The following is a 57,671-nucleotide window of genomic DNA, read 5'->3' on the forward strand; positions in this document are numbered from 1 at the left end:
TTCTATCGGGCCGGTGAGGGCCCGGCCGCGCACTTCAGGACATCGGTCCATGCCTCGCCGCTCTTCGCGACGGCCGTGGTGCGACTGCTTCGCGAGGTCGATGCGGCGCTGGGCCATCCGGATCCGGTCACGCTGGTCGATATGGGTGCCGGTCGCGGTGAACTGCTGGACGCCGTCCGCACCCAACTCAACGGCGCGCCGCAGCCCGACGACACCCTCTCTCAGCGCCTGCACCTCGTCGCGGTCGAGGTCGCCTCCAACCCCGAGAATCTGACTTCTGCTATCGAATGGCGCAACGAGCCACCCACCAGCGTCACCGGTCTGCTCATCGCCAACGAGTGGCTGGACAACGTCCCCTGCGATGTCGCCGAGTCCACTCCGGACGGCTGGCTGCTCGTCGAAGTCGCTGCCGATGGCACCGAACGGCTCGGCCTCGAACCCAGCGCGGACCAGCAGACGTGGCTGTCCACATGGTGGCCGGTCCCCGAGACCCCGGAAACCTCCGAGACTTGTGACCCGTCTTCAGCCCAGCCTTTCCGGGCCGAAATCGGCCGAAGCCGCGACTCGGCCTGGCAGCAAGCCGTCGCAACGCTCGACCGGGGCGTCGCCATCGCGATCGACTACGCGCACGACCTCGCGTCACGCCCACCCTTCGGCACTTTGACCGGTTACGCGCACGGTCGCCAAACGGCCCCTATTCCGGACGGCTCGTGCGATATCACCGCCCACGTGGCACTCGACTCCTGCGCTGCCGCCGCCGCATCACGCACCAACTGGACTGTGCTGACCACGCAGCGCGCCGTTTTCCACAGCCTGGGGATGACGGGTGGCCGTCCCGATCTGACCCTCGCCTCGACCGACCCGCGCGGCTACCTGCGCGCACTGTCCCAAGCATCCGCCGCCGCTGAACTGACCGACCCACTCGGCCTCGGCGGATTCGGCTGGCTCGCGCAAGGGGTCGGGGTCTCGGCCCTTCCGTCGCTCGCCGGCCTCTAACGAGCCTCAAGAGGCCCGCTCCGGTGTCCCGCGAAGGAGTGAGAGACTTACCGCTTATGGGACAGCTTGTGGAGCGCACCGCGGGCATCGGCGCCGGACTGGCCACCGAGGACATGATCCTCAACATCGGCCCGCAGCACCCGTCCACGCACGGCGTGTTGCGTCTTCGGCTGGTGCTGGACGGCGAACGCATCGTGTCCGCCGAGCCGATCATCGGCTATATGCACCGAGGCGCGGAAAAGCTGTTCGAGGTCCGCGATTACCGGCAGATCGTCGTATTGGCGAACCGGCACGACTGGCTTTCCGCCTTCTGCAACGAGCTCGGCGTCGTCCTGGCCGCGGAGCGGATGCTCGGCATGGAGCTGCCGGTGCGCGCGTCCTGGGCGCGCACCATGCTGGCCGAGCTCAACCGTGTGCTCAACCACCTGATGTTCCTCGGCTCGTATCCGCTGGAGCTCGGCGCGATCACCCCGATCTTCTACGCCTTCCGGGAGCGGGAGGAACTGCAGAAGGTCATGGAGGAGATCTCCGGGGGCCGGATGCACTTCATGTTCAACCGGGTCGGCGGCCTGAAGGAGGACCTGCCCGCGGGCTGGCTCGACCGGGCGCGCCGCACGATCCAGGCGGTGCGCACGCGGCTGGCTGATATCGAGAACCTGATCCACGGCAACGAGATCTTCCGCGCCCGCACCGAAGGCGTCGGTGTCCTGACCGCCGAGCAGGTCGCCGCGTACGGCCTGTCCGGGCCGATCGCGCGGGCCAGCGGCGTCGACTTCGATCTGCGCCGCGACGATCCCTACCTCGCGTACCGCGAACTCGGCGATGTGCTGCGCGTCGTCACTCGCCAGGCCGGGGACTGCTTCAGCCGCTTCGACTGCCTGCTGGAACAGACCCACGTCTCGCTGAACCTCGCCGAGGCCTGCGCAGACCGGCTCGCCGCGCTACCGCAGGGCCCGATCAACCTGCGGCTGCCCAAGGTGCTCAAGGTACCCGAGGGTGAGACCTACTCCTGGACCGAGAACCCGCTCGGCATCAACGGGTACTACCTGGTCTCGCGCGGCGAGAAGACGCCTTGGCGGCTCAAGCTGCGCTCGGCCTCGTTCAACAACATCCAGGTGCTCGGCGAAGTGCTGCCCGGTCACCTGGTCGCCGACATGGTCGCGATCCTCGGCTCGATGTTCTTCGTGGTCGGAGACATCGACAAGTAGCCGGGCGAGCAGCCGTTATGCCATGCCCTTGATTTCGCGCACCGAGAACTCGACGGTCTCGTCGTAAGCGGTCAGGTCGAGCACGCCGTCGAGATCCGCCGCCCCGATGACCGGGGCCATCGCGAGCGCCGCCTCCGAGACGGGCACCTGCGCGGCGGCCAGCTGGTCGATGAACGGCCGGTACAACCGCTCAGTCTGCGCGGCGGGCGCGTCACTGCCGTCCGTCTCGTGACCGTCCGCGCCGCCTTCAGCGCCGCTGCCGTCCACAACCTGCCAGCCGCGTCGCCGGGCCGCCGCGTTTCCGTTCTGCGCACTGAAGTTCTTCGCGGCCGGCGCGGAACTCGGGCGGCCCGACTCCTCGCCGTCAATACCCTGCGACGCTGCCGCTGCGGCCCGACCGCCCGCCGGCTCTTCAACGGTCAGCACAAGTGACGAGGTGGCCGATGGCCAGCTGTCGGAACCGGTGAGCGCGTCCAATTCCCGCTCCGCGGTACGGCGCGCGGCGCGTTCCCGCTCCAGTTGCTCGCGGGCGCGGGTGAGCTGGTCCTGGATCAGCAGCGAGTACTGCTGTTCGTGTTCGAGCTCGGCTTTGACCCGGTCGGCTTCGGTTCGGTGCCGCTGCTCCGCGACGGCCAGCGCGTCGAGGTCGGTACGCCGGCGCCGGGCCATTTCCTTCGCCCGCCGCTCCAGCAGGCCACGCTGCTGCCAGAGCGTGCCGAAGCCGAGGACGGCGGCGATCGAACTGGTCCCGTAGCCGGCCCAAGCCCCCGCAGGCTGGCCAAGACCGACGGCGAGGCCCCCGCCCGCCGCGGTCATCATGAGAATGGCAATGCTCGGCCGGGTTCCCGACGGACCCGCCCCCGTAGTCTGCCGATGACGCATACGTGAACTCTAGTTGTTGCCTCGCATTGTACGGAATACCCGTTTGCAGATTGGAAAGTCAAAGTTGACTAATGCAGCGTCAGCCGCGCAGAGCGCTCTGATACGGAGAGTTCCGAGGTGGTCAGGGCGCGACGCGGCGCCCTGATATGCCGCTGCGGCGTTCTCAGGCTCCGGACGGCACTTTTCCGTCGCCGCCGGGTTCCTCCGGCGGCACCTTCAGGATGTGCTCGAGATAGATCGCCGCCGCCACCAGCGCCGCGCCGGCCAGGAACGCGAAGCCGCAGCGCAGCGCCTCGGAGCGGTAAATACCGATGTCAAGCCGGCCGAGCAGGAACAACCCGTACCCGCCGTAGATCCCGGCGAACACCGAGCCGACCAGGCCGGAAGCCTTGGCCAGCACCAGCGCGCGGGCGGCCTGGAGCGGATCGATCGGTTTGACCGGTCGCTCGTTCGGGTCCCGCGGCAGGCCGCGGTCGATGCGTGCGCGCGACTTGCGATACGCGGCGAATCGCGAGCGCAGCCCGAGCGCGACGCCCAAGACCGCGACCGCGAGTACCGCCAGTGTGATCGGCGCGGACAGCGGCACGGCCGGGACGCTCGTGTCGCCCAGGTGGTCCCAGAAGCGCAGCACCACATAGGCGATCACGGCCACGATGACGGTGGCCGCTACGAGCACCAGCGGTTTGGTCGGCTTCACGGCCCCAGTCTGTCAGTTTCGGTTCTTGCCCGGCGAACAGGTCCCGGTTCGATACACCGTCAGAACTCGATTGGAATGCGCCGCCGGGATCGTCAACCACAGTGCATTCATCCGGCGCGCGAATCCCGGCCGAGCGTCAGAGTTGCAGGCTCAGATCGTCGCGCCGTTTGACGCCGTCTATCGGCTTAAGCGCCTCCAGCAGCGCCGAGACCGGACCCCAGCCCGGCAGCTTCGCGTCCGGTTCGACATCGTGCCAGGGCACCAGCACGAACGCGCGCTGATGGGCACGCGGATGCGGGACAGTCAACCTATTGTTGTGGGTGACCAGCGAGTCGTACGCGATGATGTCGACATCGATGGTGCGCGCCGACCAGCGTTCCTCCCGCTGCCTATGCAGCGCCTGCTCGATGGCGAGCGCTCGGTCCAGCAGGGTCAGCGGGGTCAGGTCGGTGGTGACCAGCGCGACGGCGTTGTAGAAATTCTGCTGGCCGCTCAGGTCCATTGAATCGGCCGCGTCGTCCGGGCCGCCGAACGGCTCGGTCTCGTAGACCGGGGAGACCGAGACGACCTCCAGCGCGGGGGTGTCCACCAGCGCGTCCAGAGCGGACTGAAGGTTCTCCAGCCGGTGCCCCAGATTCCCGCCGAGCGCCAGCACCGCTCGGTGGTCGTAGCCCCGCTTGCGCTCGTGATTCATCGAGCCTCCTGCCGCGCTTCGCTCCGCCGCCGGATGGTGACGGTGACGTCATCGAACGGTACTGCGATAGGAGCGTCCGGTTTGTGCACGGTGATCTGCGCCTCACGCACCACCGGATCGGCCAGGCACGCGGTGGCGATCCGCTCGGCCAGCGTCTCGATCAGGTTGACCGGCTCGCCTTCGATCAGCGCCACGATCTTCTCGGCTATCGCGCCGTAGTCGGCGGTCGCGGCCAGGTCGTCGCCCGCGGCCGCGGCGCGGGTGTCGAGGCCCAGCGCGGCGTCCACGATGAAGGTCTGGCCCTCGGCCCGCTCTCTCGGGAAGACCCCGTGCCGGCCGCGCCCCCGCAGCCCGTGCAGCACGATCCGGTCCAGATCCGCCGCCCGGTCCACGCCGTCACCCGCACCCATCCGCCGCTCCGTCCAGCTCGGTCGTTCCCTTCGGTGGCTGAGTCCGCAGCCCACGCCGCCGAGGCGCCGCCGAGACCGTGCCGCACCGCCCGCACCACGCGCCAGACCGCTGCTGATGCAATTGCCGCCTACGGCATGCTGCCTGCCCAAACCGCGGCGGCGTCTAACCACCGCGCGGCGTTTCCGAGCTATTCGTGCTCGTCGGGCGACTCGGCGCCGCCGGAGGGGAAGACCGGGGAGGAATGATGCGCGAACAGCAACCATCGGCCGTCCGAGGCACGCCGGAAAACGTTGGTCGCCTCGGCCCGGCCGCCGGCGAATCCGGTCGGGTCCTCGCCCTCGCCGTGCGGCAGATCGGTGAGCACGTTCTCCGCGCAGGTCACTACGGCCAGGTCGCCGGAGACCACGACCCGGACGTCCGTAATGAAGAACTGAAGGTACGACAGTCGCGACATGACGACCGCCCAGGACATCAGCACTTGCGAACGACCGTGTACCGCAGGCTGACCGGGATGTACGCAGTGCGCCGTGCCCGAGTGCTCACCATCGATCCACAGCGCGCGGACGGTGTCGAGATCGCCGTCCTCGACCGCTTGATAGAAGGACTCGTTGACCGCCGCGACCGCGGCCTGCTCGGCGGTGAACGGCTCCTCGTCCACCGGCGGCTGCGTCGCCATTAATGGCCCCCCGCTCTATTCGCATAGTGTGGATCACCGACTGCGGCTGCCACGCGCACCGCGTCGATCGCTTCGGCCGCCGCGTGCACTCGCACGGCCCACGCGCCGTGTGCGGCCACGAGTGTGGCGAGGGCGATCGTAGCGACGTCTCGGTCGGGTGCGGGCCGCGGCTCGCCGTCCGGGCCCGCCAGCAGGCGGCCGAGGAAGCGTTTGCGCGAGGGGCCGATCAGCAGCGGGCGTCCGAGCGAGTGCAACGCGTCGAGGTGACCGACCAACGCCCAGTCGTGCACCGCCGTCTTTGCGAAACCGAGGCCGGGATCGAGGACGATGCGGTCCGGCGCGATGCCGCCGCCGACCGCGCGTTCGACGTGTTCCGCCAGCTCGCGGCGCACCTCGGCGACCACGTCCCCGTACACGGCTCGGCTGTTCATATCGGCACTGTGCCCGCGCCAGTGCATGAGGATGTATGGAACCCGGGCCGAAGCCACGAACGGGATCATCTCCGGGTCGGCCTGCCCGCCGCTCACGTCGTTGACGATCCGCGCGCCCGCCTCCACCGCCTCGCGAGCCACCTGCGCGCGCATGGTGTCGACGGAGATGATCGCGCCGTCCTGAGCGAGCGCCTTGATCACCGGGATGATCCGGCGCAGTTCCTCCTCGACCGGAACGCGCAGTGCGCCTGGCCGCGTCGACTCCCCGCCGACGTCGAGGTAGTCAGCACCGGCCGCCAGCAGTTCGATCCCGTGCTCGATCGCGGCCTGCGGCTCGAAGTAGCGGCCGCCGTCGGAGAAGGAGTCCGGGGTGACATTGACCACGCCCATGACCGCGCACCGGTCGAGTTCGGGAAGTCCCGTCACCCGCCGGTTGGGTCGCGTCGCCAGCACAGCCATGACCTCAGCCTACCGACTATGGGCATGTCGGCTTATCGTCCAAGGGCTCGCACTGCTCATGCTGCGGGCTTGGGCCAGTTGGCCCGCGGATCGCTAGTAGTTGATCATCAATTGGTCAGTAGGTGCGCAGCGACGCCGCGTCCGCCTCTTCCTTCGGGCCGCGCCGCAACAGCGAGGGCAGCACGAGGAAAGCCTCGGCCTCCAGGGCGGCCAGCGCGATCCGGGGCAGATCCCGAGTCTGCCGGAATGCGACGAAGCGCGGCTCCCAGACCGGCCGGAACTTGGCGTTGAAGCGGTACAGCGACTCGATCTGGAACCAGCGGGAGAGGAACACCAGCAGCCCGCGCCAGCGCCGCAGGACGGGACCGGCACCGATCCGCTCGCCGCGCTCGAGGGCGGAACGGAACACCGCGAAGTTCAGCGACATTCGCTTGACGCCGAGCGTCTTGGCCTCGCGCAGTGCCGCTACGATCATCAGCTCATTGAGGCCCGGATCGGCGGAACGGTCGCGCCGCATCAGGTCGAGGGAGAGGCCGTCCTTGCCCCACGGCACGAAGTTGAGCACCGCGCGGATCTCGCCGTCCTTGGTGGCGGTGACCACGACGCAGTCGCCGTCGGACGGGTCGCCGAAGCGGCCAAGCGCCATGGAGAAGCCACGCTCGGTCTCGGTGGATCGCCCGTCGCAGGCCAGCCGCCGGATGAGCACGACCTCCTCACTTGGGATATCGCGCAGCCGCCGCACCTGGCAGGCGTACCCCTGCCGTTCGATCCGGTTGACCATCTGCCGGACGTTGCGCATCGGCCGGCCGTCGAGCGAGAAGTCGGCGACCTCGACCACGGCCTCGTCGCCGAGTTCCAGCGCGTCCATCCCGGCCTCGCGGTGCCAGATCTCCCCGGCCTGCTCGGAGCAGCCCATGACGGCCGGGATCCAGGCATACCGCTCGGCGCGCTCGACGAAGGCCCGGATGGCGCCGGGCCAGGCCTCCGGGTCGCCGATCGGGTCGCCGCTGGCGAGCATGACGCCGGAGACGACGCGGTAGGCGATGCAGGACTTGCCGGTGGGCGAGAACAGCACGGACTTGTCGCGGCGCAGAGCGAAGTAGCCGAGTGAGTCGCGCTGCCCGTGCCGCTGGAGCAGGGACCTGATCTCGACCTCTTGGTCCGCGGTCAGTCGAGCGGCCGGCTCGGCGGGGCGCAAAAAGAGGTAGAGGGTGACCAGGACGGTCAACAGGCCGAGGCCGAAGAGGGAGAAGTAGATGTAGTCGCCGTAATTGTCGCCGCGAAAGTGCATGGGCCCGCTGATGCCGGCCAAGCCGAGCGCGACGTGGTTGAGCCGGTCGAGCAAGTTGGCGTGCCCGATGATGCGGTCCCCGCGGGCCGAGACCAGCGCGAGCCCGATGGCGACGGCGCCGACCAGCATGGCCCAGAACGTCCAGATGGCGCGCCAGCGGGACTTGGGGTCGCTGAGCGCGTAGAACTCCTTGCGATACACGATCAGCAGGACCAGGACGAGGAAGTACAGGGCGATCCCGCCGAAGGGCTCGCGCCGGATCAGATGCACTGCGATGGATGTAGTAAGCAGCGCGACGACGCCCATCCAGGCGCGGTGCTTGCGGCGCCGCAGCGCGTGCGCAAGGGAGACCAGCAGCACGCCGACGATCAGGCTCGCGGCGACGGCGTACGGATTGACCTGGAGCCCGGGAACGAGGTGCCCGAACTTGTGCACGGACTGGATGTGCCGGACCCGAGGGAAGATCGCGGACAGGATGTCGAACAGGCCGAGCAGGTAGCAGAGCAGTCCCGCCACGCGCGGGACCCAGGGCTTCGGGTGGCGAGCCGGGATCGGCGGCGTCGGCGCGTCAGCCGGCTTGTCGGCAGCCGGCGACGAAGGCTTGACTGCGTCCACGGCCGGATCCTCATCCTTGGGCTGCGGCCCCGCTGACGCAGTGTCAGACTTGACCTTTTTCGATGATCCAGACGTCGCCGATGATCGTGGGCTCGCGCTGTTAGAAGACTTCGTGTCCCTCAGCGACCCAGACTGTGCCGATTGCCCTCGGCCCGCCTCGTTCCTCAGCGACCGAGGATCAGACTCATCGCCTCCGCACGGGTCGCGGAGGATCGCAGCATCCCCCGCACCGCTGACGTGACCGTCTTCGCGCCGGGCTTCCGTATCCCTCGCATCGACATGCACAGGTGCTCGCACTCCACTACCACGATGACCCCGCGGGGCTGCAAGATCCGCACCAGGGCGTCGGCGACCTGGGTGGTCAGCCGTTCCTGGACCTGCGGGCGCTTGGCGTACACATCAACCAATCTGGCGAGTTTCGACAGACCGGTGATACGCCCGTCCACCGAAGGAATGTAGCCGACATGGGCCACTCCGTGGAATGGAACGAGGTGATGCTCGCAGCAGCTGTACAGCTCGATATCTCTGACCAGGACCATCTCGTCGTGGCCAAGGTCGAAGGTGGTGGCCAGGACGTCCTCCGGAGCCTGCCACAGCCCGGCGAACATCTCCCGGTATGCCCGGGCGACGCGTCCGGGCGTGTCCCGCAGCCCGTCGCGGTCGGGATCCTCCCCGATCGCGATCAGCAGCTCGCGGATCGCGGCCTCGGCCCGCTTCTCGTCGAACGGGGCCACCGCCCGCCCGGCGTCCGGCGATTCGATCTCCGGTTCGCCAGGCAACGACAACGCGTCCACCGCCGAACGCACGGCGGTGGACGCGACTGCTGCCGACGCAGGCTCCGATATTGCTGACGCCGGATTCGACGACTGCGACATCGACGGCTGCGACAATGACGGCTCCGGTATCGACGGTTCGATCTGGCTCATACCAGCAGATTAACTGCCCGCCAGGCCGCTCTGCCCCGGAAGGTCGCTGATGCCGGAGCCGCCGTTGACGCTGTAGCTGCCGTTGGCGAGCTCCAGCTCCTTCGGCGTCTTGACTGGCGGCCGGTCAGAGGGCACCCGCCTGGTCGAGCCGGTCCACGCTGGCCGCGCGGGACGCATCCGCACGTCCCGGAAGATGTCCGCGATCTGCGCCTTGTCCAGGGTTTCCTTCTCCAGCAGCTCGAGCACCAGCCGGTCCAGGATCTCCCGGTTCTCCACCAGGACTTCCCAAGCCTCGTCGTGGGCGGTCTCGATGAGCTTCTTGACCTCCTCGTCGACGATCGCCGCGACCTCCTCGGAGTAGTCACGCTGGTGGCCCATGTCGCGGCCGAGGAAGACCTCGCCACTGTCCTGGCCCAGCTTGATCGTGCCGAGACGCTCGGTCATGCCGTACTGGGTGACCATCGCGCGGGCGAGCTTGGTCGCCTTTTCGATGTCGTTGCCGGCGCCGGTCGTCGGGTCGTGGAAGACCAGCTCCTCGGCCGCCCGGCCGCCGAGCGCGTAGGCGAGCTGGTCGAGCAGCTCGTTACGCGTCGTCGAGTACTTGTCCTCGTCCGGCAGCACCATCGTGTAACCGAGGGCGCGGCCGCGCGGCAGGATGGTGACCTTGTGCACCGGGTCGGTGTTCGGCAGCGCGTGCGCCACTAGGGCGTGCCCGCCCTCGTGGTACGCGGTGATCTTCTTCTCGTGCTCGCTCATCAACCGGGTCTTCTTCTGCGGCCCGGCCACGACGCGGTCGATCGCCTCGTCCAGCGCGAAGTTGTCGATCAGCTTCTTGTCGGTGCGAGCGGTCAGCAGCGCCGCCTCGTTGAGCACGTTGGCCAGGTCCGCGCCGGTGAAGCCGGGGGTGCGGCGGGCGACAGCCATCAGGTCGACGCCCTGCGCGAGCGGCTTGCCCTTGGCGTGCACCTGGAGGATCTGCTGACGGCCGTTCAGGTCTGGCGCGTCGACGGCGATCTGCCGGTCGAAGCGGCCGGGACGCAGCAGCGCCGGGTCCAGGATGTCGGGGCGGTTCGTCGCCGCGATCAGGATGACTCCGCCCTTGACGTCGAAGCCGTCCATCTCGACCAGCAGCTGGTTCAGGGTCTGCTCGCGCTCGTCGTGCCCACCGCCGAGACCCGCGCCGCGGTGCCGGCCGACCGCGTCGATCTCGTCCACGAACACGATCGCCGGGGCGTTCGCCTTGGCCTGCTCGAACAGGTCTCGCACTCGGGAGGCACCGACACCGACGAACATCTCGACGAAGTCGGATCCGGAGATCGAGAAGAACGGCACTCCGGCCTCGCCGGCGACCGCCCGGGCGAGCAGGGTCTTTCCGGTACCGGGCTGGCCGTAGAGCAGCACGCCCTTGGGGATCTTCGCGCCGATCGCCTGGAACTTGGCCGGGGACTCAAGGAATTCCTTGATCTCCTGCAGCTCCTCGATCGCCTCGTCCACGCCGGCTACGTCCGCGAAGGTGGTCTTCGGCGTGTCCTTGGTGATCATCTTCGCCCTGGACTTGCCGAAGTTCATCACCCGCGAGCCGCCACCCTGCATCTGATTCATCAGGAACAGGAAGACGATCACGAGGAGCACGAACGGCAGCAGGGTCACCAGCACGGAGATGATCCACGGCTGCTTGGACTGCACGACGTTGTAGCCGTCGGTCAGCTTGGCGTTGTCGAGCATCGTGGTGATGTTCGCGCCCTGCTGGTCGTTCAGATAGGTGGCGACCTGCTTGGTGCCGTCGTTCAGGGTGACCTGCACGCTTTGGCTCGACCCGGTGGTCACCTGGGCTGACTTGACCTGGTTCGCCTTGATCTCGTTGATGATCTTCGACGTGTCGACCGAAGTGGCGCCGCCCCCGGAGGACACGATGTTCATCACGGCCAGCACTGCGAGCACGGCCAGCACGACCCAGATCGCTGGGCCACGGAAAATTCGTTTCACGTCCATCGTCCGGGGCTTCCAGCCCCGTCCCTTCTCGCCGGCTCGTCCCTGGTGGGTACTGCTGAACTGGTGCTTGCTACAGCTGCTCTCACCGCTACCGAGCAGTATTACTACCCGACGGTGATCGGTTGCCCCTACCCCACTGTGCGAACTGTCCTCGAAAGGAGCAGGCAGCAGTCGCGGGCGTCCAACACCGAGGCGTCCAACACTGTGCCAACGATCCTACGCGGTGCGTACGTTCCCGATTTCAGGGTGAAGTCGGCAACCAGCATGATCAGGAGTAAACGTGCGGCGCCAAAGTCCCGATACTGCGCCCATTGTTCATCGGGACGCTCGCCAAACGCCGCACGTCACGAGTAGACGTGCGGGGCGAGCGTCCCGATGAAGGGCAGGTTCCGGAACCGCTCGGCGAAGTCGAGACCGTAGCCGACCACGAACTCGTTGGGGATGTCGAAGCCGACGTACTTCACGTCGATCTGCACCTTGGCCGCGTCCGGCTTGCGCAGCAGGGCGCACACTTCCAGCGACTCGGGGTTGCGCGAGCGCAGGTTCGACAGCAGCCAAGACAGGGTCAGGCCGGAGTCGATGATGTCCTCGACCACCAGCACATGCCGACCGGCGATGTCCGTGTCGAGGTCCTTGAGGATCCGCACCACACCCGAGGACTTGGTGCCGGCGCCATAAGACGAGATCGCCATCCAGTCCATGGTCGCCGGGCGATGCAGCGCGCGGGACAGGTCGGCCATCACCATCACCGCGCCCTTGAGCACACCGACCAGCAGCAGTTCGCGGTCGCCGTAATCCGCGTCGATCTCGGCGGCGAGCCGGGCGATCCCCTCCGCAAGCTCGGCCTGGCCAAGCAGCACCCGCTCCAGGTCCGGGCCCATGTCCTTCTCGTCCACCGGGACAGTCTCCTCGTGTAATCCGCGCGGCCGGTTCGGCGGCGCGGCGCCCGGGACACGCCCCGGCACGCCGCCGGACGTGCGAGGAGTCAGACCGGCGTCGCCGCGCACTGCTGCTTACCTCCGCGCGCCGCCGCCTGCTCCGAGCCGTCCAGGGTCCGCTCGCCGAAGGCCAGTCTGCCATCCGCCCGGTGAACGACCACCGGCCCCGGCAGGTGTAGTGGACCTTGACCGCGCCAGTTCGTGATCAAGGCGTCCACCGCCTCGATGTGTACCGCGGCCAGAGTTCCGGCCGGAGCGCCGCATCCGAGCGCGGCCAGCCGTATGACTCTGCGACGCACTGCTGTCGGGAGCGCCCCGAGCCGCACGGTGTCGAGGCCGCCTTGCGCGTGACGGCACTCCTCCAGTGCCCTTACCGCCCAGTGGTCCAGCGCTTCGGTGTCTTCGCGCAGCATGCGCGCGGTGCGCGCGAGGGCTTCAGGCATGCCGGGGCCGAGCGTGTCATGGATAGCGGGGAGAAGCCGGTGACGAATGCGCGAGCGTGTGTACGTCGGGTCTGCGTTATGCGGATCGCGCCACGGTACGACGCCTTCTGCGAGGCAAGCGTCATCGGTTACCGAACGAGCGGTGTCGAGTAGCGGGCGACGATAGCGGTCGCCCGGTCCGAAGCGGGCCGGCATTCCCGCGAGTGACCTGGCACCTGAGCCGCGAGCCAGCCCCAGCAAGACCGTCTCGGCCTGGTCGTCTCGGGTATGGCCGAGGAGCACAGAACGCGCCCCGAGCCGCTCGGCGAAGTGATCCAGTGCTTCATAGCGCGCGGAGCGAGCCGCGGCCTCAGGTCCCCCTTCGCGGCCGACCACCACAGCCACCGACTCGACCGGGTCAAGTCCGCGCTGACGCAACAGCCTGACGACCTCGTCCGCTCGCCGGCCCGACCCCTCCTGAAGCCCGTGGTCCACGGTCACCGCCCCGCAGCGTAACCCCAGCCGCGGCGCGACGAACGCTGCCGCACAGGCCAACGCGAGCGAGTCCGCGCCACCCGAGCAGGCGACCAACACCAGATCGCCGGGCTGATGATCCTTCAGTGCGTGGCGTACTGCCAGGCGTATCGCCGCAACCGCGGGCACCGGTCCCATAGCTGACCACTCCTCAACCAAGTCGCCGTGGCGGCCCGCCCAGGCGCGGCCTCAACCGCGGCGCAGCGGAACCCGCCGGATCCACGCGGCCGGGTCGCCGATCTCCGCCTGGGTCGGGAGCGTATTCGGCGAGGTCCACACGCGGTTGAAGCCGTCGATCCCGGCTTCGTCCACCACGCTGCGCACAAAGCGCTCGCCGTCGCGGTACTGCCTCATCTTCGCGTCGAGTCCGAGCAGCTTGCGCAGCAGCGCCTCCGGCCGCAGCCGGTTCTTCGACCGGCGACGGCCGAACTCCCGGCTGATCTCCGCGACCGACGGCACGACCAGCGGGCCGACCCCGTCCATCACGTAGGTGGCGTGCCCCTCCAGCAGCGTCATGACCGCAGTGAGCCGATCGATGACGGCACGCTGTGCAGGGGTCCGCACCATATCCAACAACGAGAGCTCGTTGGCGGGGGTGACGGGCTCGACGGCCTCACCCACTCGATCGGCCGGTACGTCGGCGTGTCGTGTAGACGCATCGTCGGCTGTACCCATCATGGTGCGTATGAGCGCCTTCACGCGCTCGATGAACACCGCGGGTTCGACTTCAAGCTCGGCGATCAAGGTGCCGATCTCGCCGAGGATGTGGTCACGCAGCCACGGGACCGCGCCGAACTGAACCCGGTGAGTCTCCTCGTGCAGGCAGACCCAAAGCCGGAAGTCGGTCGGGTCGACGCCCAGTTCGCGTTCTATCTGCACGATGTTCGGCGCGACGAGCAGCAGCCGCCCGCCGTCGGGAGCCCCGAAAGGGTCGTACTGGCCCAGAACCCGGTGCGAAAGATAGGCGAGCAGGGAGCCGAGTTCCACGCCGGTCAGCTTCGCCCCGGCGAGGCTCGCCGCGGATCGCAGTCCGCTCGGGATCACGCCCTCGCGCCACTGCCGGACCTTCTCGGCGAGCGGCGCGGACAGCGTCTGCACCGCTTCCAGATTCGCGTTGACCCAGCCGTCACGGCCCACGACCAGGACCGGCGAGCCGTCGTCGGGCGCGTCCAGCTTCGCGAAGTTCCGCACGTGCCCTTGCGCGGCCTGCGCGCTGCGCCGCAATTCGGCCACTGCCGCCTCGGCCTGGCGCGGACTGACCGCCGGCCCGGGACGCACCAGGCGCCGCGCAGTCGCCTCGGCCACCGACCAGTCGATCAGTTCGTCACTCGCCACACCTTCAAAGTATCCCGGCGCGTTGCTTCTAAAAGCGTTGCGCGACGGGCAATCTGGCCTATCGGGCCGGTTGTCCCTGATTGACCGCTTTCGCCGCCTGCTGATCGCTGTCCCCGCCTGCCACTGCGCGGGGCCGTCGGCGCGGGCGCGGCGCGGTCAGCGCAGCAGGACGCATTGCTGAAGTGTTGCGTTGATCACTCGGTGCTGCGCTCTGTCTCGCACACCCTCCGCGGTGCGGGACACTAGTGCGGTAAGCCTGGTCATCGCGAGGCATACCCACCGACAGCCGTCCGCCTCAACCGCGGGCACGCCCGGTCGCTCCTCCGGTAGAGCCTCGTGCCGCCGAACGAGTGATCACGGCCCGACGGCACCCCCATATGGAGGAACGATGGAGTTCGACGTCCTGATCGAGATCCCGAAGGGTCAGCGGAACAAGTACGAGGTGGACCACAAGTCCGGCCGCATAAGGCTGGATCGCATGCTGTTCACCTCGACGCGTTACCCGGCGGACTACGGCTACATCGAGGACACACTCGGCGAGGACGGCGACCCGCTGGACGCCCTGGTGCTGCTTGAGGAGCCGACCTTCCCCGGCTGTCTCATCCTGTGCCGGACGATCGGCATGTTCCGGATGACCGACGAGAAGGGCGGCGACGACAAGGTCCTGTGCGTCCCGGCCAACGACCCGCGTGTCGAGCACATCCGCGACATCCACCACGTGCCCGAGTTCGACCGGCTGGAGATCCAGCACTTCTTCGAGGTGTACAAGGACCTGGAGCCTGGCAAGTCGGTCGAGGGCGCGACCTGGGTCGGACGCACTGAGGCTGAAGAGGAGATCCGCCGGTCACGGCTGCGTTTCGCCGAGAGCCCTGACAGCCAGCACCACTGACCCGCAGCGCCGCCGGTCTGCTTGCGCTGATCGGTGGCGCTGCTGATCGGTGGCGCTGCTGATCCACGGCGTCGCAGATCGGTCAGTCGGGCCGGGCGAAGAACTGGATCGGTCCCCACATCCACATCGGCGAGATCTCCACGTTCTCGCCGGAGCGCGGCGCCTGGATCATCTGCTGGTTCCCGATGTAGATGGCCTCGTGGTAGATCGTGTCCGAGTCGCCGCTGTCGGTGGCCCAGAACAGCAGGTCGCCGGGCCGCAGGTCGCCGTAGCCGATCGGATGGCTGGCCTGGTACTGGAACGCGGCGAAGTGGGGCAGGTAGACGCCGGCCGTCTCCCACGCGCGCATCGCCAGGCCTGAGCAGTCGAACGAGTACGGTCCGACCGCGCCCCAGACGTATGGCTTGCCGAGCTGTGCGTACGCGTAGGCGAGCGCACGGCCGGCGAGTGAACCGTCGTAATTCGGCGGCGAGTAGTGGCTCGCCGCGGCTTGCGCAGCGCGACGAGCCGCATCCTCCGCCAAGCCCTGCTGGCGTTGCTGTTCCAGTTGCACCGAAACGCGCTGGGCTGCGGCAAGCTGCGACAGCAACGCGTCACGCCGCGCGCTTGCCGCAGCGACCTGGCTCTGCTCTGCCGCGACAGCGATCCTGGCAACTTCGGCGGCCTTCGCCACCTGCACCTGAGCCGCAGCCTGGCCACGCACCGCCGCGTCCGCTGTGGCCTTGGCGGCTTGGGCGTCCTGGCGAGCCTGGTCGGCTGCCTGAACGGTCGCCTTAAGGTCGGCGTTTTGGTGCGCGAGCACGTGTGCGCCGGTCACGAACTGCTCCGGGCCGTCCGCATTAAGGACGAGGCTGACGGAACCGAGTCCTCCCCCGTCCCGATACGCGGCAGCCGCGAGCCGGCCTAGATCTGACCGGGCGTCAGCGAAGCGTCGCTGCGCTACGGCGACATGGTCCGAAGCGATCTGCGCGGCCAACTGGGCGCGCTGCAAGCGCACCGTGGCAGCGTCGTACTGTTCGGCCGCGATCTGAGACTGCCGCACGAGCAAGGTCAGCTGGCGCTGCGCCGCGTCGAACTGCGCCTGAATCGGCGCCACCGCGGACTTCGCGCGCTGAACGGCTTGCTGTGCCTGATCAACTTGGTTCTGACTCGGGTAGACCGGATCGGCGTACGCACCGCCGACCGTCAACCCGAGCAGTGCCGCACAGGCAACTGCGCACAGCACCCGTCGAGACAGGCGAACGCGACGACCAGTCACAGGCACCTCCCTCGGCCGACGACCCTGCGTAGTCGATCGTGCCCGGATGCCACATGGTCATTTCGTCCGACACGCGTCAAATCACCCGCATGCGTACTTAAACCGCGAAAACGTGTGATTAGCCGTCAGGTCGAGTCTGTGCAGCTGTCAGCCAGCCCACGTCTAAGCCGCTCGACTCGCTAGAGGCCGACCGCATTCAGCAGCGCGCTCGGTCGGGCAATGACAGGCGCATGCTCGACGAGCTGAAAGGAGCAGCCGATAGCCGCCGCGCCACCGTCCGCAGCGGCGTTGTCACCAACCATCAGCACGTCGGCCGGAGCGTGTCCGACCAGCTCGCAGGCGAGTTCGAAGATGGCCGGATCAGGCTTGTTTACGCCGACCTCGTAGGAGAGCACATAGCCGGCGATCAGGTCATCCACGCCGAAATGCTTGAAGACGGTGCGCAGATCCCAGCCGATATTGGACACCACAGCGGCCGGGATTCCGCGCGACCGGAGCGACTCCAGCGCCTCGATGGTGTCCGGGTACGCATCCCAGGCTTCGGGCGCGTAGTGACGGTCGTACAAGATGTCTGCGAGACCAGGCCACGGCAACTCGGTTGCCTCAACCAGCGCGGTGTAAGCGGCTCGGTGATCCTCCGCCGAAAGATCGCGTCGCGCCCATAGGTCCGTCAGATGCGCAGGCACCGCGAACTCGGAATAGGCGCCTGGCTGCCCGCCACTCGCGTGCAACCGCTCCGCCCACGCAGCGATTTCGGCGTCCGACGCGACGATTCCGGCCTGCTCAAGCGCCGCGCGCAGCCACGACTCAGCCGACTCGCAGTGAAACAGCGTCCCGGAAAAGTCGAAGAGCACTGCGTTCACCATGCGTCAGATCATCGCATGAGCGAACCACCGCCCCGCTCGCGGCTCTCACAAGGATCGGCGACAACGGCGCCGGTGACCGGCACCGCAAATCGCTGTTTCCGCAGCTGTGCATAACAGGGCGGTTTGCGGCGCCGCAATCTCACGCCTCGTTCTCAGCCCCGCCGTTCACCGGCAGAACCACGGTGAAGACGGTGCGACCGGGGCGGGTCTCCAGCTCCACCCTTCCGCCGTGCGCCTCGGCGATTGCGCGGGTGATCGCTAGGCCGAGGCCAGTGCTGCCCGAAGCTCGGGAGCGCGCACGATCCCCGCGCACGAACCGGTCGAAGGCGCGGGCCGCGACCTCCGGGCTCAGGCCGGGACCAGTGTCGGCAATGCTGAGGCGGACCTCCCGGGCTTCCGGCGACTCCCCGCCGTCCAGTCGCAGCGTCACCTCCGTCCCCTCGGGCGTGTGCGTACGCGCGTTGGCGAGCAGATTCGCGATCGCCTGAGCCAGACGGTGTTGATCGCCGACCACCGCGGTCGGCTCGGCGGGTAGTTCCAGGCGCCAGCGATGGCCCGGCGCGGCGGCTCGCGCGTCCTCGACCGCGTCCAGCGCCAGCCGGGTCAGATCTACCTGCTCACGGGCCAGCGGCCGACCGGCGTCAAGGCGAGCGAGCAGGAGCAGATCGTCGACTAGGACACCCATGCGCTGCGCCTCAGCCTCGATGCGGCCAAGCGATCTGCGCACCGGCTCCGGGATCTCACCCGGGTGCCGCTGCGCGAGTTCGGCGTGGCCACGGATCGCGGCGACCGGCGTGCGCAGTTCATGGCTGGCGTCGGCGGCGAATTCTCGCAGTCTGGCCTCGACCGCGTGCCGCTTGGCCAGCGCGTCTCCGACGTGCCCGAGCATCCGGTTGAGCGATGCGCCGACGCGTCCGACCTCAGTCGCCGGATCGTCGTCGGGGACCCGAACGGACAGCTCGACCTCCCCGCTGGCCAGCGACAGGCCACTGACCCGCTCGGCTGTCCTGGCTACGCGGTCCAGCGGTCGAAGCGTCAGCCGCACCCACACCACGGCCGCGACAGCGGCGAGCACGAGCGCCGCGGCGAACATCGCCATCTCCGCTCCCGCCAACTGCCGCACAGTTTGGTCGATGCGCGTTAAGGGCAGGCCGGTGACCAGGACGTCGCCGTCCATCCCGTTCTGGGCCCGCACGCGGTATTCGCCAATGAGCGAAAGGCTCAGAGTGTGCGCCGATCCGTCGGTCGGGAGCGCGGCCAGCGCCTTCGCGTCCTGAGCGGACATAGTGACTCGGTCTTCGATGCTGCCCGTTGCGTCGTCGGCGTCGCCGTCAACAATCGCTGCCACGGTGATCGAGCCGCCCACCAGCCGCACGCCTAGCGTTCCGGGGGTCTGCGCCCGCGTGTCTCCCCGATTCGTATCGCTGCCCAGCGCGTTGTGCTCAAGGCTCGCTGCGTAACGACCACCGGCCTCACCAAGCTGCTGGTCGAGATCGTCGACGAGGTAATGCTTAAGCACAGTGGTCGTCGCGAGCCCGATCCCTAGGCACACTAGGGCGAGGATGGCGACCAGCCCGAGGGTCAACCGTCCACGCAGCGTCCGAGGGAGCCCTCTCACGTCGCGGCCTTCAATACGTAACCGGCGCCGCGTACCGTATGGATCATCGGCGCACGGCCGGCGTCGAGCTTCTTACGCAGATAGCTGATGTAAAGCTCAACGACGTGCGCTTGCCCGCCGAAGTCATAGCTCCAGACTTCTTCCAAGATCTGCGTCTTACTCAGGACTTGGCGAGGATTGCGCATCAGATAGCGCAGCAGCGCGAACTCGGTGGGACTCAGCTCGACCGGCGACCCGCCGCGAGTCACTTCCATCGCCCGCTCGTCCATCACCAGGTCGCCGACCACGAGGCAGTCCGGCCGGGCCGCCGGCGGCGAAGCGGGCGGCCAGGCACGCCGCAACATGCCTCGGAGCCTGATCACGACCTCCTCCAGGCTGAACGGCTTAGTCACATAGTCATCTCCGCCGGCCGCGATCCCCGCGATCCGGTCCTCAACCGCATCCCTAGCGGTAAGGAAAAGCACCCGCGTTTCGGGGCGAGACTCGTGGATCCGGCGTAGCACCTCGGTGCCGTCAAGGTCCGGCAGCATCATGTCGAGCACGACCGCGTGTGGCTGCCAGCTCTCGGCGATCCGCACGGCGTCCAGTCCGGTCTCCGCGCCCTGGGCCTGCCAACCCTCGTATGTGACCGCGCCGCAGATCACCTCGACGAGGTCCGGCTCGTCGTCGACGACGAGGATGCGCCAGCCGCTGCCGGTGGTGCCTTCCGCGGCGGCCGCGCCCGATGCATCAGTGCCTGTCACCGGCCCATAGTCCGGGCTGAAGGTGAGAAAACGCTGAAAAGTCCCTACTCCGCATGGCGCTCAACCCGAGCCGGCAGTAAGCCGTGACCAGCAAACTCAGCCGCGGCTTCGACTTGCTCGCGCTTCAGACTCATAGGGAACTGAGAAGTGACGATGTGACGATAGGCCTCGGGCCGCTAACACAACGACCACAACGCCGCACTCACTTTGCGTGCCGGTTCACCGCCGAGAAGGAAGGTCCTGCGCATGCCTGCCGTAGCCGATCGTGCCCACGCCGCGCGGCGTGGCGCCGAGCGCGGCCGCGCATCCGGCTCACCGCCGGACCTGCGACTTCCGGCAGACACCATCCCGCTCGCCGTGCTGGCGCTCATCGGCATCGGCGGGCTGGCTGTGCTCGCGCTGTGGTGGAAGGACACGTTCAACGTCGTCGGCGCCGCTGGATGGCTGACCGGGGCTGGCCGGATCACCGGACTGCTCGCGGGTTACCTCACACCGCTGCTGCTTCTACTCATGGCTCGTGTTCCCGTACTGGAGCGCCGGGTCGGATCGGACCGGCTAGCCCGCTGGCACGCGCTCGCCGGCAGGTACATGGTCTGCCTCGTCGCCACACACATCCTGACGATCATTTGGGGCTACGCGTACACGGCGCGCAAATCTGTCGTCAACGAGGCCGTATACGTGGTCTTCGACTACCCAGAGATGATCAAGGGCACATTGGCGGCGCTAGTGATGTTCGGGACGGCGTTCATTTCGGCGCGCGCGGCCCGCCGCCGTCTCAGCTACGAGACCTGGTACTACCTGCACTTGGGGACTTACCTCGCCATCGCACTCGCCTTCAGCCACCAGATCGTAAACGGAGCGGACCTGGACACGGGCCCGGCGCGGGTGCTGTGGAGCGCGTACTACGTCGGAGCCTTCGCAATCTTGGGCTGGTATCGGCTCGTCGTTCCGTGGCGCAACGACCGAAGGCACCAACTGCGGGTGGCCGAGGTCCGCCCTGAGGGTCCAGGCGTCGTCTCGGTCATCCTCACCGGCGAACATCTCGACGAACTGCGCGCCGAGGCGGGCCAGTTCTTCCGACTCCAGTTCCAGGCCAAGGGCCTGCGGTGGACCGCCAACCCGTACTCCCTTTCCGCCGCGCCACACCCGCGCTTCCTCCGCTTCACCGTCAAGGACCTGGGCGGACACAGCGCAGCCGTTGCGCGGCTACGGCCAGCAACCAAAGTCCGCATCGAAGGCCCATACGGTGCGTTCACGGCAGACCGAGTCCGCGCCCGCAAGGTGCTGCTTCTCGCCGGCGGCGTCGGCATCACCCCGATCCGCGCGCTGTTCGAGACGCTCCCCGCCAAGCGCGGCGACCTCACCCTGCTCTACCGCGCCAGCGGGCCAGCGGATGTGATCTTCCGTCAGGAGCTTGAGTCGATCGCAGCAGCGCGTGGCGCACGCCTAACGTTCCTGGTAGGTCCGAGATCTGAAGTCGGCGACCCGCTCACCGCGCGCACGCTGTCCAAGCTGGTCCCGAACCTGAACCGGCACGACGTGTTCATCTGCGGCCCAGAGCCGATGGCCGCCGCAGCGGTTCAGGCGTTGCGCGAGTGCGGGGTCAAGCGGTCACGCATCCACCACGAATCGTTCGCGTTCTAAAGGAGAAGGGGTACGCCCGATGCGTCGCGCCATCGTCGCCGGCACCGCCACAGTCTCAGGCATCGTCCTGCTACTCGGCCTCAAACCGCACGGCAGCGGCTCAGCCCTGGGCGCATCCAGCTTCAGCATCGGCTCCGGCTCGAACGCAGGCGCAGCGGCGCCCACGACAAGCGCACCGACTACCGGCAATGCCGGCAGCGGGAGCGGCGGCGGCCAGTCCTCCGCAAGCCCAGCCGCGCCAAAGAGCGCCTCAAGCACCCCCGCAAGCTCGGCAACCAAGACGGTCACCGGCGACGCGGCGGACACCCGCTACGGCCCAGTCCAGCTCCAGGTGACCTTCAGCGGCAAGAAGATCAGCAGCATCAATGTGCTGGAGTACCCGACGGAGAGCTTCCGCGACCAGCAGATCAACAGCTACGCGCTGCCGATCCTGAACCAGGAGGCGATGTCCGCGCAGAGCGCCCACATCGACGTCGTCTCCGGCGCGACGTACACGAGCGACGGCTACGCGCAGTCGCTGCAGAGCGCGATCGACAAAGCCGGCGCCTAACGTCCTCCGGTTCAGCTCAGGCGCGGTGTCGATCCGCGGCTCCGGACGTAGTTTGAGCTAACTCCGGCTACACAAGCCCAGCTTCGTACGCTGCGATGACCAGGTGCACCCGATCGCGGGCTCCGAGTTTGGCGAGCAGCCGGGCCACGTGCGTCTTGGCCGTAGCCACGCTGATGAACAGGTGTTGGGCGATCTCCGCGTTCGACATCCCGCGGCCGACCAGGGCCAGTACCTCCCGCTCGCGTTCGGTGACGCCGTCGAGAGTACGGATCACTCGCGCGGCGGCGGGTGCTGATCGCTCGACGAAGGTGCCAATGAGCCGCTTGGTGATACTCGGCGCAATGAGCGCGTCCCCGCCGGCGACGACGCGGATCGCGCCGAGGATGTCCTCCAATGCCATGCTCTTGACCAGGAAACCGCTGGCCCCGGCGCGCAGCGCGCCGTAGACATATTCGTCCTCGTCAAAGGTCGTCAGCACCAGAACCCTGGGGGCCTCGGGCTCGGCGGCGATGAAGCGGGCCGCGCGGATGCCGTCCATCTCGGGCATGCGCACATCCATGACAACCACGTCGGGCCGTAGCTGCCGGGCGAGCGAGATCGCCTCCCGGCCGTTGCCCGCGGAGCCGGCGAACTCCAGGTCCGGCGCGTCATCGATGATCATGCGCAGCCCGAAGACCATCAACGGTTGATCGTCGACGAGCAGGACCCGGATCGTCATGCCGGAAGCCTTGCCGCGACTCGGAAGCCGCCCTCGGCTCTCGGACCGGCGCTGAATTGGCCGTCGAGCAGGGCGACGCGTTCCCTCATGCCAAGCAGGCCGAAGCCGCCGCCCGGATCCGGGTGCACGCTGCCGCGGCCGTTGTCCAAGATCTCGATCGACACCTCGTCCGCCTCAAACGATATGAGGACGCGGCAGTCGCGCTTGCCCGAATGGCGCACGACGTTCGTTAGGGCCTCCTGGATGACCCTGAATGCAGACAGATCTATCTCTGGCGGCAGCGTCCGTCGCTCACCGCGCCACGCTACGTCGACGCGCAGCCCCGCGTCGGCCGCACGGGCCACCAAGTGGTCGAGGCCGGCCAGACCCTGGGCAGGGGCGAGCGGGGCGGCGTCGCCAGTCTCCGGCTCGGCGTGACGCAGGGCACTGACCATGCGCTGAAGGCCGGTCAGGGTCTCCCTACTAGTCGCCTCGATGCTTGTCAGCGCTGCACGCGCCTGCTTCGGCTGAGTTTCCATCACCCTGCCCGCAGCGCCAGCGAGCACTGCGATGATGCCGATGCTGTGGGCAACCATGTCGTGCAGTTCCCGCGCGATGCGCAGGCGTTCGGCCATGACGGCACGCGCGGCACTTTGCTCGCGCAGGGAGAGACTGTATTCACGGCGTTTACGCAATCCGTAGCCCGCGCCCCAGCCGCACGCTGCGTACAGGGCGATCTCGCTAGTCGTCATCCCCAGGTCCGACGCCGGGTCCGCTGCCAGAACGCCTGCCTGCTCGACGTACCAGAGCACGACCAAGGCGGCCGCGGCGACGGCCGAGACCGCGGTCGAGCGGACCAGCGCCAGGTAGCAGATCGCCACGACCGCAGCCGCGTACAGCCCCCAAGTGCGTGCCCCGAACTCCACAGCGAGCACGGTCTCGGCGAGCAGCGCGCCGTACACCGCCGTGGGCCACCGCCGTGCCAGCAACACCGGGAGTGCCAGGACCAGGACGAGGGCTGCAAGCGCCGGCGCGGCAATGGAGGGGAATCGGTGGGGCCCGTCGTACTGGGGACTCTGGGTCGTCGGAGCCGTCCAAAACAGAAGGGATGCGTACAGCAGGTACGCGCCGACCACCGTCGCCATGTCCGCAAGCCGAACGAGCCTGTCCAATCCAGGTAGTCGAGCCTTGATCCCTTCCACGTCCACGTCGTGGAGTGTAGGTGACGCCACTGCCGCAGGACGTCGCTCTGCGGGCGTACGCCCCCAGGCTGAGGAGCCGCGGCAGGAACCGCCCGTCGGCCGACGCCGCGGACCGGAACCGGCGGAAAGCTGAGCATCGTGATCGAGATCAAAGAACTCACGAAGCGCTTCGGCGCTGTCACCGCCGTTGACGACCTCACCTTCACGGTCCAGCCCGGCCGGGTGACCGGATTCCTCGGGCCGAACGGCGCGGGCAAGTCCACCACTCTGCGGATGATTCTCGGCCTTAACGCCCCGACCCGTGGCAGTGCCGCCGTTGACGGCCGGCCGTTTCGCGAAGAGGGGGCGGGACTGCGCAGGGTGGGCGCGCTGCTGGACGCGGGCGATGTACACCGTGGCAGGAGCGCTCGCGCCCATCTGACCGCGCTGGCTCGCAGCAACGGCATCCCGCGCGAACGCGTCGCCGCCGTCCTGAGCGAGGTCGGTCTGCAGGACGCGGCCGGGCGCCGGGTGGGCGGCTTCTCCCTCGGTATGCGCCAGCGTCTCGGCATCGCCGCCGCGCTGCTCGGCGACCCGCCGGTGCTCATCTTCGACGAGCCGATCAACGGCCTTGACCCGGAGGGGATCGTGTGGGCGCGAACGCTGTTTCGCCGCCTGGCCGCCGAGGGCCGCACCGTGTTCGTCTCCAGCCACGTGATGAGCGAGGTGGAGCACAGCGTCGACCACCTGATCGTCATCGGCAACGGCAAGCTCATCGCCGACGAGCCGCTGGAGCAGTTCGCGGCACGCGCGACCCGGCTAAGCGTCCGAGTCAGGACACACGATCCCGAGCGCCTGACCGCCGCACTCACTGCACAGGGCGGGCGGGTAGCCGCCGAGGACGATCGGACGTTGACCGTCAGCGGCCTGACCACGCTGCGGATCGGCGAGATCGCAGCCGACCAGCGGATCACGGTATATGAGGTCGCCGCCGTCTCCAGTGCGTTGGAGGCGGCGTTCATGGAGTCGACGGCTGCCAGCGTCGAGTTCCGCGCCGGGCGATCGTGATGAGCGTTCAGCCTCTGGCACCGCGATTGCGCGGCCCGCGCAAACGCGCCCGGCCCGCCGACCTGTGCGCCGCCGAATGGATCAAGTTCTGGTCGCTGCGCTCGACCCCGACCGCGCTGGTGCTGCTGGTCTCGCTCGCGCTCTATCTGGCCGCCAACAACAGCCGCCACGGCGTGCTGCCCATGGCGGGATCCAGCGGCCCGCTCAATCCGCAACGGGCCGCGTTCGACGGGTTCTCGTGGCTGCCGGCGATGATCGGCGCCGGACTGATCGGGGCGCAGGCCATGGTCGGCGAGTACAGCACAGGGCTGATCCGCACCACGCTCGCCGCGGTTCCCGACCGCTGTCGGATCAGCGTGGCCAAAGCCGCCGTCGTCACAGCGGTCACGGGCGGCGCGGCGCTGGTCATCGGCGCGGGCGGCCTCGCACTCGCCGTCGCCATCATCCACGCGCCGAGTCCCGTCGACGCCCACCCGATGCGGGCGATCTGGTCATCCATCCTGCTGCTGCCCACCTGCGCGCTCGCTGGTATGGCGTTCGGCACGCTGGTGCGTCACGCGGCCGGATCCGCGACCGTCGTTTGCGCCCTCTTCGGTTTCATCCCGATCATGCTGCGCCCCACCGGAAACCGGTGGGCCACCGACGCCGCGAACGCGATGCCCTACTACGCGTGGGGCCGACTCACGGGTGCCGGGACCGGCACCATGACGGTCGCCGTGGCGTGGGCCACTCTCGCCGCGTGGGCCGCCGCATCCATCGTCATCACCATCCTCGCGCTCGACCGGAGGGACGTATGAACACGCACATGAGAGCGGGCCACGTCCGCTTCGGCGATCTCGTCGCCGCCGAATGGATCAAAATCCGGTCGCTGCGCTCCACCTTTGGCCTGATGGTATTCGGCGTCTTATTCGCCGCCGTCGCGGCATGGTGGCAGGGCCACCATGTCCGGGTCGCGCCGGGAGCCGCCGCCGCCTTCAACCCGCTGATCTATCCATACGACCAGCTGACTTGGGCGTTCATCACGGTGCTCGCTGCCACATTCGGCGCGCTCACGATCACCGGTGAGTACGCCAGCGGACTGATCCGCACCACCTTCGTCGCGGTGCCTGCCCGGCGGCGGGTGATCCTGGCAAAGAGTCTCGTGGTGGCGCTGTGCATGGCGGTTTTCGGCCTGATCGCCTCGCTCGCCTCCCTGTACATCGCCGGATACGCACTAACCGGCCAGTTGTCCGGTCTCTCACTCGGCCAGGGCGCGGCACTGCGGGCCGCGATTCTGTCCGCGGCGCTTCCGGTGCTCGGCTCGCAGATAGGCATCGCGATCGGCGCGCTGATCCGCCACCCCCTCAGCGCCATCGGCGCGACTTGGGGAGTCCTGCTGCTGTTGCCGACGATGCTGGCAAGCGGAACCATCGGGCTCGGTACGGCAACCGAGGGGATGCCGCTCTCGGCATGGATGACGCTCGCCCGCACCGCGTCCACCGGCGCCCACCAAAGCCCGCTTCCCCCGTCCACAGCAGCCTGGATACTCATCCTCGCCTGGCCGCTGGCCAGCCTGATCGTGACCGCGACCACGGTGACCCGGCGAGACGTATGAGTCGCCGCCCACAACCCGACTGGTCGTACTGCAACTAGAAATGCTCAGGAAACGACCGGGGCGCTCCTTGGATCAAGGAGCGCCCTGGTCAGGACTGAGCCCCCTATCGGAATTGAACCGATGACCTACGCATTACGAGTGCGTCGCTCTGGCCGACTGAGCTAAGGGGGCGGTGCGAGTGCGGTGGCGCCGCGCGGCGATCACCGACCGGTGCACCAGTGTAGCCGCTCTAGTGGCCTTGCTCGCACACAGTTCCTGCGGTGGGGACGGTGCCGCCGAGGAGGTAGGCGTCCACGGCGTTGTCGATGCAGGTCGAGCCGCGGAGGTAGGCCGTGTGGCCGTCGCCGTTCATGGTGAGCAGGGTGCCGCTGCTCAGCTGCGTGGCGAGGCCTTGCGCCCAGCTATACGGGGTCGCCGGGTCGCGGGTGGTGCCGACGACCAGGATCGGCGCCGCGCCCTTGGCCTGGACCTTGTGCGGGGTGGTGTCGGGCACCGCGGGCCAATAGGCACACGGCAGGCTCGACCAGGCGACCATGCTGCCGAAGAACGGCGCCGCCTTCTCGTAGGCGGGCAGCTCTTGCTGGATGCCGTCGACGCTGGTGGCCTCGTCGGGGTGGTCCACGCAGTTGACCGCGAAGTTGGCCTCTGTCTCGTTGCTCTGGAAGTGGCCGCCGACCCGGTTGTTGTAGACGTCGGCCATGGTTAGCAGCGCGGAGCCGTCGCCCGCGTAGGCCTTGGTGAGGGCCGCGCGCAGCTCTGGCCACCAGGACTGGTCGTACATGGCCACCGCGATGCCGGTCATCGCCAGCGACTCGGTCAGCTTGCGGGTCGAGTCCCCGGAGATCGGATGCGCGTCGAGGCCGTCCACCCAGCTCTTGAGCTTGGTCAGGCCGGCGGCCGGGTCGGTGCCGAGCGGGCAGTCCGAGCGCGCTGCGCAGTCCTGGGCGAACTGGCGCAGCGCGGCGTCGAAGGAGGCGGCCTGGGTCAGGTTGAGCTGATTCGCCGCCAGAGACGGATCGATCGCGCCGTCGAGCACCAGCCTGCCGACGTTCTGCGGGAATTCGTCAGCGTAGATCGCGCCGAGGTACGTACCGTACGACTTGCCGAGGTAGTAGAGCTTCGAGTCGCCGAGCGCGCCGCGCAGCACGTCCATGTCGCGGGCGGCGTTCACCGTGCCGACGTAGGGCAGCAGCGCCGCGGAGTTCTTTTGGCATTGCGTCGCGAAGAACTTCGCCTGGTCGGCCTCTTGGGTAACCTCGGCGCCGGTGCTCGGGTCCGGCGGCGCGTTGAGGAATGTATCCATCTGACTGTCATTCAGGCAGTGCACACCGGTGGATTGGCCGACGCCGCGGGGGTCGAAGCCGATGAGGTCAAAGCGGGCTGCGACGGCGGCGCTGACGACGCCGGGTGAACGCGCGTAGTCGATGCCGGAGCCACCCGGGCCGCCGGGGTTGAGCAGGAGTGAGCCGATCCGGTGCGCCTCGTCGGTGGCCTGCTTGCGCACGACCGCGATTCGGATCGTGGTGCCGGTCGGCTTGCTGTAGTCCAGCGGCACGTTGATGTCGCCGCACTGGAACCCGCCACCACAGTTCGACCAGCTGATGGTCTGCTTGTAGTAGTTGACCAGTGCGGTGGGGGCGCCCGACGGATTCGGGGTCGAGTTGCGGATGCTGGCGACCGGCAGCGAGTGGCCGCTGGCATTGGTGCACGAAGCAAGAGTGATTGTGAATGCCGTGACAGCGAGCGCCACCCGGCCCGCGCGTCGAGTCAAGGGCGACCGGCCCTTACCTTTCGGTCCCTCTACGCCAAGCCGGTGCGCCATTGACGGCCCCTTCAGTTGTTCGTACGTGTCCCGTTGGTCGCTGAACTTCCCGGGGTCGCGACACTTAGGCTACGCCGAACAGGGGGCGAACCTGCGGATAGGTACGGCGGAACCGCAGCGTGTGCACCAGGTTGGCCCCGTGCGTTACGCGACGACGAGGCCGGACGCGGTCAGCCGGTGCGCAGGGTCAGTGCCATCGCCTCGACGGCGAGCAGCGGCGCCACATTGGCCGCGATCGCTTTACGCGCCTCAAGCACCGCTTCGATCCGGCGCAGGGTGGTCGCCGGGCTTGAGCCCGCGGCAATAGCGCGGGTCTGCTGCACATGGTCTGCATGCACAAGTCCGAGGGTCGCCTCACCGGACGGGTCGAACTGCTGCGCCAGCACGTCGCGATAGAACGCCGCGATGTCGATCAGGGCTCGATCGAGGGCGTCGCGCTGAGTGCGGGTGGCCCGGCGCTTCTGCTTGGTTTCCAACTCCTTGAGGATGCCTGCGGAGCCGGCGACGCCGCGCGCACTGCCCGAGCCCTTGCCCTGGCCGTAGCCAAGGGCGACCTTCAGCTCCTCGGTCTCCTTGGCGTCGAGGACTTCGCTGAGCGCCTTGGCCTCGGCGGCCGCAGCGTCGACAAGGCTCTGCGCGGCTTTCAGTGCCCGGCCGACGTCGCCAACCTCGCTCGGCAGCTTGAGCGCTTCCGTACGTCCGGCCGCCGCTGCGGTATCGAGCAGCAGAGCGCGTGTGCGGCCGATGTGGCCTTGGGCCGCCTGGGCCGCGGCAAGGGCACGCTCGCGGTCCAGTCCTTCGGCTGCGCTAAGGGCATCGGCGATCGCGTCCGGGGACGGCGTGCGCAGCGCGAGGTGCCGGCAACGCGACAGGATCGTGGGCAGCATGTCCGCGGTCGACGGCGCGCAAAGGATCCAGACGGTGCGCGGCGCAGGCTCCTCAATCGCCTTGAGCAGCACGTTGGCAGCGCCTTCTGTCATTCGGTCGGCGTCTTCGAGCACGATGACCTGCCAGCGGCGCCGGGAGGGCGACATGGCAGCACCGAGAACGAGCCCGCGGGTCTGGTCCACACCGATACTCAGCTGATCGGTAGCGACGAGCGTGACGTCTGGGTGGGTCCCGGCGATCGCGGTATGACAATCCTGACACTGACCGCAGCCGGGAGCGTATGCATCAGCGCACTGCAACGCGGCCGCGAACGCTCGGGCGGCGGTAGACCTGCCGGATCCGGGCGGGCCGGTGAACAGCCAGGCATGCGTCATTGCCGCCACAGCCGCGCCGGTCTCTCCCGCCAGCACGGCTCGTGCCGCGTCCGCGGCGTCGTGCAGTCGCCCGACAGCATCGGGTTGTCCGATCAGAGCGCTCCACGCGCCGCCGGGCTGCGTCACGACTTCCTCTTGCCCAGACCGAGACGCCACCGGCTGCGCGGCGCGTCGTCGTCATCGTCGTAGTCGTCGTCGAGGTCGGCTCGGGGGTCGCCGCTGGTGGCACGAAGCACCTGGGTCGGCTCAAGGTCGAGGTGCAGCACCGCGGTCTTGTCCACCGCCCTGTTTTCTTTCCCTTTGCGTTCGGCTTCTGCGCGCTGCGAAACAGCTGGCTGCTGCATCACGATGTTCTGTGTCGGCGTCTTCTGCGCGGGAGCCTTCTCCACAGACACGGTCTCCGCGACGACATCCTCGCCGACCCGCTCCGCGGCGCTCTCGGGCTTCGGCTCGGACTTCTGCTGAGTCTGCGCCGCGACCGCGCGCGAACGCAGTTCACGCTCGGCTCGCTCGCGGGCCTCCCCCTTGGCCCGGGCTTCCACCTGACGGACGGTCAGCTCGATCTGGCGACGATGCTCGGCGTCCGCCTGCTCTTGCTCACGGCGCTGGGCGGCGCGCAGTTCGGTGGCGCGGCGCTCCTCTTCCTCCCGACGCCGCTCCTGCGCCTTCTGCCGCTCATAACGCTCCCGCTCCTCGGCGGCCCGCCTGGCCTGCGCCTGCCTGGCCTCCTCGCGGCGCTTCTCCTCAGCCTCCCGGGCGGCCGTCTCCTCGGCCTGCCGCCGCTGCCGCGCCTTCTCGGCCGCGGCACGCTCAGCCGCAAGCCGTGTCTCCCGCTCGCGTTGCTCGGCCTCCTTCGCCTCGCGAAGCGCCTTCTCGCGGGCTTCGACCTCCGCGGTCTCCTTGGCCGAGAGCGGCAACAACTTCTCCAAGCGGTCCTGCACGATCGCGGTGATCACACCGGCCGGCTCAGTGGCGTCCACCACCAGGTAACGCGGCGGCTCCGCGGCAGCGCGGGACCGGAACACCTCGCGCACCCGCCGATGGAACTCGGCCGGCTCCGCCTCAAGGCGGTCCGGTCCCTCACTACGGGCCTGCGCCCGTTCCCAGGCGACTGCGGGGTCGATGTCCAGCAGCACGACCAGATTCGGCCGCAGCCCCTCGGTCGCGAACGCGGACAGTGCGGCGATCTCGTCGGAGGGCAGGCCACGGCCGCCACTCTGATAGGCGATCGACGAGTCCACGTGCCGGTCGGTGATCACGATCGCGCCGCGTTCCAGCGCCGGGCGCACCACTTTCTCCATATGATCAGCACGGTCGGCGGCGAACAGCAGTGCCTCAGCTCGGGCCCCGACTGGTTCGCGGTCCTTGGTATGCAGCAGGATTTCGCGCAGCTTCGCGCCAAGCACGGTGGCGCCGGGCTCGCGGGTGGTGACCACGTCGAAGCCGCGTCGACGCAGCCAGCGGGCGAGCGCATCGATCTGGGTGGTCTTGCCCGCGCCGTCTCCGCCCTCGACCGCGATGAACCAGCCGGGTAACGCGTGCGCGGGGGACTGTGCGTCCGGCGGGCGCCGTCCGCTCGCCGCGGCCGTGATTCGGCTCAGCCTGGCCCGCATGCCGACCCCGCTCTCCGTTCTCGTTCCGGGTCCGTATTCTGGCGCTCTCCCTGCGCTAACAGGGTACTTCCCAGCAGGGACAACCGGCCGGTGAACGGACCACGGCCGGCGTGCGACGGCGGTGCTCAGACCGCGTCGTTCAGGAAGACGCCGTGTTCACGAAGACGCCGTGTGCGCGAAGACGCCGTGTTCGGGAAGACGCCGTGTTGTTCGGGAAGACGCCGTGTTGTTCAAGAAGGCACAGCGTAGTTCAGACGACGCAGCGTAAATCAGGAAGACGACGCGGCCTTCTGCGTGCTCGCGCTCTTCTTCGCGGCGGTGGTCTTCTTCGCAGTGGACGCGGTCTTCTTCGCGGGAGCGGTCTTCTTGGCCGCGCGCTTCTTCGGCGCCGGACCCTTCGCCCGCTTCTCCGCGAGCAGCTCGATCGCGCGCTCCTCGGTCAGCTCCTCGACCGAGGTACCACGCGGCACGGTGATGTTGGTTTCGCCATCCGTGATGTACGGGCCGAAGCGGCCGTCCTTCACCGCGATCGGCTTGCCGGACACCGGGTCAGCGCCGAACTGGCGCAGCGGCGGCTTCGCCGTTCCGCGCCCACCACGGGCCTTCGGCTGCGCATAGATCGCCAGCGCCTCGTCCATCGTCACCGAGAAGATCTGATCTTCATTCTCCAGCGACCGCGAGTCCGTGCCGCGCTTGAGGTACGGGCCGTAGCGGCCGTTCTGCGCGGTGATCTCCTCGTTGGTATTCGGGTCGACGCCCACGACGCGCGGTAGCGACATCAGCTTGAGCGCCGTGCCAAGGTCCACGTCATCAAGTGACATGTCCTTGAACAATGAGCCGGTGCGCGGCTTGACGGCGTTCTTACCTGTCTTGGGTGTGCCTTCAGGGAGTATCTCGGTGACGTAGGGGCCGTATCGGCCGTCCTTAGCCACGATCGTGTGCCCTGTCGCGGGATCGACGCCGAGTTCCCGGTCGCCGGTAGGCCGCGAGAACAGCTCCTCGGCCAACTCCGCAGTCAGCTCGTCGGGCGCGGTGTCCTCGGGGATGTTGGCACGCGCGACCGGTGAGCCGTCAGGGCCCAGTTTCTCGACATACGGTCCGTACTTGCCGACCCGCAGCACAATGCCATCGCCGATCGGGAAGGTGTTCACCTCGCGCGCGTCGATCCCACCGAGGTCGGTGACCAGCGCCTTGAGGCCTTCCAGCGCGTCACCGTCGCCGAAGTAGAACCGCTTGAGCCACGGCACCGGCTCGGCCTCGCCGCGGGCGATCCGGTCCAGGTCCTGTTCCATCCGCGCGGTGAACTCGTAGTCCACCAGCGAGCCGAAGTGCTTCTCCAGCAGGCCGACGACCGAGAACGCCAGGAAGGACGGAACCAGCGCAGTGCCCTTCTTGAACACGTAGTCGCGCTGCTGGATGGTGTTGATGATCGACGCGTACGTGGAGGGGCGGCCGATCTCGCGCTCCTCCAGTTCCTTGATCAGCGAGGCTTCGGTGTACCGCGCAGGTGCCTTGGTCGAGTGCCCCTCGGCGTCGATCTCGGTGGCGGCGAGCGCGTCGCCTTCCGCGACGGCGGGCAGCCGGCGCTCGCGGTCGTCCAGTTCGGCGTCGGGGTCGTCGGAGCCCTCGACGTATGCCTTCAGGAAGCCGTGGAACGAGATGATCTTGCCGGAGGCGGTGAACTCGACCGCGCGGCCGTCCGAGGCGTCGCCGCCGACCCGCACGGTGACCGAACTTCCGGTCGCGTCCTTCATCTGGGAGGCGACGGTACGCATCCAGATCAGCTCGTAGAGCCGGAACTCGTCGCCGGTCAGGTTGGTCTGCGCCGGAGTGCGGAAACTGTCACCGGAGGGGCGGATCGCCTCGTGCGCCTCCTGCGCGTTCTTGACCTTCGACTCGTACCGGCGCGGGGCGTCGGGCAGGTAGTTGGCGCCGTACAGTTCGCGGACCTGGGTGCGTGCGGCCGTGATCGCCGTCTCGGACAGCGTGATCGAGTCCGTACGCATATAGGTGATGAAGCCGTTCTCGTACAGCCGCTGCGCCACCTGCATAGTGCGCTGCGCTCCGAAGCCGAGCTTGCGTCCGGCCTCCTGCTGGAGCGTTGTGGTGCGGAACGGTGCATACGGCGCGCGACGGTAGGGCTTGCTCTCGACGGACGTGACCGCGAAGTCAGTGTCCGCAAGGGCGGCGGCCAGCGCGCGGGCGGCCTGTTCGTCCAGGTGGACGACTTCGCCGCGGGACTTGAGCGCGCCGTCTGAGCCGAAGTCGCGGCCCTGCGCGACGCGGACGCCGCCGACCGAGGCGAGCCTGGCGTTCATCGTGCGAGGGTCGTCGCCCTCACGCCGCGTGTCGAAGAGCGCGGTCAGATCCCAGTACGCGGCCGGGACGAACGCCATCCGGTCCCGCTCGCGCTCGACTACCAGGCGGGTGGCCACGGACTGCACGCGACCGGCCGAAGTGCCGTTGGTGATCTTGCGCCAGAGCACCGGCGAGACCTCGTAGCCGTAGAGCCGGTCCAGCACCCGGCGGGTCTCCTGCGCGCTGACCAGCTGCATGTTGATCTGCCGCGGGTTGGCTACGGCCCGCTGGATGGCGTCCTTGGTGATCTCGTGGAAGACCATCCGGCGCACCGGCACCTTCGGCTTGAGCTCTTGCTCGAGATGCCAGGCGATGGCCTCGCCCTCGCGGTCCTCGTCAGTGGCGAGGTAGAGCTCGTCGGCTTCCTTGAGCAGTTGCTTCAGCTTGCGGACCTGGTCGTCCTTGCCGTCCGAGACCACATACACGGTCTCGAAGTCGTGGTCGACGTCGACGCCGAGCTTGGCCCACGGCTGATTGGCGATGTTCGCCGGGATCTTGTGCTTGGTGTCCGTTGTCGGCAGGTCACGGATGTGCCCAACGCTGGCCTCAACGGTGTACCCCGGGCCGAGATAGCCCTTGATCGTCTTGGCCTTGGCCGGGGACTCGACGATGACGAGACGGCGCGCAGGCGCGTTGGTCCCGGTCCCGGCCTTGCTGCTCGGCGGCACAGTCGTCCGTCCTTCCTGTCCTCTTCGAAGCCACGCACGCGCGAAGGGATACCCCTCGCGGCATGAGCGAAATCACCCGACCCGGCCCTGCGGGCGAGACGCGGGCGACTGGAAAGTAATACCTTCGGCCCCGTGAGCGCGACTCGGAGACCAGAGTACGCCCAGAGACGCCGTGGTTACGTTCACGAGTCGGCAGGCCGAGCCGTTCAGCCGTCGCCGTTCATTGTGCGTGACACATGCGTAGCTGCTCATCTCCTGCTGCTTTAGCGGCGAGTTGGCGTTGCGTAACGCGACACAGCCGCGCTCTCAGCCCGCGGTGAGAAAACCCTCTTCGATCAGGGCGCGGACCGCGTCGAGACCGCCGGAGCGCAGCGCCTCTGAGGTAAGACCGTAGTCGGTTGCGACGCGATCCAGCACGTCACCGAGGGTTCGCTGGCCGTCGAGCGCGCCGAGCAGCGCGATACCGACCGGATCGATGTCCCCTGAGCGGTGCAATCCGGTGGTCTGCCGCAGCTTCGTCGAGACCGACTCCCAGCCGTCCTCGCCGGGCCGGGCCACCTGTTCGAGGACCAGGCCTGGCGCAGGCAGTGGGCTACTGGCGAGCAGATCGGCGTCGTCGGTCTCCCGGACGAACGCCTGCCGGTTGAACCAATCCGGCACCAGGGCGCCGAGCGGCTGATCGATCGGGCCGGTCAGCTCCTCAAGGCGCACGGCAGGCATGTCCGCCCCGGATGCCCGCAGCGTGATCCAGCCGAAGCCGACCGCCTCGATCCGCTGCGCCGCGAAGTAGTCGAGGTAGGCCTGGTAGTGCTCGATGTACTGCGGTTTGCCGTAGTCCCCTGAGTCTCGCAGCCACAGCTCCGCGTACTCGGCCGGATCCTGGACCTCGCGCTGTACGACCCATGCGTCGCAGCCGGTCGCACGCACCCACGGCGCCACTCGTTCGCGCCAGTCGACGCCCTCGACGTGCAGCCAGTTCGCCAGGATCTGACACCAGCCGTCCTCGGCGAGGTAGCCGGGGATCTGTTCGAGGAAGCGCCTGCCCAACTCGTCACCGGGCAAGCTGGCGTCCCGGTAGACGAAACGCCCGGCACCGCGCGCCGATTCCGGCGAGATCACGAACGGTGGATTGGAGACCACCAGATCGAATCGCTCGTCCGCTACTGGCTCAAAGAGGCTGCCCGTGCGCAGGTCGATCCGCGAGGCGTCCTCTTCGAGAGAGAGGGCGGCGGTGAGGCGGGCAAAGTCCAGCGCACGGTGATTGATGTCGGTCGCCACGATCTGGCTGGCGTGCCGCGATAGGTGAAGCGCCTGCACGCCGCAGCCGGTTCCTACATCGAGCGCGCGGCTTACCGGTTCACGCACAGTCAGTTGTGCGAGCGTCGTTGAGGCCCCGCCGACACCAAGCACGTAATCGGGTTGCATCGGTGCGCTGTGACCCGTGACCAGGCCGGCTCCGAGGTCGGAGACCAACCACCAGTCCACGTCCGATTCGCCGTATGGCCTGATGTCGACTAGCGCGCGCACGGTGCCGTCGACGCGGTCCTCTGCCAGCAAGCCGCCGGCCAGCGCATCCTCTAGCGGGATGGCCCGAGCCGCGGCGGCGCGGTCCACGCTCTCCTGAAGCACGAAGAGCTTGATCAGCGCGGCGATCGCCGAATCATCGGACCGCACCGCGCGCGAAGCGGCCACCGACTCGTTGCGGGAAAGCGCGGAGTACGCGGTCGGGCCCAACGCCTCTAGGCAGCCGTCCACCGTGTACTGGGCCTTGAGCAGCGCCTCGCGCAGTCGCGCGATCGCGTCCCGGTCCGTCATCAGCTCCGTCACAGGCAGCACTCTATGCAACAGCGGGGCGCCGCTTCGAGGCAATCGGCATGGAACGGCCCGCGCAGGCGCCCTGGGGCGTCTACGCGGGCCGTGTGCGCCGTTAGGCGGCGCGGGGCTCGCTGACGGAACGTCAGACGTGCGCGATTGCGCCGTCGGCCTCGTCGGCGGCGCTGCTCTGGCCGGGTACCTCCGCCTTGACCGCGATCGACCGGCGCTTGGAGTTCCACACCGCGACGATGATGATCAGGAAGGCGACGGCCGCGACCCCGGCGCGCGCGCCGGGGTTCGAGCCGCTGCCGATCGACCAGGTCACGATGGCCGGTGCGGTCAGCAGCGAGACCAGGTTCATCACCTTGATCAGCGGGTTGATCGCGGGGCCCGCGGTGTCCTTGAACGGGTCGCCGACCGTGTCGCCGATGATCGTGGCTTCGTGCGCGGGGGAGCCCTTGCCGCCGTGATGGCCGTCCTCGACCAGCTTCTTGGCGTTGTCCCAGGCACCGCCGGAGTTGGCCAGGAACACCGCCATCAGGGTGCCGGTGCCGATCGCGCCCGCGAGGTATGAGCCGAGCGCGCCGACGCCGAGGGAGAAGCCGATCGCGATCGGGGCCATCACCGCGAGCAGACCGGGGGTGACCAGCTCGCGCAGCGAGTCGCGGGTGCAGATGTCCACGACACGGCCATACTCGGGCCGGCCGGTGCCCTCCATGATTCCGGGGATCTCGGCGAACTGACGGCGCACCTCGAAGACGACCGCGCCGGCCGCCCGGGAGACCGCGTTGATCGCCAGGCCGGAGAACAGGAAGACCACCGCGGCGCCGGCCAGCAGCCCGACCAGGTTGCGCGGGTCGGCGACGTTGAGGACGCCGACGTACTGCAGCAGCGACTCGGCGCTGCCGCTCACTCCGCCGGCCTTGGCCGCTGCCTGCTGCACGGCGTCCTGGAACGAGCCGAACAGCGCGGTGGCCGCGAGCACGGCGGTGGCGATGGCGATGCCCTTGGTGATGGCCTTGGTGGTGTTGCCGACCGCGTCGAGCGAGGTGAGCACCTGCGCGCCCTCCGGGGTGACGTCACCGGACATCTCGGCGATGCCCTGGGCGTTGTCCGAGACCGGGCCGAAGGTGTCCATGGCCACGATGACGCCGACCGTGGTCAGCAGGCCGGTGCCCGCCATCGCGACGCAGAACAGCGAGAGCCAGATCGAGCCGCCGCCGAGCAGGTACGCCCCGAAGACGCCCGCGCCGATCAGCACCGCGGAGTAGACCGCGGACTCGAGGCCGAGCGAGATGCCGGAGAGGATGACGGTCGCCGGGCCGGTGAGGGAGGTCTTGCCGACGTCCTTGACCGGCCGGAAGTGCGTGTCGGTGAAGTAGCCGGTCAGCTGCTGGATGAGCACCGCGACCACGATGCCGATGATCACCGAGATCAGCGCGATCACCCGCGGGTCGCCGCTCGCGCCGGCCCGCGCGCCGTGCGCGACCAGGTCGGCGAAGGTGCTGGGCAGGTAGGTGAACGCCGCGATGGCCACCAACACGATCGAGACGGCGGCGGAGATGAAGAAACCGCGGTTGATCGCGGCCATCCCCGAGCGGTCACTGGGCCGCGGCGAAACGGCGAAGATGCCGATCACCGCGGTCAGCACGCCGATCATCGGCACGATCAGGGGGAAGACCAGGCCCTTGGCGCCGAACGCGGTCAGGCCCAGAATCAGCGCGGCCACCAGGGTCACCGCGTAGGACTCGAACAGGTCGGCCGCCATGCCCGCGCAGTCGCCGACGTTGTCGCCCACGTTGTCCGCGATGGTCGCGGCGTTGCGGGGGTCGTCTTCGGGGATGTTCTTCTCGACCTTGCCGACCAGGTCCGCGCCGACGTCCGCGGCCTTGGTGAAGATGCCGCCGCCGACACGCATGAACATGGCCAGCAGCGCCGCGCCGAAGCCGAAGCCTTCCAGCACCTTCGGGGCTTCGTCCTTGTAGATGAGGACGACGATTGAGGCGCCGAGCAGGCCGAGGCCGACGGTGAACATGCCGACCACGCCACCGGTGCGGAACGCGATCCGGGTGGCCCGGTTGGCCCCGGACTCGTTCGCGGCCGCGGCGACGCGGACGTTCGAGCGCACCGCGAGCCACATGCCGACGTAACCGGTCACCGCGGAGAAGCCCGCGCCGAGGAGGAAGAACAGGGATCGGCCGATCCGCACGCTCCAGTTGTCCGCCGGCAATGCCAGCAGCAGGAAGAAGGCGACGACGGCGAAGCCGCCGAGGGTGCGGAACTGCCGGGCGAGATAGGCCGCGGCGCCCTCCTGCACGGCTACCGCGATCCGTTTCATGTTCTCGCTGCCCTCGCCGGCGGCGAGGACCTCACGAACCAGGTAGGCGGCCACGCCGAGCGCCGCGAGGGCGATCACCGCGACGATGACTACCAGGGTGAGATTGCCGCCGGTGAGACTGACGGCGGCTGCCAGGTGCTGCCCGGAAAGCCGGGGCATTGCGTCCTCCTTGACGTGGATACCCCGTGAGCGCGTCTCAGAGCGCCCAGCCGAAGTGAGCAGGCCGGACCTCTGCCTGTACGGGGGTTTTAGTCGGCCAGCGCGTCCGGTCCGGCCGTGGCGCCGCGCGGGACGCACGGGATCGACGCGTCTGCGCCGTTCTCCCGCCGCCACCCGCCACGGCCGCGTTCGGCCTGGTCGTTCGCGTTGACCCTGTCGTTCACCGTGTTCTCAATCACAACGACCGCCCGCCAGCTGAGACGGCGCGGTCGGTGGGCCGGAGTTTACGCACGCCAGCCGGTCCATACCAGCACCTAGTGAGGTTTAGGACACGGAACGGCGTGTGACGCGCGTCTCACCAGCCTATGGACTCCCAGTTCGCAGCAGCCCGCTGCCCGCCTGGCGTTTTCTGAAACGGGTGCGCGCACGCGGCAGCGTCGATCGACGGCCGCCATGGCCGCGTCGAGATCCGCGGACCGAGCAGCAGAATCACTCGAATCAGTGAGCGTGGGCGCAGCGAACCGCGCCGCGGCCTTGGCCGGGCTCCGAGCTGATGGCTGGGCTCTGGGGGCTGAGTTCTGGTGGCCGGTGACTGGGACCGGGTGGCTGGCGCCTTGTACGGTCTCGCGCGGCCCGACCAGGATCAGTGCGCAGTATCGGACAGGGTCAGTGGGTGGCCCAATGCGGGGCGACCACTGGCCAGCCCATGCGGATGACGCCGCCGTCTGCGGTGAGCTCGACGTCGAGATCGTCTACCAGGCCGCGAAGCACCGCCAGACCCATGTCGGCGTCTGGTTCCTCGCCGAATGCGCTGTCGCCACCGGCGTTATCGCCGGCGTTCGCCTCCTCCGGCTTCGGCACCGGACCGCCGCTGACGACGTCCACCACCTCGACGCCGAAGCGCTCGCGACCGTCGTCGAGGTGCACCACGATCGGCACCTCCGGGGCGGCTGAGCGGTGCAGCCCGACGGCACGCGAGCAGGCCTCGCCGACCGCGAGCCGGACCTCGTCGAGCAGTCCATCCTCCACGCCGGCGCGGCGAGCCAAGGCGACGGCCACGAGCCGGGCCGTGCGGACATGCTCAGGCAGCGGCGCGAATCGCAGCACCACCGGGGCCGGAGCGTTGCCGGCCGCCGGCGCGGGGTCCGGCGCTCCCGCGCTGCCCTCCCCCGCTCGACCTTCGGTCTCTCCGTCGAGCGGCGTGAGCGAGTCGGCGGCGTGTGCGCCCGTCATGACGAGGGTCCTCCCGCGATGTTCCGGTGATGGCGGTGTTCCGGTGGTGAGTTGCGTCGCCGGATCCGGGCCGTAACCGCCCCGTGCGGGCGGTTACAGCCCGGCCGCGCCTCAGTCGGTGGCGGCGATGGCGTCCTCGACCGTCGTGTGGATCGGGAACACCTTGGTCAGACCGGTGATCCGGAAAATCTTCAGGATTCGCTCCTGGGTGCACACCAGACGCAGCGAGCCGTCGTGCGCCCGCACCCGCTTGAGACCGCCGACCAGAACGCCGAGTCCGGTCGAGTCCAGGAAATCGACCGCCTCCATGTCCACGACCAGGTGGTAGCGGCCCTGATTCACGAGGTCCACGAGCTGCTCGCGCAGCTTCGGGGCCGTGTAGACGTCGATCTCGCCGCCTACATCGATGACCGTGCGGTCACCTTCGTGCCGGGTCGACAGGTTCAGATCCACGGGTCCTCCAGCACTGTCCTGTTCGCGACTTCCCCGAACGGGGTGAGTACGCATTCAATCACTCCCCGCCCACACCTGACGACGGTATGCGATCGGTTCACCGCGAGGAGTGTCTTTTTCTCTTGCGGGTGCATCCTGGAGAACACGATGCCACGAACCAGGTCCGCTGAGGAGATCCTTCACCGACTTGTCTCGATCAGCAGCGCCGAGCGAGCTGACGCGATGACACATGTCGAGCGGGTGCCCGCGCGCCCGGCCCGTTACGCCGACTGGCCCAGTTGGGCCGACGAGCGCCTGGTCGAGCGTTTTCAGGCGCTCGGCATCGAGCGACCGTGGATCCACCAGGAGCAGGCCGCGCGGTTGCTGCGGCAGGGCCGCAATGTCGTTCAAGCCACTGGCACCGCCTCGGGCAAGTCGCTCGGCTACCTCCTTCCGGTGTTGACCGATTTGCTTGACGGGGCGTCAGATGCGCCTGGCGCCCGCACCGCGCGCCGGGCCACGGCTTTGTATCTGGCCCCGACGAAGGCTCTCGCCGCGGACCAGGCGAGGCGAATCCGGGAACTGCGGCTCCCGATCGCGCCGGCCGCCTGCCTCGACGGCGACACGACACCCGAGGAACGGCGCTGGATCCGTGACCAAGGTGTGTTCGCGCTGAGCAACCCGGACATGCTCCACTACGCGCTACTCCCGGACCACCGGCGATGGTCCCCCTTTCTACGACGGCTTAGATACGTGGTCATCGACGAGTGCCACGCTTATCGCGGCGTGCTCGGCTCGCACGTCGCAGCGGTGTTGCGACGCTTGCGCCGGGTGTGTGCGAACTATGGGGCGCAGCCAGTGTTCGCGCTGGCTTCCGCGACCACCGCGGAACCGCAAGCCGCTGCCGAGCGGTTGATCGGGCTGCCGGTAGACGCGGTTGTTGATGACGGATCGCCGCATGGCGAGGTGTTGTTCGCGCTCTGGGAGCCGCCGCTGACGGAGCGGCGCGGCGAAGCCGGAGCGCCGGTCCGGCGGTCCGCGATTGCGGAGTCGGCCGGCTTGCTCGCGGATCTGGTGCGCGACGAGGTGCGCACCGTCGCGTTCGTCCGATCGCGGCGCGGCGCGGAGCTCGTTTCGCTGATTGCCCGGCAGCATTTGGCTGCGGACGGCGGCGGCACTTGGCCTGACGCCGCTGGTTCGGTCGAGCCAGCGGGTGCGGTCGAGCCCGTGAGCCTCGACGCCGAAGATTCGGGGGTCGACGGCCTGAGGGCCGAAGGCACTCAGACGCCTGGCGTCGCCGCATTGGAGCATCAGGATTCTGTTCTTGTCGATGAGCCAGCCAGCGCGCGCACCGTCGGCGAATCGCTCGGGACCGATGCCGAGGCACGATCGGCCGAGCGCACTGCGCTGGCAACTCGGATCGCGGCCTATCGCTCCGGTTATCTGCGCGAAGATCGTCGCGCGCTCGAGGCCGACCTGCTTTCCGGGCGGCTGCTGGGCGTCGCCGCTACCAACGCGCTGGAACTCGGCGTCGACCTCTCCGGCCTGGACGCGGTCTTGCTCACCGGTTATCCCGGAACCCGCAGCTCCGTGTGGCAGCAAGCCGGCCGGGCCGGCCGGTCCGGACGCGACGCATTGGCGATCCTGGTCGCCCGGGACGACCCGCTGGACACCTACCTCGTGCACCATCCCGAGGCACTGTTCGGCAAAGCGGTCGAAAGCACTGTGCTCAATCCGGGCAATCCCTATGTTCTGTGGTCGCATCTGTGCGCCGCCGCCTCCGAAATCCCACTGACCGTGGCCGATCTCGATCTGTTCGGGCCGACCGCCGAAGCGCTCACCGCCGAGCTGAGCCGGACGGGCTGGCTGCGGGCACGCCAGGACGGGTGGTTCTGGACGCGGCCGGAACGGGCGGCAGACCTGACCGACCTGCGTGGTAGCGGCGGCACGCCGGTGCGCATCGTCGAGGACGCGACCGGCCGGCTGCTCGGCCAGGTAGACGCCGCAGCAGCTCACTCGACTGTCCATGAGGGCGCGGTCTATTTGCACCAGGGGGACACCTACGTAGTCGAAAGCCTGGACCTCGATGGCGCGATAGCGGTGGTCAACGCGAAGGACCCCGGGTACACCACACATGCCCGGGACACGAGCCTGCTGCGGATCACCGCCGAAGAGCGGGCCGAACCATGGAGCGATCACGTTCAGCTGTCCTTCGGCGCGGTGGAGGTCACCAGCCAGGTGGTCGGCTACCTGCGCCGAGACGCCGCCACCGGATCGGTGCTCGGCGAGGAGCCGCTGGACCTGCCGGCCCGCAGGCTGGCCACGAAGTCGGTGTGGTGGACCATGTCGCCGGTCGCGCTCGCGGACGCCGGATTGGCCGCGCCTGACATTCCGGGCGCCGCACACGCCGCGGAGCACGCCGCGATCGGTTTGCTGCCGCTGTTCGCGCAGTGCGATCGCTGGGATATCGGCGGACTTTCCACCGCCTGCCATCCGGACACCGGACTGCCCACTGTGTTCGTGCACGACGGGCTGCCTGGCGGCGGCGGATTCGCCGAGCGCGGATACCAGCAGGCACGTACCTGGCTCAGCGCCACCCGCGATGCCATCGCCGCGTGCGAATGCCCGGTCGGCTGTCCGTCCTGCGTTCAGTCGCCCAAATGCGGCAACGGCAACCAACCGCTGGACAAAGCCGGCGCGATTCGCCTGCTTGGCGTACTGCTGGACGGCCAATGACGGGTAGTCATTCGGTGTGACCAGTCCGGCGGGACGTCCCTGAGGCAGGTGGCCGTGATAGCGGTGGCGGTTGCGGTGATCGGAGCGGTGATCTTGCTGACCGGCGGGGTGGTCGCAGGGTCCGAGGTGCCCGGCACCCTTTCCTTCTTCGGCGTGACGGTCCACACGACCAGCGCGCAGATCTTCCTTACGGGAGCGATCTGCACCTGGGCGTTGCTGGCCGCCGCTTGGCTGCTGACCATGGGCATCCGCCGTTCGCGGCAGCGTGGGGTGCAACTCGCATCGTTGCGCGGACAGCTGCCGGGGCGGGACCATCGGCCGCCGCGTCTGGTCGACAGCGCGGAGTTCGCGGACGGTGGTCCTTTCGCCAACCTGCTCGGTTTCGCCACTCGAGGCAACCGGTCCGTCGCCGAGCGGGCCCGCGCGGGCCGTGGCGGTGACGGCGGGGATGCCGGACAGGACGCGGCCGAACAGCCACTGCGCGGGCAGTGATTTCCGGACCGCGACCGTGCAGTCGAGCACGTCGCAGGTGCATGAATCCATGGCGGCGCCGGCGACCCGAGCCTCGGCGGCCGCTTGGGAGCAGGCGCTCGAGGTGCCGACTCGGCCATCGCGAATGAGATCACGAACCGCGCCTCCGGCGGCAGCCAGTGCCGCCTGGTCTGCGGCCCGCTCGGCGCTGTGTCGGGCCGCGACCGCACCGATCCAGACCAGGGCGCAGGCTGCGGTGCTCGATGCGAGCAGGACTATCGCGATCGCCCAAACGGTCGCGGATCCGGCTTGGCTGCGCGACGGTGAACGGAGCCGGTCGCGCCTCGGCGTTGACTGGGCATCGTTCATCATTCATCGCACCTCCGGCCCGACGCTGTCGGCGGCGCAGGACGTGCCGGGTTCGCAAGCGATTTGGGCGTGCCCCGTCACGTGGATCGCAGGTAGCAATGCGTTGCCGATGGGGAGGCGAACCGACACTTTCACGAGCACGCTGCCGTCGACGGCGCTTACCTCGGCCGAGGCGCCGGCCGGACCGAACCGCTGCACCGCCTGCGTCGCGTAGCCGGGCGACTCGCCTCGAGCCAGGCCACGGGCGGCCTCCCATGCGGCGTCAGCGCAACGCAACTGGGCTGCCGCCGCGACCACGATGAGGACGAGAGCCAGGCCGAGGCCGACCAGAGTCGGCAGCACCATGGCGGTTTCGGCCGTGACATAGCCGCGCTCAGACGCGCTGGGAAGCAGATGGTGCGGACGCGGCCGGAGGCGGCTGTTCATCCGACCACTCCAAGAGCTTTGTGGATGATCCCGGACAGCAGTGCAGAAATCGATCCGCTAGTGACGATCTTGTAGAGCAAGGCGGCAAAGCCGCAGGCCGCGAGCGTGCCAATCGCGTACTCGGCCGTGGTGGTACCGGCTTGCGGACCGTGTCTTCCGGCAGTTCGTCCGGTGAGTCTGCGCTGCCGAAGCACGATCACGCGACGCAGATTTGCGATGGCAGGGAGCAGGGTCGAGCGCATTTGGATACTCCTGTGGTTAGTCGGCTGGTGGGAGAGAGGTGTGTTCGGCGTTAGGGGTGTAGTTCGGTGAGCAGGCCCAGCGCCGTGGGCACGACGCCGACCAGGACGAATGCGGGCAGGAAGCACAGGGCGAGCGGTGCGGTCGCCCGAACGGCCACAGCACGGATCTGCGCTTGAGCGGCTTGTTCGGCGCCGTGCCAGACGTCCCGGGCGGCTTTGGCAACGGTCTGCGAAGCCGGAGCGCCGGTTCGCGACGCGCGTAGTGCTGCCGCTGCCACCGGTGCGGTCGCGGCATCGATGGAAAGCTCGCGCCAGGCGATCTCGGGCTCCGCGCCCTCCCGCAGCGCCCGGGCTGCGGCTGCGAAGCGCGCGGCGATCTCGCGTACCGGTTCGGCCGGATTGCCGGACGTTCCCGTTCTGCCGCCCTCAAGCGACTCGTCGCCGTCGTGGAACGCACTGGCGACGACGCTCGCCGCGTCGGCCGGCAGAAGACCGGCGGCCAGCGCCGCGGCGAACAGATCGACGGCAGGAGGCGCAGCCGCGATCAGGCGCTGCCTGGCCCGCATCTCGTTCTCGGAGACGCGCCGCGAGCCGAAGACGAGCAGACCCACACCAGTGATGACACCAGCGATCACGCCGCCCGCGCCACCGATGAACAGTCCAACAGCGCACGCCCCGAAGGCTGCGCCGAGGATCTGACGGAGTGTCGGCCTGCTAGCGTGCGACGCCCACCTCGCGGAGGCCATGGCAGCCTCCTGTAACCCCCTGGTGCGGTGCGTTCCGGACGGCGCCCACCGGAGCGTGACCGCGAGCACCGTGAGCACTGCCGCTGTAGCGAGCTCGACCGGCCGCACCGACGGGCTCGGCCGGTGTACGACGACCAGCAAGGCGTGGATCGAGGGCATGGTCATGGTTTGCTCCCCGCGAGCGGAATCGCCCGCACGAGCGTGCCAAGCGAACGCTGCCGCGGCGGCGCGGCGGATCGCCCGTCGATCGCGCTGACGAGCCGGTCACTCCAACGCAGCCCGATCACCTCAAGCAGGCAGCCGAGCAGGAGGCAGACCTCACCGACCGGGCGAGCGAGCAGGGTGTGGATCGGATCGGCACCGAGCGCGGACCCGAGAGCCAGCCCGAATACCGGCAGCACACCTAGGAGCGCGACAGTGGTGCGCACGCCGGAAAGCTCAGCGGCGAGATTCTGCCGCCGGTGCTGTTCGGCGCGCAGGCCATCCTCAATGCCTGACACCGCGCCGGTGAGCGGCACTCCGTGCTGTTCGGCTGCGCGCCAGCACGCGGCGAGCGAGGCGAGCCCTTCGCGCCCTGGTCGGCGGGCGGCCGCCGCGAGCAGGTCGGGCTCGTCCCGGTCGGGATCCGGACGAGCGAATTCCTCAGCGAGATCGCGCAGTTCGGGTCGGCACCAGACCGCTTCGGCGAAGGCTGCGGCGGGTTGGCGCCCGGCCTGCAGTTCGCCGCGCAGCGCCGCGCAAAGCTCGACGACGGCTGCTCGCTGTGATGCTTCGGCGGCTCGTGCTCGTGCGGAGTTGAGGCGCGAGCGGAGCAGGACCGCGCCGAGCAGCGCGAGCGGGATGGGTACGGCGGACCTGGTGACGAGCGCGCAAAGTGTCCCGAGTGCGAGCGCTGCCACCAGGAATGGCGCTAGCGGAAGTCGCTCGGCGAAGCGTGCGGAGGTCACGATTCCTCCCTCGCCGCGTCGGCCCGAGCGGGCTCGGCGATCTCGAACTCTCGGGCCAGGTCGAGCTCCGAGCTGCGTGAAGTGAGCGGGGCTTCCGGCCGTGAGGGACGGCCGAGTTCGTCCAGCAGCTGCGGAAACCCGGGCCACTCCCGCGTCTGGCCGCCCTGGTCGAAGCTGATCGCCAGGGTGGCCTGGACCGGGCCCACCGCGTTGCGGCGGCGCACCACCGCGATCGACTGGAGGTAGCGCCGGCCGAACTCATTGCGATCGAGATGAATCGCGATGCGCAGAGCGGCCGAGGCCTGGCTGTGCACTGCTTCTCTGGAGACTCCGGCCAGTAGTGCAAGCGCCTCGATGCGTGCCGGGATGTCGTGCGGCCGGTTGGCGTGCAGGGTGCCGCAACCGCCCTCGTGGCCCGTGTTTAGCGCACTGAATAGGTCCATGATCTCGGCGCCGCGCGCTTCACCGAGCACGATCCGGGTCGGTCGCATTCGTAGCGCCTGCTTGATCAGGTCCCTGATCGTGACTTGCCCGCGGCCTTCCTGATTCGCGGGCCGGCTCTCTAGGCGGACCACGTGCGGATGATTCGGCATCAACTCCGCGCAGTCCTCGACCAGCACGAGACGCTCGTCGGCGCCGCACAGCGAAAGCAGGGTCGAGAGCAGAGTCGTCTTGCCCGTGCCCGCACCACCGGTGATCAGGAACGGAACCCGCTTGCGCACGATCTCCTTGAGGATCGCCACGCCCGCGGCGTTGAGCGTGCCAAGCTCCCTCAATTCGTCCAGCGAGTACAACCGCCGCCTGGGGATGCGCAGGGAGAGCGTGGTGCCGTTGACCGCGATCGGCGGGAGTACGGCGTGCAAGCGGGTGCCGTCGGGCAGCCGGGCGTCGACGAACGGCGAGGCGTCGTCGAACCGCCGGCCGGCCTGGATGGCGAGGCGTTGGGCGAACCTGCGCACCGCCGCCTCGTCGGGGAATCCACAGTCCACGCGTTCGAGCCGGTTGGCGCGTTCGACCCAGATATCTTCGGGGCCGTTCACCAGCACATCCGTCACGTCCGGATCGGCGATCAGCGCCGCGACCGGATCGGCCGCCAGCGCCTGCTCGCATAGCGACTCGGCGATCGCGTGCAGGGCGTCACGGCCAAGCAAGCAGCGGCGCGCTCTCAGGGCTTCGACGACGGCGGGAATCTCCGGAGCCAGCACGCCGGAGGCCAGTTCGCTGGTGATCGTCCGCAGCACGCCCTCGTATTTGTGCGAATACTCGGCGCTCACGACGCTCGAAGCGAGCGCGCCGGGAGCGGTGGTCGGCGGCTTCATACGATCACCCGGTCCAGGTCCGAGTGGCCCTCGGCAGCGTCGACAACACCGCAGCGCTCGATCAGCCTGCGGCTGAAGCGGGCGAGCGACGGCGCCGAGCGGCCGCCCAGCTGCTGGAGGGCGCCGCGGCTTGGCAGCGAGCTGCGAGCTGGTTTGATGACGCCGGCGAGCGGCGTGCCGAGCAGCTGAGCGAACTCCCGGGCGGTCAACTCGTCGCGACTTGGTAGCCGCGCGACGACCTGCGGTTGCGGCCCTACGACCGCGAGCCTGGGCAGCAGCCGCGCGGTCGCGACCGCAGCGCGTTCGGATACCGGCGCGACCACGAGTGTGTGCGTCGCCTCGGAAAGCACCAGCTGCGTCGAATCGTCGATGCACCGGGGCAGGTCGACCACGACGAGGTTCGCCGTGCCGCGAAGGGCGCGCAGCGCATTGCGCATGGCGACCACCGGGATCCGCTCGCCGTCATCCCCGCCCCAGGTGACCAGCGCGAGGTCGGGATCACGGCGTGCTGGACCCGGCTGGCGCTCGGGCCCCGGCGGGTCGATGCCGTGGGGCCAGGCCTGGGTCGTGCGGATCGGATGGTCCGCAGCGAAGGCGACCGTACCGAGCGCCACGAGCGGTTCCAGGCCACCGCCAAGCGGATCGGCATCGAACAGAATGGCGCGCTTGCGAACGCTGAGCGCGGCCACTGCGAGCGAGACGGCGAGGGTCGAGGCGCCCGCTCCGCCGCAGCCACCGATTACCGCGATCAAAGGCACGGGCGGATTGCCCCGGCCTCGGCGGGCGGCGCGGTCAGACCTGGCGGAGGCCGGATTCCCGGTGCTAGTGGACATGGCGATCCCTCTCGACTTCCCGTGATTGCGGATGGTGACTGCACAACCACGGTGAGGCAGGAGAGAAGGGCTACGCCAGCGATCTTTGAAATCTGTGGATAAGCCCTGTGGATAACCGATGCGCGCGATCATTGTCCGGGCGTTGATTACGTTTGGTCACCAAAGGCCCGGCGACCTGGTTACTCGCGGGTAAGAAATTCGGACTATCCCACAGCGGCTATCGCGGTAGGGCATCCGCGAATTCGGCTCACTAAGGCCTGGGCTGGGAGTTCTCGGGAAAGAGACGACCCCCGCCGGGGGGGAGAGCGGGGGTCGTCACCTTGACGCGACTCGGGGGGGAGGAGCCGGGTCAAGGCAGCACGGTCGCGAACGATCCGTGACTTCCATGGTGTACCCGAAGCGCCCAGAAGGCAAACTGGTCCCGCCGCTATTACGCCAAATGATGAATTGGGGCGTCCTGAGCTGCGGAAACACCCCGACTCCGCGGAGTGTCTGCGAGCCCTGAGCCGCTAAAGCCCCGCGGCCCGGATTCTGTTGGCTACTACTGTCTGTAATCACCGCCCGGCCGCCCCGGGAGAGCTGACCGCTATTGAGAGCGCTGTGGCCTTCGAAAACCTTTGTGAAAGTTGATGCTGCGGACGAATCCGTGCATCGCCGAGGCAGAACACAGCGCAAACGTTCGATGGGTTGGAGATTCCGCCAGTCGCGAGCGATTGCTTACCGATCCGACTCCCGCACCGCGTAGGCTGCCATCACTGCTTAGCGCCTCCGTACACCGGCGAAAGAAGCTGAGGGAGCCACCGCCGATGCGCACCGCCGCGTTTTTCGATCTTGATAAAACGATCATTGCCAAATCCTCGACGCTCGCCTTCGGTCGCTCGTTCTACCAGGGCGGGCTGATCAACCGGCGAGCGGTGCTGAAGACCGCATACGCCCAGTTCGTGTACCTCGTCGGTGGCGCGGACCACGACCAGATGGAACGGATGCGGCAGTACCTCTCCGCGCTGTGCACCGGCTGGGACGTGGGCCAGGTCAAGGAGATCGTCGCCGAGACCCTGCACGACCTGATCGACCCGCTGATCTACCAGGAAGCCGCCGATCTGATCGCCGAGCACAAGGCGGCCGGCCGCGACGTCATCATCGTCTCCTCCTCCGGCGCCGAGGTGGTCGAGCCCATCGGCGAACTGATCGGCGCGGACAAGGTCGTCGCCACTCGCATGGTGGCGGCGGACGGCCGGTACACCGGCGAGGTCGAGTTCTACGCCTATGGCGACAACAAGGCTGCCGCGATAAAGGCCCTGGCCGAGACTGAGGGCTACGATCTCGACGGCTGCTACGCCTACAGCGACTCCGCCACGGACCTGCCGATGCTCGAACTCGTCGGCCACCCGTGTGCGGTCAACCCGGACCGCACGCTGCGCAAGGAGGCGGCGGCGCGGGACTGGCAGATCGAGGTATTCGCCAACCCGGTCTCGCTGCGGGCGAAGATGGCGAGCCTGAGCCTGCCGACGAAGCCGGTTATCGCGGCGACGGCGCTCGGCGTCGGGACAGCGGCCGCGGCAGGCATCGTCTGGTACGCCCGCAAGAAGCGCTCGTAGCCCAGCGCGCGGAGCGCTGTGGGCGACGGCGACAAGTAGGCCGTCTGCGTACGCACTTCTGGATCTACCGCGCTCTTAGGTCTACTACGCTTTTTGGGTCTACACAGGGTGACGGCGCCCCGAGTCACAGTGGGGGCGCCGTCCAAGATGCACGGGACGTCCGAGATACCAAGCGTGCACCGGTGTATTCGCCAGATCAGTACACTCGAGGCCGTGGCCTGGTGCCTGTCTCGGCGGGCCCCAACGCGGGTCGGTCGCGCGTGGGTTCCCGGGCTCCGTGCGTCGGTCCGTGGGCCGTTTGACTTCTACTTCTCCCAGCCTTCCTCAAGAAGCGGTCTCGCGGGCCGTACTTCCTTTGTAGGCCGGGTCGGCCGAGTTGGAAAGCCGTGCGCGGGGGTCGATCGGCCGCTTCACCCAAATGGGCGACCTTCCCGTGCGCACCAGTAACTCTGGTCTACCCACGCATCAATGCTTCGCAGATCGCGAGCGCTTCCTGCGTGCCGCGGGTCAACGCCTCGCCACAGTGCGCGATCCAGGAGCCCAGACCTTCGACGGTTCCGGATCGGTACGCGTCGAGCGCCGTGCGCCGAGCATCGAGCCCGAGCTCAAGGAAGCCGACCTCCGGTACGGCAAGGGACTGCGGGTCCAGACCGCGCGCGACCAGGAGTAGCCGGAAGACGGCTCGGGCGAGCAGGCCATCGCCCCAGCCGAACGGTGTGACCGCCAGCAGCTCGCCCTGCGCCACGGCCGCGACGACCAGGGCCGGAGCCTTGCTCGGTGCCGCCAGGAGCCCGGCCAGAGCAGTCAGCCGTCCCGCTGCCTCCTCGGCGTCCACGGGAGTGTCGGGTCCACCCGGCTCGACCGATGCGGACTCGCCCTCGGCACGCGGACGACCGATCCGATTCCCCTCGACCTCTCCGGCCGCCGCGAGCATGTGCATGCGGGTCAGCGCCTGGGCCGGCGCCTGCTGCAACACTCCGAGCAGCGGCGAGAGCTCACCGGAGATCCGCAGCGCGCCGCGTACCAAACCGGCGCCTTGTTCGTCGCCAAGATCGGTGCGCCGCCGCAACTCCTCCAACGGCCAGTCCGCTCCCGCGATCGCCGCTGACGCTCGGGCGCCGCGCAGCGCGGATTCCGCGGTCACTTCGGCCGACCGGCTACGCAACACCTTGTGCGCACGCAGCCGGTCTACCGCCGAGCGGGTTTCGGCCACCGCCTCGGCGACTCCGGGCAGTGCGCTGAGGGCGGCGAGGGGATCGGCGGTTGAGGTCGTCACAAGCGACAAACCTAGGCCACGGGCAAAGCGGCGCGCGCATCGCACTCGAGCAGCGCCCTTAGCGCCAAGACGCTCATCGGGCATACTCGACATTCGGCCGATCTAGTGCACGGTGATCGATCCCGAGGGCAATCACCCTGGCCATGATCTTGTGCGTGACGTACCGTCATGTAGGTGGATTCGACGGCGACAACGATCGCGGTCGCGGGAGTGCTGGCCATCCCGGTCGGTGCGGCGGTACGCGCGGCCAGACGACACCACGTGTACGGAACACCTACCGAGCGCGCAGCTTACGAGGCGATGCATACCGTCTCGCTCGCTGCACCTGTATTGCGCGATGAGGGTCTGTCCCCGGAGTCGGCGCGTAAGTCAGCGCGGCATTTGCGCCGGTTGCTCGGTACCGCGGCTGTAGCGATCACGGATACCGATCGGCTGCTCGCCTGGGACGGCGAAGGTGACCGGCACGCCGACGACGCGCTCGTGCACGCCAAGAACGTCATCGCCACTGGTCGCGTCAAGCTACTCGACTGGGTCGATTGCGGCAGCGAGGAATGCAACGTCCGCGACGCTGTGATCGCTCCCCTTATCGTCGACGGCCAGACGGTCGGCACACTCGCGGCGTACAACTCGACTGCCTCGGTGGCTTTAACCCGGGCCGTGTGCGAGGTGGCGCGCTGGGTTTCCTCACAGCTGGAGTTAGCACAGCTGGACCAGTCACGCACCCGCGCCATGGAGGCCGAGATCCGGGCGCTGCGCGCGCAGATCTCCCCGCACTTCATCTACAACTCGCTCACCGCCATCGCCTCGTTCGTTCGCACCGATCCCTCCCGTGCGCGGGAGCTGTTGCTGGAGTTCGCCGACTTCACGCGCTACTCCTTCCGCCGCGGCGGCTCGATGACCACACTCGCCGAGGAACTGCGGTGCATCGACTGCTACTTCCAGCTGGAGCAGGCGCGCTTCGGCGACCAGTTGCAGCTCGTTGTTCGGGTAGCGCCGGAAACGCTCGGTCTCGAGCTGCCGTTCCTGTGTCTGCAACCGCTCGTCGAGAATGCGGTACGTCACGGCCTGCGCGGTAAGTCGGGCCAGGGCACGGTAGCGATCACTGCCGAGGATTCCGGCAGCGAGTACACGATCACAATCACCGACGACGGGGTCGGCATGGACCCGGCGACGGCTGGCGCGGCGCTCAGCGGCGAAGGCACGGCCGACGCGCACGCGGTGGCCAACATTCAGGAGCGATTGCTCGCGGCGTTCGGACCCGACCATGGGCTTGAATTGGACAGCACGCCGGATGAAGGGACGACGGTCATCATCCGCATTCCGAAGCCGGTGTCGCGCAGGAGGCTGAACAATCGACGGGAGAGCGCATGACCCAGCCGCTGGACCGCCCCGGCTTGGCCGTGCTGGCCGTGGACGATGAACGGCCGGCTCTCGAGGAACTGACCTACCTGCTGAGCGCGGACTCCCGGATCGGCACCATCCGGACCGCGTCCTCAGGGGCCGAGGCGATCCGCATGCTCAACAGCGAGCAGCGCATCGACGCACTCTTCCTGGACGTGCGCATGCCGGGCGCGACCGGTGTGGATATCGCACGCACGCTGGCGCGGCGTCCGGACAGCCCGCAGATCGTGTTCGTAACGGCGCACGAGGACTTCGCGGTCGGTGCCTTCGAGCTACACGCGGTCGATTACGTGCTCAAGCCGGTAAGGCAGGATCGGCTCGCTGAGGCCATCCGCCGCGTGTATGAGCGGCTGCACACACGCACACGCACCTCTCCCGCGGACGACGAGGTCGTACCGGTCGAGTTGGCGGGCGTCACCCGCTTCCTGACCCGGTCGCAGATCAGGTACGTCGAAGCCCACGGCGATTACGCCCGACTACACACATCGTCCGGCTCGCATCTGGTGCGCATATCGCTGGCGACGCTCGAGGAACGTTGGACTCCGCACGGCTTCGCCCGGATTCACCGCTCCTACCTGGTCGCGCTGCGGCACATCCAGGAGGTGCGTTGGGACGCCGGGCACACCACGGTCAAGGTCGGGGACAAGACGCTGGCAGTGAGCCGCCGACACGCGCGCGAGTTACGCGACCGCCTACTCGGAGACGCAAACCGGCAGCGGTAACGGAGCGCTACATCAGGGCACGCTCGCCGTCTTTAGGCCGCCACCACGCCCTCGGTGCGTCCGCCACGAGGCTGTGACCAGACCGCCGCGGGCAAGACGCGGCCGGAAAGCGGCAGGTCCAGCTTGTTTCGAAACAGGTCGAACCGGTCGGCGCGCGCCGTCAGCCGCTTGGCGCAACCCTTCCGGCGTGTTGTCATGAGGGCGTGTGAATCAGGGGACGACCGGACCAGGCCCCAGTTCAGGGGCTGACAACCACGTGCCCTATCCGGGCGCCGGCCGAGCGATCGCCGGCCGGATCGCGGATCGGGCCGTTAGTCTGGTCGAAAGGATCACAGTCGTGAGCAACGAAGCACCCACGACTAGCACTCCGTTGACCGTCGCCGACCCCGCGCCGCTTGGGCTGTCAGGGTTCGCGATGACCACCCTGGCGCTCTCCTTCGGCAACGCCAACATCATCAAGGAGACCGGCGCGATCACCGTCGTGCTGGGCTTGGCCGCGTTTTACGGCGGTCTCGCGCAATTGCTGGCTGGCATGTGGGAGTTCAAGCGCGGCAACACCTTCGGCGCCACCGCGTTCAGCTCGTTCGGCGCGTTCTGGCTTTCCTACTGGTGGATCGTCACCCACCTGAGCGCGGCCAGCGGCGACGTGCACCAGGCGATCGGCCTCTATCTCATCCTCTGGGCGATCTTCACCGGGTTCATGACGGTCGCGGCGCTGCGCACTTCGATGGCCGTACTCGCGGTCTTCGTGCTCCTGACGCTCGCCTTCATCTTCCTCGGCATCGGCGCATTCCAGAACGGCATGCCGGCTCCGGACGCGATGACGAAGGTCGGCGGCTGGATCGGGATCGCCACCGGCGTCGTAGCCTGGTACGCGGCAGCGGCCACAGTCATCAACGCGACACACCGGCGGGACGTGCTGCCCACCCTGCCGCGCTGAGCTGGGATAGTCAGCTAACGAACCAATCCTCCGCAGCGATGCGGCGGCCGTAGCACGACTGGGGCTGAAGCCGGACGATGGCAGATGCTCGTACCGCACCGCCGGCGGGGCGCCAAGCGCGCCTTCGCCGGCGGTGTGGTCTAGACCTTTTATCTCGGAAACCCTTGCGTAACAGCATGAGTACTGGTGTGCTTTAGGCCTGAGAGACGCTCACACCGACTACGGCGGTGCGGCGCTTCGCCGTGCCCCCGACCGGCCCGCAACGGACATCATTGACGAGGAGTTCGTGTGTCCAACGAGACGCTGTCGAACCTGTTGAACGAGGAGAGGCGGTTCGAACCGCCGGCCGAACTGGCGGCGGCGGCGAACGTGACGGCCGAGGCCTACGCGCGGGCCGATGAGGACCGTCTGGCCTTCTGGGAGGCCCAGGCGAACCGGCTGGCCTGGGCGCAGCCCTGGACCGAGGTGCTGGACTGGTCGAACCGGCCCTTCGCCAAGTGGTTCATCGGCGGCAAGCTGAACGCCGCGTACAACTGCGTCGACCGGCACGTCGAGGCCGGGCACGGCGACCAGGTGGCGATCCACTTCGAGGGTGAACCCGGCGACACCCGCACCATCACTTACGCGGAACTGCAGCGTGAGGTGTCGAAGGCGGCGAACGCGCTGATCGAGCTCGGCGTGCAGACCGGCGATCGGGTCGCCATCTACATGCCGATGATCCCGGAGACCGTCTTCGCGATGCTGGCCTGCGCCCGAATCGGCGCACCGCACTCCGTGTGCTTCGCCGCCTTCTCGGCGGAGGCACTGCGCGCGCGAATCGAGGACGCCAGCGCCAAGGTGCTGATCACCGTCGACGGGTACAACCGGCGCGGCGCGGTGGCGAGCCTCAAGCCGAATGCGGATGAGGCGGCGAGCGGCGCCGCAACCGTCGAAAAGGTGCTGGTCGTGCGGCGTACCGGACACGACGTGCCTTGGAACGCCGAGCGCGACGTGTGGTGGCACGAACTGGTGGACCGCCAGTCCGACCAGCACACGCCCGAGGCGTTCGACTCGGAGCACCCGCTGTTCATCCTCTATACCTCGGGCACGACCGGTAAGCCCAAGGGCATCCTGCACACGACCGGCGGTTACCTCACGCAGGTCTCGTACACGCACAACGCAGTGTTCGACCTGAAGCCGGAGACGGACGTTTACTGGTGCACGGCGGACGTCGGCTGGGTGACCGGGCACTCGTACATCGTCTACGGGCCGCTGTCGAACCGCGCGACGCAGGTCATGTACGAGGGCACGCCGGACACCCCGCACCAGGGCCGGTTCTGGGAGAACATCCAGAAGTACAAGGTCAGCATCCTGTACACGGCGCCGACCGCGATCCGGATGTTCATGAAGTGGGGCGACGACATCCCCGCGAAGTTCGACCTCTCCTCGCTGCGCGTGCTCGGCTCGGTGGGCGAGCCGATCAACCCCGAGGCTTGGATCTGGTACCGGGAGCACATCGGCGGCGGGCGCACCCCGATCGTCGACACCTGGTGGCAGACCGAGACGGGCGGCATCATGATCTCGCCGTTGCCGGGCGTGACCGCCACCAAGCCGGGTTCGGCGATGCGGCCGCTGCCGGGCATCTCGGCGAACGTGGTGAGCAAGGAGGGCGAGATCGTCCCGAACGGCGGCGGCGGCTTCCTGGTGCTCGACCAGCCCTGGCCGTCGATGCTGCGCGGCATCTGGGGCGACCCGGAGCGCTACCGCGAGACGTACTGGTCGCGGTTCGCCGCGCAGGGCTTCTACTTCGCCGGAGACGGCGCGAAGAAGGACAACGACGGCGACCTGTGGCTGCTTGGCCGGGTGGACGACATCATGCTGGTGTCAGGGCACAACATCTCCACCACAGAGGTCGAATCCGCACTGGTATCGCACCCGTCGGTGGCTGAGGCCGCTGTGGTCGGTGCGAAGGACGAGACCACCGGTCAACGCATCGTCGCCTTCGTGATCCTGCGCGGCGGTAAGGCGGAGGGCGAGGAGCTCGACGCCGAGCTCAAGGCGCACGTCTCGAAGGAGATCGGGCCGATCGCCAAGCCGAAGCAGATCCAGTTCGTTTCCGAACTGCCTAAGACCCGCTCCGGCAAGATCATGCGGCGGCTGCTCAAGGACGTGGCCGAGGACCGCGCGCTGGGTGACACCACAACGCTGACCGACGCCTCCGTCATGGAGCTCATCAAGGAGAAGCTCCCGCACGCGAGCGAGGACTGAGTAGCGGGAGCGGTAGATAGACGGTTGCGCGGCGTGTGTCCGATCATCTCTGGATCGGACACACGCCGCGTGGCGTTTTGCGGCGGCTGTGCGTTGCGGCGGGCGGCCGAGCGGCGCCGCCGATGGCTGCGTCAGTAGCCGAAGGACAACCAGGGCTCCAAGTCGGTCGCGAAGGCACGCGACGCCTCGGCCAGCGCCCCGCTGCGTCGCTCCTCGACCAGGCCAGCCGCGCCGAGTGCGGCAAGGGAGTTACCGCCGAGGAACACCGAGCCGAGTTCGCGCACGCCGAGTGCCAGGTCCGGCACCGCGGTGGTGCGTTCGCAGGTGGCGCCCTTTTCGCCGCCGGCGAGTCGCCAGCGTCCGGCGTTCCAGGGACAGAAGGGGTCTGCGACATCGATGACGACGTCGATCTGCGCAGAGTACGTCCGCGAGGCGAGTGCACGATCTATGTCGACGAGGCGGACGTACATCGCATCCCGCACGCGTGGGCTCGCAGCCCGGACGTTCTCGAGCAGGTGCATAGGTGGGCCGTCGAGCGGGATACCAGGGAGCGACGTGGTGTTCGTCAGGTCAATGCTCGTGAGGTACTCCAGCAGCGCCGCGTAGGACGCAGCGTCGTCTGCGTAAAGCTCTGCGACCCCTACGTCGCCAGTCGGGGTAGGCATGCCGAATTGCCGTTTGATGCGGTAGTGCGCATACCCGACTGCTTGGCCATCGCACTCGGCGAGCACTGTGCGCATCTTCGAGCGGCCAGCGCGCCATTCGTCGGGATCCGCGATGCAGACCTTGGCCCACTCAGCCGTGCGCACGAGCATTCCGGGACGGGTGAGCAACTGTCGCGCGTAGATCTGTTCGCAGAGTTCCAGGGACTGCGCGGTCGGAATCAAACGAAGCGTCACGGCGTCAATGCCTTGTGGCTTGCGCAGCGCGCTGTGCGAGCGCGGGATCGTCAGCTGGGCACTGCGCGACGCAAGGCCATAGCCGAAGCGTCCATAGATCGGCGGTTCGGTGGCGGTCAGCCCGGCGACGGCTTCGCCGCCTGACTCGTGCAGACCGTGCAATTGATGGCGCATCATCGAGCGC

At 68.4% G+C, this 57,671-nt stretch carries 51 protein-coding genes and 1 tRNA gene (1 of these 52 running past the window's edge); 15 read left to right on the forward strand and 37 right to left on the reverse strand.

From position 1 onward, the window contains the following. Positions 1 to 996: SAM-dependent methyltransferase (locus VN779_RS11875; protein WP_325722544.1), on the forward strand; the 996-nt coding region annotated here is incomplete at its 5' end. 56 nt (positions 997 to 1,052) lie between these two features. After that, positions 1,053 to 2,204, forward strand: coding sequence for an NADH-quinone oxidoreductase subunit D (locus VN779_RS11880; RefSeq protein ID WP_325722545.1), 1,152 nt, complete (start codon positions 1,053 to 1,055; stop codon positions 2,202 to 2,204). Positions 2,205 to 2,219: 15 nt separating this feature from the next. On the opposite strand, the gene VN779_RS11885 is transcribed toward VN779_RS11880, so the two are convergent. From VN779_RS11885 to VN779_RS11940, 12 genes are all read right to left on the reverse strand, one after another. Beyond that, entirely contained in the window at positions 2,220 to 3,020 is an 801-nt protein-coding gene (locus VN779_RS11885; RefSeq protein ID WP_325722546.1) for a hypothetical protein, read from the reverse strand. Between the two features lie 229 nt (positions 3,021 to 3,249). After that, positions 3,250 to 3,783 (reverse strand): DUF3180 domain-containing protein, encoded by a 534-nt coding sequence (locus tag VN779_RS11890; protein WP_325722547.1) that lies wholly within the window; start codon positions 3,781 to 3,783, stop codon positions 3,250 to 3,252. A gap of 136 nt (positions 3,784 to 3,919) precedes the next feature. After that, positions 3,920 to 4,477, reverse strand: coding sequence for a 2-amino-4-hydroxy-6-hydroxymethyldihydropteridine diphosphokinase (gene folK, locus VN779_RS11895; protein WP_325722548.1), 558 nt, complete (start codon positions 4,475 to 4,477; stop codon positions 3,920 to 3,922). Further along, positions 4,474 to 4,851 carry a dihydroneopterin aldolase gene (folB, locus tag VN779_RS11900; RefSeq protein WP_349260748.1) on the reverse strand — a complete coding sequence of 126 codons (378 nt, stop codon included), beginning with the start codon at positions 4,849 to 4,851 and terminating at the stop codon, positions 4,474 to 4,476. Before folB ends, folK begins: the two co-directional genes overlap by 4 nt. Before the next feature lie 224 nt (positions 4,852 to 5,075). Further along, positions 5,076 to 5,564, reverse strand: a complete 489-nt coding sequence (locus VN779_RS11905; RefSeq protein WP_325722550.1) for a nuclear transport factor 2 family protein — start codon at positions 5,562 to 5,564, stop codon at positions 5,076 to 5,078. After that, a complete protein-coding gene (folP, locus tag VN779_RS11910) occupies positions 5,564 to 6,454 on the reverse strand; it encodes a dihydropteroate synthase (RefSeq protein WP_325722551.1) in 891 nt (296 codons plus the stop codon). The genes VN779_RS11905 and folP overlap by 1 nt, the downstream gene beginning before the upstream one ends. Before the next feature lie 115 nt (positions 6,455 to 6,569). Beyond that, on the reverse strand, positions 6,570 to 8,297 hold the full coding sequence (locus tag VN779_RS11915) for a phosphatidylglycerol lysyltransferase domain-containing protein (protein WP_349260749.1): 1,728 nt from the start codon (positions 8,295 to 8,297) through the stop codon (positions 6,570 to 6,572). Positions 8,298 to 8,524: 227 nt separating this feature from the next. After that, complete coding sequence (folE, locus tag VN779_RS11920; RefSeq protein ID WP_349260747.1) at positions 8,525 to 9,286, reverse strand: GTP cyclohydrolase I FolE; 762 nt, start codon at positions 9,284 to 9,286, stop codon at positions 8,525 to 8,527. A gap of 9 nt (positions 9,287 to 9,295) precedes the next feature. Continuing rightward, positions 9,296 to 11,278: an ATP-dependent zinc metalloprotease FtsH gene (ftsH, locus tag VN779_RS11925; protein ID WP_325722553.1), complete on the reverse strand. Its 1,983-nt coding sequence runs from the start codon at positions 11,276 to 11,278 to the stop codon at positions 9,296 to 9,298. Between the two features lie 344 nt (positions 11,279 to 11,622). Beyond that, positions 11,623 to 12,174, reverse strand: coding sequence for a hypoxanthine phosphoribosyltransferase (hpt, locus tag VN779_RS11930; protein ID WP_325722554.1), 552 nt, complete (start codon positions 12,172 to 12,174; stop codon positions 11,623 to 11,625). 89 nt (positions 12,175 to 12,263) lie between these two features. After that, entirely contained in the window at positions 12,264 to 13,310 is a 1,047-nt protein-coding gene (gene tilS / locus VN779_RS11935; RefSeq protein ID WP_325722555.1) for a tRNA lysidine(34) synthetase TilS, read from the reverse strand. A gap of 51 nt (positions 13,311 to 13,361) precedes the next feature. After that, positions 13,362 to 14,507 carry a zinc-dependent metalloprotease gene (locus VN779_RS11940; protein WP_325722556.1) on the reverse strand — a complete coding sequence of 382 codons (1,146 nt, stop codon included), beginning with the start codon at positions 14,505 to 14,507 and terminating at the stop codon, positions 13,362 to 13,364. 388 nt (positions 14,508 to 14,895) lie between these two features. Between VN779_RS11940 and VN779_RS11945 the strand changes: the two genes are divergently transcribed. Beyond that, complete coding sequence (locus tag VN779_RS11945; RefSeq protein ID WP_325722557.1) at positions 14,896 to 15,396, forward strand: inorganic diphosphatase; 501 nt, start codon at positions 14,896 to 14,898, stop codon at positions 15,394 to 15,396. Positions 15,397 to 15,478: 82 nt separating this feature from the next. On the opposite strand, the gene VN779_RS11950 is transcribed toward VN779_RS11945, so the two are convergent. From VN779_RS11950 to VN779_RS11965, 4 genes are all read right to left on the reverse strand, one after another. Beyond that, positions 15,479 to 16,654, reverse strand: a complete 1,176-nt coding sequence (locus VN779_RS11950; protein WP_325722558.1) for a C40 family peptidase — start codon at positions 16,652 to 16,654, stop codon at positions 15,479 to 15,481. A gap of 179 nt (positions 16,655 to 16,833) precedes the next feature. Then, the gene (locus VN779_RS11955; RefSeq protein WP_325722559.1) at positions 16,834 to 17,520 is read right to left on the reverse strand and encodes an HAD-IA family hydrolase; all 687 of its coding nucleotides are present in this window, start codon (positions 17,518 to 17,520) and stop codon (positions 16,834 to 16,836) included. A gap of 139 nt (positions 17,521 to 17,659) precedes the next feature. Next, positions 17,660 to 19,138 carry a HAMP domain-containing sensor histidine kinase gene (locus tag VN779_RS11960; RefSeq protein ID WP_325722560.1) on the reverse strand — a complete coding sequence of 493 codons (1,479 nt, stop codon included), beginning with the start codon at positions 19,136 to 19,138 and terminating at the stop codon, positions 17,660 to 17,662. After that, on the reverse strand, positions 19,135 to 19,881 hold the full coding sequence (locus VN779_RS11965; RefSeq protein ID WP_325722561.1) for a response regulator transcription factor: 747 nt from the start codon (positions 19,879 to 19,881) through the stop codon (positions 19,135 to 19,137). The genes VN779_RS11960 and VN779_RS11965 overlap by 4 nt, the downstream gene beginning before the upstream one ends. A 246-nt stretch (positions 19,882 to 20,127) precedes the next feature. Between VN779_RS11965 and VN779_RS11970 the strand changes: the two genes are divergently transcribed. Together VN779_RS11970 and VN779_RS11975 are read left to right on the forward strand one after the other, a co-directional pair. Continuing rightward, the gene (locus VN779_RS11970; RefSeq protein WP_325722562.1) at positions 20,128 to 21,525 is read left to right on the forward strand and encodes a ferredoxin reductase family protein; all 1,398 of its coding nucleotides are present in this window, start codon (positions 20,128 to 20,130) and stop codon (positions 21,523 to 21,525) included. Between the two features lie 19 nt (positions 21,526 to 21,544). Then, positions 21,545 to 22,075 (forward strand): FMN-binding protein, encoded by a 531-nt coding sequence (locus VN779_RS11975; protein ID WP_325722563.1) that lies wholly within the window; start codon positions 21,545 to 21,547, stop codon positions 22,073 to 22,075. Positions 22,076 to 22,142: 67 nt separating this feature from the next. On the opposite strand, the gene VN779_RS11980 is transcribed toward VN779_RS11975, so the two are convergent. Next, positions 22,143 to 22,793, reverse strand: coding sequence for a response regulator transcription factor (locus VN779_RS11980; RefSeq protein WP_325722564.1), 651 nt, complete (start codon positions 22,791 to 22,793; stop codon positions 22,143 to 22,145). Further along, the gene (locus VN779_RS11985) at positions 22,790 to 23,980 is read right to left on the reverse strand and encodes a sensor histidine kinase (RefSeq protein ID WP_325722565.1); all 1,191 of its coding nucleotides are present in this window, start codon (positions 23,978 to 23,980) and stop codon (positions 22,790 to 22,792) included. Before VN779_RS11985 ends, VN779_RS11980 begins: the two co-directional genes overlap by 4 nt. Positions 23,981 to 24,112: 132 nt before the next feature. Here VN779_RS11985 and VN779_RS11990 point away from each other — a divergent pair, with 132 nt between their 5' ends. From VN779_RS11990 to VN779_RS12000, 3 genes are read left to right on the forward strand one after another with little or no spacing between them, the layout of a single operon-like run. Further along, positions 24,113 to 25,021 carry an ABC transporter ATP-binding protein gene (locus VN779_RS11990; protein WP_325722566.1) on the forward strand — a complete coding sequence of 303 codons (909 nt, stop codon included), beginning with the start codon at positions 24,113 to 24,115 and terminating at the stop codon, positions 25,019 to 25,021. After that, complete coding sequence (locus tag VN779_RS11995) at positions 25,021 to 25,818, forward strand: hypothetical protein (RefSeq protein ID WP_325722567.1); 798 nt, start codon at positions 25,021 to 25,023, stop codon at positions 25,816 to 25,818. Before VN779_RS11990 ends, VN779_RS11995 begins: the two co-directional genes overlap by 1 nt. A gap of 8 nt (positions 25,819 to 25,826) precedes the next feature. After that, entirely contained in the window at positions 25,827 to 26,615 is a 789-nt protein-coding gene (locus VN779_RS12000) for a hypothetical protein (RefSeq protein ID WP_325722568.1), read from the forward strand. Positions 26,616 to 26,712: 97 nt separating this feature from the next. On the opposite strand, the gene VN779_RS12005 is transcribed toward VN779_RS12000, so the two are convergent. The 10 genes from VN779_RS12005 to VN779_RS12050 form a co-directional block, all read right to left on the reverse strand. Then, positions 26,713 to 26,786, reverse strand: a tRNA-Thr gene (locus tag VN779_RS12005). A 58-nt stretch (positions 26,787 to 26,844) separates the two neighbouring features. After that, entirely contained in the window at positions 26,845 to 28,386 is a 1,542-nt protein-coding gene (locus VN779_RS12010) for an alpha/beta hydrolase (RefSeq protein WP_325722569.1), read from the reverse strand. A 221-nt stretch (positions 28,387 to 28,607) separates the two neighbouring features. Further along, positions 28,608 to 29,825: a DNA polymerase III subunit delta' gene (locus tag VN779_RS12015; RefSeq protein ID WP_325722570.1), complete on the reverse strand. Its 1,218-nt coding sequence runs from the start codon at positions 29,823 to 29,825 to the stop codon at positions 28,608 to 28,610. Continuing rightward, entirely contained in the window at positions 29,822 to 31,312 is a 1,491-nt protein-coding gene (tmk, locus tag VN779_RS12020) for a dTMP kinase (protein WP_325722571.1), read from the reverse strand. Before tmk ends, VN779_RS12015 begins: the two co-directional genes overlap by 4 nt. Before the next feature lie 269 nt (positions 31,313 to 31,581). Further along, on the reverse strand, positions 31,582 to 34,338 hold the full coding sequence (gene topA / locus VN779_RS12025) for a type I DNA topoisomerase (protein WP_325722572.1): 2,757 nt from the start codon (positions 34,336 to 34,338) through the stop codon (positions 31,582 to 31,584). 306 nt (positions 34,339 to 34,644) lie between these two features. Beyond that, entirely contained in the window at positions 34,645 to 36,165 is a 1,521-nt protein-coding gene (locus VN779_RS12030) for a DUF7059 domain-containing protein (protein ID WP_325722573.1), read from the reverse strand. Between the two features lie 130 nt (positions 36,166 to 36,295). Beyond that, positions 36,296 to 38,650: a sodium-translocating pyrophosphatase gene (locus VN779_RS12035; RefSeq protein ID WP_325722574.1), complete on the reverse strand. Its 2,355-nt coding sequence runs from the start codon at positions 38,648 to 38,650 to the stop codon at positions 36,296 to 36,298. Positions 38,651 to 38,739: 89 nt separating this feature from the next. Continuing rightward, the gene (locus tag VN779_RS12040) at positions 38,740 to 38,874 is read right to left on the reverse strand and encodes a hypothetical protein (protein ID WP_325722575.1); all 135 of its coding nucleotides are present in this window, start codon (positions 38,872 to 38,874) and stop codon (positions 38,740 to 38,742) included. A gap of 442 nt (positions 38,875 to 39,316) precedes the next feature. After that, the gene (locus VN779_RS12045) at positions 39,317 to 39,883 is read right to left on the reverse strand and encodes an ATP-binding protein (RefSeq protein ID WP_325722576.1); all 567 of its coding nucleotides are present in this window, start codon (positions 39,881 to 39,883) and stop codon (positions 39,317 to 39,319) included. Between the two features lie 111 nt (positions 39,884 to 39,994). Then, positions 39,995 to 40,336, reverse strand: coding sequence for an anti-sigma factor antagonist (locus VN779_RS12050; protein ID WP_325722577.1), 342 nt, complete (start codon positions 40,334 to 40,336; stop codon positions 39,995 to 39,997). Between the two features lie 147 nt (positions 40,337 to 40,483). Here VN779_RS12050 and VN779_RS12055 point away from each other — a divergent pair, with 147 nt between their 5' ends. Both VN779_RS12055 and VN779_RS12060 read left to right on the forward strand, forming a co-directional pair. Next, a complete protein-coding gene (locus VN779_RS12055; RefSeq protein WP_325722578.1) occupies positions 40,484 to 43,051 on the forward strand; it encodes a DEAD/DEAH box helicase in 2,568 nt (855 codons plus the stop codon). A 48-nt stretch (positions 43,052 to 43,099) separates the two neighbouring features. Next, positions 43,100 to 43,543: a hypothetical protein gene (locus tag VN779_RS12060; protein ID WP_325722579.1), complete on the forward strand. Its 444-nt coding sequence runs from the start codon at positions 43,100 to 43,102 to the stop codon at positions 43,541 to 43,543. Positions 43,544 to 43,894: 351 nt separating this feature from the next. Here the strand turns inward: VN779_RS12060 and VN779_RS12065 are convergent, their stop codons facing one another. From VN779_RS12065 to VN779_RS12090, 6 genes are read right to left on the reverse strand one after another with little or no spacing between them, the layout of a single operon-like run. Continuing rightward, positions 43,895 to 44,317 (reverse strand): TadE family type IV pilus minor pilin, encoded by a 423-nt coding sequence (locus VN779_RS12065; RefSeq protein ID WP_325722580.1) that lies wholly within the window; start codon positions 44,315 to 44,317, stop codon positions 43,895 to 43,897. Further along, the gene (locus tag VN779_RS12070; RefSeq protein WP_325722581.1) at positions 44,314 to 44,559 is read right to left on the reverse strand and encodes a DUF4244 domain-containing protein; all 246 of its coding nucleotides are present in this window, start codon (positions 44,557 to 44,559) and stop codon (positions 44,314 to 44,316) included. Before VN779_RS12070 ends, VN779_RS12065 begins: the two co-directional genes overlap by 4 nt. Positions 44,560 to 44,609: 50 nt before the next feature. After that, positions 44,610 to 45,470 carry a type II secretion system F family protein gene (locus tag VN779_RS12075; protein WP_325722582.1) on the reverse strand — a complete coding sequence of 287 codons (861 nt, stop codon included), beginning with the start codon at positions 45,468 to 45,470 and terminating at the stop codon, positions 44,610 to 44,612. Further along, positions 45,467 to 46,252, reverse strand: a complete 786-nt coding sequence (locus VN779_RS12080; RefSeq protein ID WP_325722583.1) for a hypothetical protein — start codon at positions 46,250 to 46,252, stop codon at positions 45,467 to 45,469. The genes VN779_RS12075 and VN779_RS12080 overlap by 4 nt, the downstream gene beginning before the upstream one ends. After that, on the reverse strand, positions 46,249 to 47,571 hold the full coding sequence (locus VN779_RS12085) for a TadA family conjugal transfer-associated ATPase (protein WP_325722584.1): 1,323 nt from the start codon (positions 47,569 to 47,571) through the stop codon (positions 46,249 to 46,251). Before VN779_RS12085 ends, VN779_RS12080 begins: the two co-directional genes overlap by 4 nt. After that, positions 47,568 to 48,404: a hypothetical protein gene (locus tag VN779_RS12090; protein ID WP_325722585.1), complete on the reverse strand. Its 837-nt coding sequence runs from the start codon at positions 48,402 to 48,404 to the stop codon at positions 47,568 to 47,570. Before VN779_RS12090 ends, VN779_RS12085 begins: the two co-directional genes overlap by 4 nt. Before the next feature lie 806 nt (positions 48,405 to 49,210). On the opposite strand from VN779_RS12090, the gene VN779_RS12095 reads away from it, so the two are divergent. Continuing rightward, a complete protein-coding gene (locus tag VN779_RS12095) occupies positions 49,211 to 50,002 on the forward strand; it encodes an HAD family hydrolase (RefSeq protein ID WP_325722586.1) in 792 nt (263 codons plus the stop codon). Between the two features lie 454 nt (positions 50,003 to 50,456). On the opposite strand, the gene VN779_RS12100 is transcribed toward VN779_RS12095, so the two are convergent. After that, positions 50,457 to 51,278, reverse strand: coding sequence for a hypothetical protein (locus VN779_RS12100; protein WP_325722587.1), 822 nt, complete (start codon positions 51,276 to 51,278; stop codon positions 50,457 to 50,459). Between the two features lie 174 nt (positions 51,279 to 51,452). Here VN779_RS12100 and VN779_RS12105 point away from each other — a divergent pair, with 174 nt between their 5' ends. Together VN779_RS12105 and VN779_RS12110 are read left to right on the forward strand one after the other, a co-directional pair. Next, positions 51,453 to 52,649, forward strand: a complete 1,197-nt coding sequence (locus VN779_RS12105; RefSeq protein WP_325722588.1) for a histidine kinase — start codon at positions 51,453 to 51,455, stop codon at positions 52,647 to 52,649. Then, a complete protein-coding gene (locus VN779_RS12110) occupies positions 52,646 to 53,401 on the forward strand; it encodes a LytTR family DNA-binding domain-containing protein (protein WP_325722589.1) in 756 nt (251 codons plus the stop codon). Before VN779_RS12105 ends, VN779_RS12110 begins: the two co-directional genes overlap by 4 nt. 32 nt (positions 53,402 to 53,433) lie before the next feature. Here VN779_RS12110 and VN779_RS12115 read toward each other — a convergent pair whose 3' ends face one another. Next, positions 53,434 to 53,598 carry a hypothetical protein gene (locus VN779_RS12115; protein WP_325722590.1) on the reverse strand — a complete coding sequence of 55 codons (165 nt, stop codon included), beginning with the start codon at positions 53,596 to 53,598 and terminating at the stop codon, positions 53,434 to 53,436. Between the two features lie 140 nt (positions 53,599 to 53,738). On the opposite strand from VN779_RS12115, the gene VN779_RS12120 reads away from it, so the two are divergent. After that, positions 53,739 to 54,341 (forward strand): acetate uptake transporter, encoded by a 603-nt coding sequence (locus tag VN779_RS12120; RefSeq protein WP_325722591.1) that lies wholly within the window; start codon positions 53,739 to 53,741, stop codon positions 54,339 to 54,341. Positions 54,342 to 54,629: 288 nt separating this feature from the next. Then, positions 54,630 to 56,588 carry an acetate--CoA ligase gene (gene acs / locus VN779_RS12125; protein WP_325722592.1) on the forward strand — a complete coding sequence of 653 codons (1,959 nt, stop codon included), beginning with the start codon at positions 54,630 to 54,632 and terminating at the stop codon, positions 56,586 to 56,588. 131 nt (positions 56,589 to 56,719) lie between these two features. On the opposite strand, the gene VN779_RS12130 is transcribed toward acs, so the two are convergent. Further along, on the reverse strand, positions 56,720 to 57,671 hold the 3' portion of the coding sequence (locus tag VN779_RS12130) for a GNAT family N-acetyltransferase (RefSeq protein ID WP_325722593.1). The gene runs 287 nt beyond the window's last position; the window shows 952 of its 1,239 coding nt (coding positions 288-1,239); its start codon lies beyond the right edge, outside the window — the gene reads right to left on this strand; it ends in the stop codon at positions 56,720 to 56,722.

The organism is Actinocrinis sp. (assembly GCF_035605935.1).
GTDB lineage: Bacteria > Actinomycetota > Actinomycetes > Streptomycetales > Catenulisporaceae > Actinocrinis.

Excerpts from the sequence above, each read along its gene's own strand:
- VN779_RS11970 (WP_325722562.1), top strand. The coding sequence starts at position 20,128 with ATGCCTGCCGTAGCCGATCGTGCCCACGCCGCGCGGCGTGGCGCCGAG.
- tilS (WP_325722555.1), bottom strand. The coding sequence starts at position 13,310 with ATGGGACCGGTGCCCGCGGTTGCGGCGATACGCCTGGCAGTACGCCAC.
- folK (WP_325722548.1), bottom strand. The coding sequence starts at position 4,477 with ATGAATCACGAGCGCAAGCGGGGCTACGACCACCGAGCGGTGCTGGCG.
- VN779_RS12115 (WP_325722590.1), bottom strand. The coding sequence starts at position 53,598 with ATGACAACACGCCGGAAGGGTTGCGCCAAGCGGCTGACGGCGCGCGCC.
- VN779_RS12090 (WP_325722585.1), bottom strand. The coding sequence starts at position 48,404 with ATGTCCACTAGCACCGGGAATCCGGCCTCCGCCAGGTCTGACCGCGCC.
- VN779_RS11880 (WP_325722545.1), top strand. The coding sequence starts at position 1,053 with ATGGGACAGCTTGTGGAGCGCACCGCGGGCATCGGCGCCGGACTGGCC.
- VN779_RS11995 (WP_325722567.1), top strand. The coding sequence starts at position 25,021 with ATGAGCGTTCAGCCTCTGGCACCGCGATTGCGCGGCCCGCGCAAACGC.
- VN779_RS12055 (WP_325722578.1), top strand. The coding sequence starts at position 40,484 with ATGCCACGAACCAGGTCCGCTGAGGAGATCCTTCACCGACTTGTCTCG.
- VN779_RS12075 (WP_325722582.1), bottom strand. The coding sequence starts at position 45,470 with ATGACCATGCCCTCGATCCACGCCTTGCTGGTCGTCGTACACCGGCCG.
- VN779_RS11975 (WP_325722563.1), top strand. The coding sequence starts at position 21,545 with ATGCGTCGCGCCATCGTCGCCGGCACCGCCACAGTCTCAGGCATCGTC.
- VN779_RS11955 (WP_325722559.1), bottom strand. The coding sequence starts at position 17,520 with ATGGTGAACGCAGTGCTCTTCGACTTTTCCGGGACGCTGTTTCACTGC.
- VN779_RS12095 (WP_325722586.1), top strand. The coding sequence starts at position 49,211 with ATGCGCACCGCCGCGTTTTTCGATCTTGATAAAACGATCATTGCCAAA.
- VN779_RS12000 (WP_325722568.1), top strand. The coding sequence starts at position 25,827 with ATGAGAGCGGGCCACGTCCGCTTCGGCGATCTCGTCGCCGCCGAATGG.
- folE (WP_349260747.1), bottom strand. The coding sequence starts at position 9,286 with ATGAGCCAGATCGAACCGTCGATACCGGAGCCGTCATTGTCGCAGCCG.
- VN779_RS11980 (WP_325722564.1), bottom strand. The coding sequence starts at position 22,793 with ATGACGATCCGGGTCCTGCTCGTCGACGATCAACCGTTGATGGTCTTC.
- VN779_RS12110 (WP_325722589.1), top strand. The coding sequence starts at position 52,646 with ATGACCCAGCCGCTGGACCGCCCCGGCTTGGCCGTGCTGGCCGTGGAC.
- VN779_RS11885 (WP_325722546.1), bottom strand. The coding sequence starts at position 3,020 with ATGACCGCGGCGGGCGGGGGCCTCGCCGTCGGTCTTGGCCAGCCTGCG.
- ftsH (WP_325722553.1), bottom strand. The coding sequence starts at position 11,278 with ATGGACGTGAAACGAATTTTCCGTGGCCCAGCGATCTGGGTCGTGCTG.
- VN779_RS12085 (WP_325722584.1), bottom strand. The coding sequence starts at position 47,571 with ATGAAGCCGCCGACCACCGCTCCCGGCGCGCTCGCTTCGAGCGTCGTG.
- VN779_RS11905 (WP_325722550.1), bottom strand. The coding sequence starts at position 5,564 with ATGGCGACGCAGCCGCCGGTGGACGAGGAGCCGTTCACCGCCGAGCAG.
- VN779_RS12045 (WP_325722576.1), bottom strand. The coding sequence starts at position 39,883 with ATGACGGGCGCACACGCCGCCGACTCGCTCACGCCGCTCGACGGAGAG.
- VN779_RS12065 (WP_325722580.1), bottom strand. The coding sequence starts at position 44,317 with ATGAACAGCCGCCTCCGGCCGCGTCCGCACCATCTGCTTCCCAGCGCG.
- tmk (WP_325722571.1), bottom strand. The coding sequence starts at position 31,312 with ATGCGGGCCAGGCTGAGCCGAATCACGGCCGCGGCGAGCGGACGGCGC.
- VN779_RS12070 (WP_325722581.1), bottom strand. The coding sequence starts at position 44,559 with ATGCGCTCGACCCTGCTCCCTGCCATCGCAAATCTGCGTCGCGTGATC.
- VN779_RS12035 (WP_325722574.1), bottom strand. The coding sequence starts at position 38,650 with ATGCCCCGGCTTTCCGGGCAGCACCTGGCAGCCGCCGTCAGTCTCACC.
- VN779_RS11945 (WP_325722557.1), top strand. The coding sequence starts at position 14,896 with ATGGAGTTCGACGTCCTGATCGAGATCCCGAAGGGTCAGCGGAACAAG.
- folP (WP_325722551.1), bottom strand. The coding sequence starts at position 6,454 with ATGGCTGTGCTGGCGACGCGACCCAACCGGCGGGTGACGGGACTTCCC.